49 protein-coding genes and 5 tRNA genes (2 of these 54 cut by a window edge) are annotated in these 56,075 nt (G+C 73.3%); 25 read left to right on the top strand and 29 right to left on the bottom strand.

Annotated elements, in window-relative coordinates:
• The 3 genes from ADL05_RS02225 to ADL05_RS30980 all read left to right on the top strand — a co-directional run.
• Window positions 1-877, top strand: the 3' portion of a protein-coding gene (locus ADL05_RS02225; protein WP_053615141.1) for an acyl-CoA dehydrogenase family protein. It extends 281 nt beyond the left edge of the window; only the last 877 of its 1,158 coding nucleotides appear in the window; its start codon lies off the left edge, out of view; its stop codon occupies window positions 875-877.
• A 595-nt stretch (window positions 878-1,472) separates the two neighbouring features.
• Window positions 1,473-2,153: a hypothetical protein gene (locus ADL05_RS02220; protein WP_053615140.1), complete on the top strand. Its 681-nt coding sequence runs from the start codon at window positions 1,473-1,475 to the stop codon at window positions 2,151-2,153.
• Window positions 2,154-2,279: 126 nt separating this feature from the next.
• Window positions 2,280-2,447, top strand: coding sequence for a hypothetical protein (locus ADL05_RS30980; RefSeq protein ID WP_197285655.1), 168 nt, complete (start codon window positions 2,280-2,282; stop codon window positions 2,445-2,447).
• A gap of 195 nt (window positions 2,448-2,642) precedes the next feature.
• Here the strand turns inward: ADL05_RS30980 and thrS are convergent, their stop codons facing one another.
• The gene (thrS, locus tag ADL05_RS02215; RefSeq protein ID WP_053615139.1) at window positions 2,643-4,619 is read right to left on the bottom strand and encodes a threonine--tRNA ligase; all 1,977 of its coding nucleotides are present in this window, start codon (window positions 4,617-4,619) and stop codon (window positions 2,643-2,645) included.
• A gap of 528 nt (window positions 4,620-5,147) precedes the next feature.
• Here thrS and ADL05_RS02210 point away from each other — a divergent pair.
• The gene (locus ADL05_RS02210; protein ID WP_197285654.1) at window positions 5,148-5,447 is read left to right on the top strand and encodes a PGPGW domain-containing protein; all 300 of its coding nucleotides are present in this window, start codon (window positions 5,148-5,150) and stop codon (window positions 5,445-5,447) included.
• A gap of 216 nt (window positions 5,448-5,663) precedes the next feature.
• On the opposite strand, the gene ADL05_RS02205 is transcribed toward ADL05_RS02210, so the two are convergent.
• Window positions 5,664-5,737: transfer RNA gene (locus ADL05_RS02205), tRNA-Val, on the bottom strand.
• Window positions 5,738-6,211: 474 nt separating this feature from the next.
• On the opposite strand from ADL05_RS02205, the gene ADL05_RS02200 reads away from it, so the two are divergent.
• On the top strand, window positions 6,212-6,634 hold the full coding sequence (locus tag ADL05_RS02200; protein ID WP_053615138.1) for an SsgA family sporulation/cell division regulator: 423 nt from the start codon (window positions 6,212-6,214) through the stop codon (window positions 6,632-6,634).
• 143 nt (window positions 6,635-6,777) lie between these two features.
• On the opposite strand, the gene ADL05_RS02195 is transcribed toward ADL05_RS02200, so the two are convergent.
• Window positions 6,778-7,620 carry an aminotransferase class IV gene (locus tag ADL05_RS02195; protein ID WP_053615137.1) on the bottom strand — a complete coding sequence of 281 codons (843 nt, stop codon included), beginning with the start codon at window positions 7,618-7,620 and terminating at the stop codon, window positions 6,778-6,780.
• Window positions 7,621-8,013: 393 nt separating this feature from the next.
• Here ADL05_RS02195 and ADL05_RS02190 point away from each other — a divergent pair, with 393 nt between their 5' ends.
• From ADL05_RS02190 to ADL05_RS02170, 5 genes are all read left to right on the top strand, one after another.
• On the top strand, window positions 8,014-8,445 hold the full coding sequence (locus tag ADL05_RS02190; RefSeq protein WP_053615136.1) for a roadblock/LC7 domain-containing protein: 432 nt from the start codon (window positions 8,014-8,016) through the stop codon (window positions 8,443-8,445).
• A gap of 132 nt (window positions 8,446-8,577) precedes the next feature.
• Window positions 8,578-8,650 (top strand) — tRNA-Gly (locus ADL05_RS02185).
• 67 nt (window positions 8,651-8,717) lie between these two features.
• Window positions 8,718-8,790: transfer RNA gene (locus ADL05_RS02180), tRNA-Gly, on the top strand.
• Between the two features lie 44 nt (window positions 8,791-8,834).
• A tRNA-Cys gene (locus tag ADL05_RS02175) sits at window positions 8,835-8,906 on the top strand.
• 29 nt (window positions 8,907-8,935) lie between these two features.
• Window positions 8,936-9,012, top strand: a tRNA-Val gene (locus ADL05_RS02170).
• A gap of 196 nt (window positions 9,013-9,208) precedes the next feature.
• On the opposite strand, the gene ADL05_RS02165 is transcribed toward ADL05_RS02170, so the two are convergent.
• Window positions 9,209-10,630, bottom strand: coding sequence for a TrkH family potassium uptake protein (locus ADL05_RS02165; protein WP_082376039.1), 1,422 nt, complete (start codon window positions 10,628-10,630; stop codon window positions 9,209-9,211).
• Entirely contained in the window at window positions 10,627-11,334 is a 708-nt protein-coding gene (locus ADL05_RS02160) for a response regulator (RefSeq protein ID WP_053615135.1), read from the bottom strand. The genes ADL05_RS02165 and ADL05_RS02160 overlap by 4 nt, the downstream gene beginning before the upstream one ends.
• Before the next feature lie 290 nt (window positions 11,335-11,624).
• On the opposite strand from ADL05_RS02160, the gene ADL05_RS02155 reads away from it, so the two are divergent.
• Window positions 11,625-14,147, top strand: coding sequence for an ATP-binding protein (locus tag ADL05_RS02155; RefSeq protein WP_053615134.1), 2,523 nt, complete (start codon window positions 11,625-11,627; stop codon window positions 14,145-14,147).
• Window positions 14,148-14,481: 334 nt separating this feature from the next.
• Here ADL05_RS02155 and ADL05_RS02150 read toward each other — a convergent pair whose 3' ends face one another.
• The gene (locus ADL05_RS02150; RefSeq protein ID WP_053615133.1) at window positions 14,482-15,072 is read right to left on the bottom strand and encodes a hypothetical protein; all 591 of its coding nucleotides are present in this window, start codon (window positions 15,070-15,072) and stop codon (window positions 14,482-14,484) included.
• 218 nt (window positions 15,073-15,290) lie between these two features.
• Between ADL05_RS02150 and ADL05_RS02145 the strand changes: the two genes are divergently transcribed.
• Together ADL05_RS02145 and ADL05_RS02140 are read left to right on the top strand one after the other, a co-directional pair.
• Window positions 15,291-16,532, top strand: a complete 1,242-nt coding sequence (locus ADL05_RS02145; RefSeq protein ID WP_053615132.1) for a sensor histidine kinase — start codon at window positions 15,291-15,293, stop codon at window positions 16,530-16,532.
• Window positions 16,529-17,242 carry a response regulator transcription factor gene (locus tag ADL05_RS02140; protein ID WP_053615131.1) on the top strand — a complete coding sequence of 238 codons (714 nt, stop codon included), beginning with the start codon at window positions 16,529-16,531 and terminating at the stop codon, window positions 17,240-17,242. Before ADL05_RS02145 ends, ADL05_RS02140 begins: the two co-directional genes overlap by 4 nt.
• 32 nt (window positions 17,243-17,274) lie before the next feature.
• Here the strand turns inward: ADL05_RS02140 and ADL05_RS02135 are convergent, their stop codons facing one another.
• The 7 genes from ADL05_RS02135 to ADL05_RS02105 form a co-directional block, all read right to left on the bottom strand.
• Window positions 17,275-18,711, bottom strand: coding sequence for a DUF5685 family protein (locus ADL05_RS02135; protein WP_053615130.1), 1,437 nt, complete (start codon window positions 18,709-18,711; stop codon window positions 17,275-17,277).
• Window positions 18,712-18,908: 197 nt separating this feature from the next.
• The gene (locus ADL05_RS02130; RefSeq protein ID WP_053615129.1) at window positions 18,909-20,105 is read right to left on the bottom strand and encodes a glycosyltransferase family 4 protein; all 1,197 of its coding nucleotides are present in this window, start codon (window positions 20,103-20,105) and stop codon (window positions 18,909-18,911) included.
• Window positions 20,102-20,929: a hypothetical protein gene (locus tag ADL05_RS02125; RefSeq protein ID WP_053615128.1), complete on the bottom strand. Its 828-nt coding sequence runs from the start codon at window positions 20,927-20,929 to the stop codon at window positions 20,102-20,104. The genes ADL05_RS02130 and ADL05_RS02125 overlap by 4 nt, the downstream gene beginning before the upstream one ends.
• Window positions 20,930-21,134: 205 nt before the next feature.
• Window positions 21,135-21,971: a siderophore-interacting protein gene (locus ADL05_RS02120; protein WP_053615127.1), complete on the bottom strand. Its 837-nt coding sequence runs from the start codon at window positions 21,969-21,971 to the stop codon at window positions 21,135-21,137.
• 298 nt (window positions 21,972-22,269) lie between these two features.
• Window positions 22,270-23,595, bottom strand: a complete 1,326-nt coding sequence (locus tag ADL05_RS02115; protein ID WP_053615126.1) for a glycoside hydrolase family 6 protein — start codon at window positions 23,593-23,595, stop codon at window positions 22,270-22,272.
• Window positions 23,596-23,819: 224 nt separating this feature from the next.
• Entirely contained in the window at window positions 23,820-24,836 is a 1,017-nt protein-coding gene (locus tag ADL05_RS02110) for a sulfite exporter TauE/SafE family protein (RefSeq protein ID WP_231640575.1), read from the bottom strand.
• Between the two features lie 342 nt (window positions 24,837-25,178).
• Complete coding sequence (locus tag ADL05_RS02105; protein WP_231640574.1) at window positions 25,179-26,570, bottom strand: PP2C family protein-serine/threonine phosphatase; 1,392 nt, start codon at window positions 26,568-26,570, stop codon at window positions 25,179-25,181.
• A 264-nt stretch (window positions 26,571-26,834) separates the two neighbouring features.
• Here ADL05_RS02105 and ADL05_RS02100 point away from each other — a divergent pair, with 264 nt between their 5' ends.
• Genes ADL05_RS02100 through ADL05_RS02085 form a run of 4 tightly spaced genes read left to right on the top strand, consistent with a single transcriptional unit; the run spans window position 26,835 to window position 30,403 of the window.
• A complete protein-coding gene (locus ADL05_RS02100) occupies window positions 26,835-27,743 on the top strand; it encodes an ABC transporter ATP-binding protein (protein ID WP_053615124.1) in 909 nt (302 codons plus the stop codon).
• A gap of 35 nt (window positions 27,744-27,778) precedes the next feature.
• Window positions 27,779-28,537, top strand: a complete 759-nt coding sequence (locus tag ADL05_RS02095; RefSeq protein WP_231640573.1) for an ABC transporter permease — start codon at window positions 27,779-27,781, stop codon at window positions 28,535-28,537.
• A 7-nt stretch (window positions 28,538-28,544) separates the two neighbouring features.
• On the top strand, window positions 28,545-29,786 hold the full coding sequence (locus ADL05_RS02090; protein ID WP_053615122.1) for a sensor histidine kinase: 1,242 nt from the start codon (window positions 28,545-28,547) through the stop codon (window positions 29,784-29,786).
• On the top strand, window positions 29,783-30,403 hold the full coding sequence (locus ADL05_RS02085) for a response regulator transcription factor (protein ID WP_053615121.1): 621 nt from the start codon (window positions 29,783-29,785) through the stop codon (window positions 30,401-30,403). Before ADL05_RS02090 ends, ADL05_RS02085 begins: the two co-directional genes overlap by 4 nt.
• Before the next feature lie 12 nt (window positions 30,404-30,415).
• On the opposite strand, the gene idi is transcribed toward ADL05_RS02085, so the two are convergent.
• The 4 genes from idi to ADL05_RS02065 all read right to left on the bottom strand — a co-directional run bounded on the left by idi (window position 30,416) and on the right by ADL05_RS02065 (window position 34,971).
• Window positions 30,416-31,012: an isopentenyl-diphosphate Delta-isomerase gene (gene idi / locus ADL05_RS02080; protein ID WP_053615120.1), complete on the bottom strand. Its 597-nt coding sequence runs from the start codon at window positions 31,010-31,012 to the stop codon at window positions 30,416-30,418.
• Window positions 31,013-31,157: 145 nt separating this feature from the next.
• Complete coding sequence (locus tag ADL05_RS02075) at window positions 31,158-32,021, bottom strand: geranyl diphosphate 2-C-methyltransferase (protein ID WP_053615119.1); 864 nt, start codon at window positions 32,019-32,021, stop codon at window positions 31,158-31,160.
• 128 nt (window positions 32,022-32,149) lie between these two features.
• Window positions 32,150-33,532, bottom strand: a complete 1,383-nt coding sequence (locus tag ADL05_RS02070) for a family 2 encapsulin nanocompartment cargo protein terpene cyclase (RefSeq protein WP_053615118.1) — start codon at window positions 33,530-33,532, stop codon at window positions 32,150-32,152.
• A gap of 38 nt (window positions 33,533-33,570) precedes the next feature.
• Window positions 33,571-34,971: a family 2B encapsulin nanocompartment shell protein gene (locus ADL05_RS02065; RefSeq protein WP_053615117.1), complete on the bottom strand. Its 1,401-nt coding sequence runs from the start codon at window positions 34,969-34,971 to the stop codon at window positions 33,571-33,573.
• Between the two features lie 493 nt (window positions 34,972-35,464).
• Here ADL05_RS02065 and ADL05_RS02060 point away from each other — a divergent pair, with 493 nt between their 5' ends.
• Together ADL05_RS02060 and ADL05_RS02055 are read left to right on the top strand one after the other, a co-directional pair.
• Entirely contained in the window at window positions 35,465-36,715 is a 1,251-nt protein-coding gene (locus tag ADL05_RS02060; RefSeq protein WP_053615116.1) for a GTP-binding protein, read from the top strand.
• A gap of 49 nt (window positions 36,716-36,764) precedes the next feature.
• Window positions 36,765-37,574: a DUF817 domain-containing protein gene (locus ADL05_RS02055; protein ID WP_053615115.1), complete on the top strand. Its 810-nt coding sequence runs from the start codon at window positions 36,765-36,767 to the stop codon at window positions 37,572-37,574.
• On the opposite strand, the gene ADL05_RS02050 is transcribed toward ADL05_RS02055, so the two are convergent.
• Window positions 37,571-38,209, bottom strand: a complete 639-nt coding sequence (locus ADL05_RS02050) for a pyridoxamine 5'-phosphate oxidase family protein (RefSeq protein WP_053615114.1) — start codon at window positions 38,207-38,209, stop codon at window positions 37,571-37,573. The two genes, ADL05_RS02055 and ADL05_RS02050, sit on opposite strands and share 4 nt — an antisense overlap.
• A gap of 104 nt (window positions 38,210-38,313) precedes the next feature.
• On the opposite strand from ADL05_RS02050, the gene ADL05_RS02045 reads away from it, so the two are divergent.
• Window positions 38,314-39,909 (top strand): PLP-dependent aminotransferase family protein, encoded by a 1,596-nt coding sequence (locus ADL05_RS02045; protein ID WP_369800875.1) that lies wholly within the window; start codon window positions 38,314-38,316, stop codon window positions 39,907-39,909.
• 25 nt (window positions 39,910-39,934) lie between these two features.
• On the opposite strand, the gene ADL05_RS02040 is transcribed toward ADL05_RS02045, so the two are convergent.
• Window positions 39,935-41,131: an MFS transporter gene (locus ADL05_RS02040; protein ID WP_053615112.1), complete on the bottom strand. Its 1,197-nt coding sequence runs from the start codon at window positions 41,129-41,131 to the stop codon at window positions 39,935-39,937.
• Window positions 41,132-41,488: 357 nt separating this feature from the next.
• On the bottom strand, window positions 41,489-42,481 hold the full coding sequence (locus ADL05_RS02035; protein ID WP_053615173.1) for a LacI family DNA-binding transcriptional regulator: 993 nt from the start codon (window positions 42,479-42,481) through the stop codon (window positions 41,489-41,491).
• A gap of 170 nt (window positions 42,482-42,651) precedes the next feature.
• On the opposite strand from ADL05_RS02035, the gene ADL05_RS02030 reads away from it, so the two are divergent.
• Entirely contained in the window at window positions 42,652-43,611 is a 960-nt protein-coding gene (locus ADL05_RS02030; RefSeq protein WP_053615111.1) for an SDR family NAD(P)-dependent oxidoreductase, read from the top strand.
• Window positions 43,612-43,750: 139 nt separating this feature from the next.
• Here the strand turns inward: ADL05_RS02030 and ADL05_RS02025 are convergent, their stop codons facing one another.
• From ADL05_RS02025 to ADL05_RS02015, 3 genes are read right to left on the bottom strand one after another with little or no spacing between them, the layout of a single operon-like run.
• Window positions 43,751-44,134, bottom strand: coding sequence for a hypothetical protein (locus ADL05_RS02025; RefSeq protein ID WP_053615110.1), 384 nt, complete (start codon window positions 44,132-44,134; stop codon window positions 43,751-43,753).
• The gene (locus ADL05_RS02020; RefSeq protein ID WP_053615109.1) at window positions 44,134-45,204 is read right to left on the bottom strand and encodes a serine hydrolase; all 1,071 of its coding nucleotides are present in this window, start codon (window positions 45,202-45,204) and stop codon (window positions 44,134-44,136) included. Before ADL05_RS02020 ends, ADL05_RS02025 begins: the two co-directional genes overlap by 1 nt.
• 17 nt (window positions 45,205-45,221) lie before the next feature.
• Window positions 45,222-45,782, bottom strand: a complete 561-nt coding sequence (locus ADL05_RS02015; protein ID WP_053615108.1) for a helix-turn-helix transcriptional regulator — start codon at window positions 45,780-45,782, stop codon at window positions 45,222-45,224.
• A 231-nt stretch (window positions 45,783-46,013) separates the two neighbouring features.
• On the opposite strand from ADL05_RS02015, the gene ADL05_RS02010 reads away from it, so the two are divergent.
• Window positions 46,014-46,556 carry a hypothetical protein gene (locus ADL05_RS02010; RefSeq protein WP_053615107.1) on the top strand — a complete coding sequence of 181 codons (543 nt, stop codon included), beginning with the start codon at window positions 46,014-46,016 and terminating at the stop codon, window positions 46,554-46,556.
• A 126-nt stretch (window positions 46,557-46,682) separates the two neighbouring features.
• Here ADL05_RS02010 and ADL05_RS02005 read toward each other — a convergent pair whose 3' ends face one another.
• Together ADL05_RS02005 and ADL05_RS02000 are read right to left on the bottom strand one after the other, a co-directional pair.
• Window positions 46,683-48,482, bottom strand: coding sequence for a long-chain fatty acid--CoA ligase (locus tag ADL05_RS02005; protein ID WP_053615106.1), 1,800 nt, complete (start codon window positions 48,480-48,482; stop codon window positions 46,683-46,685).
• Window positions 48,483-48,893: 411 nt separating this feature from the next.
• A complete protein-coding gene (locus tag ADL05_RS02000) occupies window positions 48,894-49,340 on the bottom strand; it encodes a carboxymuconolactone decarboxylase family protein (RefSeq protein ID WP_053615105.1) in 447 nt (148 codons plus the stop codon).
• 192 nt (window positions 49,341-49,532) lie between these two features.
• Here ADL05_RS02000 and ADL05_RS01995 point away from each other — a divergent pair, with 192 nt between their 5' ends.
• Window positions 49,533-50,903: an MATE family efflux transporter gene (locus ADL05_RS01995; RefSeq protein WP_053615104.1), complete on the top strand. Its 1,371-nt coding sequence runs from the start codon at window positions 49,533-49,535 to the stop codon at window positions 50,901-50,903.
• A gap of 50 nt (window positions 50,904-50,953) precedes the next feature.
• Here the strand turns inward: ADL05_RS01995 and ADL05_RS01990 are convergent, their stop codons facing one another.
• Complete coding sequence (locus tag ADL05_RS01990) at window positions 50,954-51,589, bottom strand: TetR/AcrR family transcriptional regulator (protein ID WP_053615103.1); 636 nt, start codon at window positions 51,587-51,589, stop codon at window positions 50,954-50,956.
• Window positions 51,590-51,786: 197 nt separating this feature from the next.
• Between ADL05_RS01990 and ADL05_RS01985 the strand changes: the two genes are divergently transcribed.
• Complete coding sequence (locus tag ADL05_RS01985) at window positions 51,787-52,962, top strand: acyl-CoA dehydrogenase family protein (RefSeq protein ID WP_053615102.1); 1,176 nt, start codon at window positions 51,787-51,789, stop codon at window positions 52,960-52,962.
• A 202-nt stretch (window positions 52,963-53,164) separates the two neighbouring features.
• On the opposite strand, the gene ADL05_RS01980 is transcribed toward ADL05_RS01985, so the two are convergent.
• The 3 genes from ADL05_RS01980 to ADL05_RS01970 all read right to left on the bottom strand — a co-directional run bounded on the left by ADL05_RS01980 (window position 53,165) and on the right by ADL05_RS01970 (window position 55,807).
• Window positions 53,165-53,539, bottom strand: a complete 375-nt coding sequence (locus ADL05_RS01980) for an FKBP-type peptidyl-prolyl cis-trans isomerase (protein ID WP_053615101.1) — start codon at window positions 53,537-53,539, stop codon at window positions 53,165-53,167.
• 88 nt (window positions 53,540-53,627) lie between these two features.
• Entirely contained in the window at window positions 53,628-54,812 is a 1,185-nt protein-coding gene (gene manA, locus ADL05_RS01975; RefSeq protein WP_053615100.1) for a mannose-6-phosphate isomerase, class I, read from the bottom strand.
• Between the two features lie 443 nt (window positions 54,813-55,255).
• Window positions 55,256-55,807, bottom strand: coding sequence for a TetR/AcrR family transcriptional regulator (locus tag ADL05_RS01970; RefSeq protein ID WP_053615099.1), 552 nt, complete (start codon window positions 55,805-55,807; stop codon window positions 55,256-55,258).
• A gap of 172 nt (window positions 55,808-55,979) precedes the next feature.
• Here ADL05_RS01970 and ADL05_RS01965 point away from each other — a divergent pair, with 172 nt between their 5' ends.
• Window positions 55,980-56,075: the 5' end (the start) of an MFS transporter gene (locus tag ADL05_RS01965; RefSeq protein ID WP_082376037.1), read on the top strand. It continues 1,713 nt past the right edge of the window; 96 of the gene's 1,809 nt are visible here — the first part of the coding sequence; it begins with the start codon at window positions 55,980-55,982; the stop codon falls past the right edge of the window.

Genomic DNA, 56,075 nt, shown 5'->3' with positions numbered 1-56,075 from the left:
GGGCGCGATGCCGCTGTACCGGTTCGGGTCCGACGACCAGAGGAAGACGTACCTGCCCCGGCTGTGCTCCGGCGAGGCGCTGGGCGCGTTCGGTCTGACCGAGCCCGGCGGCGGCTCGGACGCGGGCGCCACCCGGACCACGGCGCGCCTGGAGGGCGGGGAGTGGGTGATCAACGGGACGAAGTCGTTCATCACCAACTCGGGGACCGACATCACCGCCTTGGTGACCGTCACGGCCGTGACCGGCCGGCGCGAGGACGGGCGCCCGGAGATCTCCGCGATCCTGGTCCCCGCGGGCACGCCGGGGTTCTCGATCGGGCAGCACTACTCGAAGGTGGGGTGGAACGCCTCGGACACCAACGAGCTGGTGTTCGAGGACTGCCGGGTGCCCGAGGCCAACCTGGTCGGCGAGCGCGGACGCGGGTACGCACAGTTCCTGCGGATCCTGGACGAGGGCCGGATCGCGATCGCCGCGCTCTCGGTGGGCCTGGCGCAGGGGTGCGTGGACGAGAGCGTGCGCTACGCCCACGAGCGCAGCGCGTTCGGGCACACCATCGGCGAGTACCAGGCGATCCAGTTCAAGATCGCCGAGATGGAGGCCCGGGCGCACACCGCCCGCCTGGCCTACTACGACGCCGCCTCGCGGATGCTGGCGGGCGAGCCGTTCAAGAAGGAGGCGGCGATCGCCAAGCTCGTCGCCTCCAACGCAGCGATGGACAACGCCCGCGACGCGACCCAGGTGTTCGGCGGCTACGGGTTCATGAACGAGTTCCCGGTGGGCCGGTTCTACCGCGACGCCAAGATCCTGGAGATCGGCGAGGGCACCAGCGAGGTCCAGAAGATGCTCATCGCCCGCGAGCTGGGACTTCCCACGTAGCCGATCGGGCTCCGGACGGTCTTCGGCGACCGCCCGGAGCCCGTTCGTGCCGCACGGGTCGCGGGCGGGACGGGTCGGCGGGCTGCGAGGACGAGCGCCCAGGGAAGCGCGGCACGCCGCCTCCCTCACACCGGTGCACGTCCGCCCGACGCTCTGTGTCCGCGGCGCCTCGCGCTCCTCGGCCTCACGCCGTCCGGCCGGCCTCCTTCGGCGGTGGCCGGTTCCGGTCAGGACCGAACCCGAGCGCCGACAGGGCCCCTCCCGCGCGGCGAACGCGCCGCCCCGGCTCTCGCGGCCGCTCGGCGCCGACCGCCCGAGCTGCGCGTTCGTGCTGGTCGCGCGCCCACGTGTGGCGCCGGTGCCACTGTGCGGCGCCCGCGGCACGAAGGGCGGCAGGGGCCCGCGACGGCCACTGGTACCCGAGGGTCGCCGGAGGACGACAGGAAGGGGTGACAAGCACCCGCAACCGACACAGAATGGACCCGAAAGGCCAGTGCGGATCCCATGAGCACGGGATCCGACGACCCGTCCCGCCCACGGCGGGCCCCGCCGCGAGTCCATGGTCGAGCATCTACCCGGCCGGAGGAGTCACCCGATGGAAGGCGTACTCGCCGTCATCGCACTGGTCGCCGTCGTGGTCTCCGCGGGGGCGATCACCGTCGCCGCCCACTTTCGTACCGAACGCTCCTCCGAGATGCGGGCCTGGGCCCGCGAGCACGGCTGGCACTACACCGAACACCACCCGCGACCGCTGGAGGACGCCGTCCTCCCCCGGCCCGTCCACGGCGAGCACGCCCGCGCCCAGCACGTCCTCACCGGGCGGCGCGGCCAGTACCTGGTCACCGCGTTCGAGCACACCCACACCGCCTCGGCCCCGGACCGGCGCGGCACCGGCCGCGCCCGGCAGACCTACCGCGTGGTGGCCGTGCGCACCCCCGGACCCGTCGCCGAACTGGAGATCCGCCGCCGCGATCTCGCTACGACCGTGCCCGACCACGGCCCCGGCGACGTGGATCCCGCGTTCGGCACCGCCTTCCACACCGTGGGCAGCGACGACGAGTTCACCCGGTCCGTGCTGGACCACGACACAGCGGCGTGGCTGCTGGCCGACTCCCGGTCGCGGTCGCTGCCGGTGCGCTTCACCGGCGACTACGTCCTGACCTGGGCTCCGATGGGCCTGGATCCGGACCGGGCGCTGACCGCCGCCGACTACCTCATCGAACTCCTCAACCGGATCCCGGCACAGGCGTGGCAGCGGCGCGCCCCCGGCGCCTGACACCGCTCCCGCGAGGCCGTCGGTACCCCGGTGCGCCGGAACGGCCCGTGCACGGGCACCGACGTGCGGTGTTCGTCATGTGGGCGGGATAAACTCCGGCTTGCCCCAACGCACAAGGAGAACCCCATGAGCGACCCCAACGCGACCCACCGCATCTCGCGTGCGGACCTGTTCCGCGACGATGAGGAGGAGGAGACCGCGGCCGCCCCGGACCCCAACGCGACGGCGCGCATCTCCCGTGAGGACCTCTTCCGGGACGACCAGGAGCCGCGGACGCCGCGCGAACGCTCCTGACCCTGCCCGGCGCCCGCCCCGGCGCTCCGGGGCGCGCACCGTCCGCTGAGCGCCCTCTCCCCGGTCCGTCCCGTCCCCCGGCGGTCGGCGGCCCCCGGCCCCGGCTCGCGGACGGCCCGGCTCCGGCCCGCACCGCCCCCGAACGCGACGGAGCGCCCGCCCGGATCCCCGGACGGGCGCTCCCCTGTCGGTCCGCTAGCGGCGCTCGCGGACGGCGGCCACGATCTCGGCCACCGCCTCCTCGATCGGCACACCGTTGTTCTGGGAACCGTCGCGGTAGCGGAAGGACACGGCGTTCTTGCTGATGTCCTCGTCACCCGCCAGCAGCATGAACGGGACCTTCTGCTTCTGGGCGTTGCGGATCTTCTTCTGCATGCGGTCGTCGCTGGCGTCGACGTCGACCCGCACGCCCTCCGCCCGCAGCCTGGCGGCCACCTCCTGGAGGTAGGGCACGTGCTCGTCGGCGATGGGGATGCCCACCGCCTGCACCGGGGAGAGCCAGGCCGGGAAGGCACCGGCGTAGTGCTCCAACAGGACCGCGAAGAACCGCTCGATGGAGCCGAACAGGGCGCGGTGGATCATCACCGGGCGCTGCCGGGTGCCGTCCGCGGCCGTGTACTCCAGGTCGAAGCGCTCGGGCAGGTTGAAGTCCAGCTGGATGGTGGACATCTGCCAGGTGCGGCCGATGGCGTCCTTGGCCTGCACCGAGATCTTGGGACCGTAGAAGGCGGCGCCGCCCGGGTCCATGACCAGTTCCAGGCCCTGCTTCTCCGCGGCGCGGCGCAGGGTGTCGGTGGCCTCGGCCCAGACCGTGTCGTTCCCGATGTACTTCTCCGGGTCCTTGGTGGACAGCTCCAGGTAGAAGTCGTCCAGACCGTAGTCGCGCAGCAGGTCGAGCACGAAGGTCAGCAGCGAGTCGAGCTCGTCCGCCATCTGCTCCTTGGTGCAGTAGATGTGCGCGTCGTCCTGGGTGAAGCCGCGGGCACGGGTGAGGCCGTGCACCACCCCGGACTTCTCGTACCGGTACACGGTCCCGAACTCGAACAGGCGCATCGGCAGCTCGCGGTAGGAGCGCCCGCGGGCGTCGAAGATGAGGTTGTGCATCGGGCAGTTCATCGGCTTCAGGTAGTAGTCCTGACCGCCGTCGAGCTGCATGGGGGGGTACATGCCGTCCGCGTACCAGTCGAGGTGCCCCGACTTCTCGAACAGCGTGCTCTTGGTGGCGTGCGGGGAGTAGACGAACTCGTAGCCGCTCTCCTCGTGCCGCTTGCGCGAGTAGTCCTCCATGACGCGGCGGATGACGCCGCCCCGGGGGTGGAAGACCGCCAGGCCCGAGCCGATCTCGTCCGGGATGGAGAACAGGTCCAGCTCGGAGCCGAGCTTGCGGTGGTCGCGCTTCTCCGCCTCCTCCAGGAAGGTGAGGTAGGCCTTGAGGGCGTCCTTGTCCTCCCAGGCCGTGCCGTAGACGCGCTGCAGCTGCGGGTTGGTCTCCTTGCCGCGCCAGTAGGCGGCGGCGGTGCGCATCAGTTTGAACGCCGGGATGGCCTTGGTGGTGGGCACGTGCGGACCGCGGCACAGGTCCTTCCAGCACTGCTCGCCCGTGCGCGGGTGGATGTTGTCGTAGATGGTCAGCTCGCCAGCGCCCACCTCGACGCCGGCGCCCTCGGCTGCCTCGGCCGCGTCGCTGCCCTTGATCCCGATGAGCTCCAGCTTGTAGGGCTCGGTGGCGAGTTCGGCGCGCGCCTCGTCGTCGGTGACGACGCGGCGGTCGAAGCGCTGGCCCTGCTTGACGATCTGCTGCATCTTCTTCTCGATGCTCTTGAGATCGGCGGGGGTGAAGGGCTCGGCGACGTCGAAGTCGTAGTAGAAGCCGTTCTCCACCGGCGGTCCGATGCCGAGCTTGGCCTCGGGGAACAGCTCCTGGACGGCCTGGGCGAGGACGTGCGCGGTGGAGTGGCGCAGGATCGCCCGACCCTCCTCGGACTCGATGGCGACCGGCTCCACGACGTCGCCGTCGGCCAGCTCGCAGGCGAGGTCGCGCGGCTCGCCGTTGACCAGGGCCGCGATGACGGTCCTGCCGTCGGCGTCCAGCGCCTGTCCCGCCGTGGTCGTGGCCGCCACCGCACGCGGGGTTCCGGCGAGGGTGATGTGCAGCTCAGGCGCGGCGGACACGGTGACTCCTAGAGGTGACGTGGATCGTGTGGGACGCCAGGGCGCGGCGCGCACGCGATCACGTGCCACCACCGCGGGCGGCCTGGCGTTTCGCCTTCGATGCTATCGGCTCCCGACCGGGGCCGCTGCGGCCGTCCACAGGCCGCGGCGCGGGCTCCCGGAGGGCGACGCGGACGATTCGGTCGATGGGATTCGGCCACCCCGCGGGAGCCGCCCATTGCCGACCAGCGCGGACGCAACGGGGCACGCATGGACGATCTGTCACGAATCATCACGTTCCCCGGCACCCGCCCACAGCGTGTCGGAAGACCATTGATCACGGATGCGAGATCAGTGACAATCAGCAGACATCTGACCACCTCTCACGCCGACCGAATGCACCCACTCCATCCGACCGAATACTGTGAGCGCATGTCACCGAGCCCACCGAGCGGCGGCCCACCAGCCCCGGAGACATCCCCCACTCACCCTGCCCACGTCCGCCGATGGCGGCGCCTGCGCGCGCGGCTGCGCCTCTTCCGCAGGCGCATGCACACCCATCCGGCGCTCCACCTGCCCTGGCTCATCCTGGTCGGCACGATCGGCACCGTCGTCATCCTGGCGGGACTGGTCATGATGGTCTTCCCCGGGCCGGGCATCGCCTCGGTCCTGCTGGGGCTGGTCATCCTCAGCACCGAGTTCCGGTGGGCCAACAGCCTGGTGCGGCCGGTGCGCGTGTGGAGCAGGCGCGCGGAGCGCTTCGGCCAGCGCAAGAAGGACGAGTACCTGGGCCGCTGGCGGGCGCGCCGCGCGGCCAGGGCGCGCCGGACGTCGCCGCGCCCGGAATAGGCGGGCCTCGAACTGGCGGCCCCCTGAAGAACAGGCGGGCCCGGGATGGGCGGGTCCTGAACAAGCGCGCCCGGAATGGGCGGGCCCGATTCCCCACCGGCAGCAAGCCGGAACCCCGCCCCGAGCGCGACCTTCCACGTTGCCCGGTTCCGACCGGACCGAAACCACGAAAGAGGGGCCGACTCCGTTCGATGCGGAGTCGGCCCCTCCGGGCTGTGGGCGATACTGGACTCGAACCAGTGACCTCGTCGGTGTGAACGACGCGCTCTAGCCAACTGAGCTAATCGCCCTGAGCTGCTGCCCCGTCCGCCCTATCGGCCGGACAACAAGAACTCTAGCGCATGTTCGAGGGTGGTCCGCGCACACCGTCCCACCGGGCGCCGGACAGCTATGTGACAGAGGTCACACCATGGAATCGGCGCGTTCACCCTGACGTCGCCGCACCGTCATGCACCCCGCTCAGGGAAGGAGTTCCCGCCCCCGCTCGCCCACCGCGGGGCGCCGAGTCATTACCATTACGTGACGCGGGCCACGCGACATGGGGAAATCTTTGGTTTCCCCTGGTCATTACAGTGACGAAGGATCGTGGAGCCGCCATGCGGCGCGCTGGACCCGCAGGGCGGGCAGCGAGACCTCCGGTCCCACCCGACCAAGAAAGTCTCCGTACTCACGTCATAGTCCGCGAACGAGCGCGTTGGAGCGAGTGAGACGGCAACCGACCCGCGCCGGAACAGCTGGGCCGGACGAGAAAAGGTTTGGCGAACATGAACAGTAGCGACACCACTGCCACCGCCGAGCTGGGCCTGCGGCTCGTGGTCCCGGAGCGCACCGCGGTTCCGCTGGTCGCGCGACTCGACTACGGCGCGAGCGACCCGTACGCGATCCGCGTGGCCTTCCACACGGGCGAGGACACCCCGGTGGAGTGGATCTTCGCCCGCGAGCTCCTGACCGTGGGCATCGTCCGCCCGGTCGGCGAGGGCGACGTGCGCGTGTGGCCCTCCAAGGACGACAGCGGCGAGCGCACCGTGAGCATCTCCCTCTCCTCGCCCTTCGGGCAGGCCGAGTTCGACACGCAGGTGTCCCCCCTCGCGGAGTTCCTGCACCGCACCTACGAGATCGTGCCCGCCGGCCAGGAGGCGCAGTTCGTGGACCTCGACGAGGAGATCCAGCAGCACCTGTACTCCTAGGGAGCCTTCGGGCGGGGACCCCACCGGACCCGCACCGGTCCCCGCCGCGTCCGAGGGCGCCCGCGAGGGACGGATACGAGGGCCCTGGACGACGACCGAGGGGCGGCGCCGCGAGCGCCGCCCCTCGGTCGTGCCCGACGCGCTCAGGGGTCCAGGCGCTCGGCGGCGTGCTCGGCGAACACCGCCGCCGCCTTGGCCGACACCGGCCCCGCTCCGGCGGAGACCCGCCGGCCGTCGATGTGCAGGATCGGCTGGACGTCGCGCCCGGTGGAGGTGAGGAAGGCTTCGGAGACCTCCGGAAGGCGCTCCATGGGCACGTCCTCCTCCTCGCCGCCGAACCACTCCAGGACCAGCTCGCGGGTGATGCCCGCCAGCGGACCGGCCGACAGCGGGGGCGTCACGAGCCGGCCGTCCAGCACCACGAAGACGTTGCTGCCGGTGCCCTCGCACAGGTTCCCGGCGATGTTGCGGAAGAGCGCCTCGGTGCCGCCGCGCTCCTTGGCGTAGGCCAGGGCGCGCACGTTGTCGGCGTAGGAGGTCGTCTTGAGCCCGGCCAGCGCGCCGAACTCGTTGCGCGGCCAGGGGGCCACCACGACGTCGGTGTGCGGCGGGATGTCCGGAAAGGGCCCCACCGCCACGATGGCCGTCTGCTCCCCCGGGGCGCGGTCCGACCCCAGCGGCCCGGCCCCGTCGGTCACGGTGACGCGCACCCGCGCGTCGGTGAGCTCCGGGTTGGCCGCCAGCGCCCGGGCGACACCGTCGGCGATCAGGTCGAGGTCGGGTTCGGCCATGCCGAGTCCCCGGGCCGACCGCGCCAGGCGGTGCAGATGGCGGGTCAGCGCGAACGGCCGCCCCTGCTTGGCACGCACGGTCTCGAACACGCCGTCGCCGACGGTGATGCCGTGGTCGGACACCGGAATACGGGCTTCGGCCCCCTCGACGACCGTGCCCCGGCCGTAGCCGGCCCCAGCGATCCACACCCTCATGGCAACCCCCCAGTTCTCGGCTGTCCGCGTGCGCGCGGCGACACCACGATCCTCCCACTCGGGAGTGTTCGGGGGCACCTGACGGGGAAGGCTGGTCTACCCGGGAGTACGCCGTGTTGGCAAGGCTCTGTCCGGCACCGGCCGCGGCGACGGATTCCGACAGACTATGACGAGGGCGTCGCCGCAGGTCAGAAAAGCACGGAACACGCGGAACCCACCCCGGTGACGCCATCGCCCACAGACAGATAAGTTACGAATGACTATCATCTGGGCAACGCTTATGCGGGGCCAGTGACGGCTGGCCCGTGCCCTTCCCCCCACAGAGGTCCGGCCAACGGTCCAGAGCGCGCGTGTCCCCCTCACGCCCGACCACCAGACAGAGCAAAGAGAGACATGACCCCACCGAGCACCGCCCGCGGAGAACTCAGCTGGCTGCTGGACGATCTCCTCACCCGGGCCTCCGGCACACAGCACGCCATCGTTCTGTCCACCGACGGGCTTCTCATGGCCACCTCCAGCGGACTGGACCGTCCCGCGGCCGAACACCTGTCGGCGATCGCCTCGGGCCTGCACAGCCTCGCCGGCGGCGCGAGCAAGCAGTTCTCCGCGGGAGGCATCCGGCAGAGCATCATCGAGATGGACCGCGCCTTCCTGTTCGTGGCCGCCGCCGGAGAGGGAGCCTGCATGGCCCTGATGTCGGACGCCGACAGCGACGTGGGCCTGATCGCCTACGAGATGAACAAGGTGATCGAACGGGTCGGGCAGTACCTGTCCGCGCCGCCGCGCCCCGACATGCCCTCGACGCCCGCGCACCTGGAGCAGTAGCCGGACCGCCCGGCGGGGTGTGATCGCACCCTCAGGAATCCGATTTCGCGCTTGGCCGGGTATCCGCTAGAGTTCTTAACGCAGCGAGGGGGACCACCGGTCGAACCGGTGAACGCCCCGGGAACTCGCCGCGCGGACGTGGCTCAGCTGGTAGAGCATCACCTTGCCAAGGTGAGGGTCGCGGGTTCGAATCCCGTCGTCCGCTCGGAAACGGTGCGTTCCGCCACCCCAGGGTGGCGGAGCCATCGGGCCGGAGTCCGCTCCGGCCACACGCGGACGTGGCTCAGCTGGTAGAGCATCACCTTGCCAAGGTGAGGGTCGCGGGTTCGAATCCCGTCGTCCGCTCGGAGAGGCCCATGCGGGTGTCACTCACGCCCCCGGTGCTTTCTGGCGGAGTGTCCGAGTGGCTTAGGTAAGGGACTGCAAATCCCTGCACACGGGTTCGATTCCCGTCTCCGCCTCGTATCACCTCGTCCCCCGACGAGGCCGAGGGCGATTAGCTCAGTTGGTTAGAGCGCTACCTCGACACGGTAGAGGTCACAGGTTCGAGTCCTGTATCGCCCACCAGCACCACCGCAGGCCAGAGCTTCGGCTCTGGCCTTTCGCGTACCCGGGGCTCCCCGGATGGGAGATGTCCGGGAGATCGGAGCTCTTCGGAGTTCGCGGCGCCGCCGTCGTCATCGGCATCACACCGGCCGGGCACGGTGGCTCCCCGGGCCCGCCTCCCGCTGGTCCTTCCGCTTTCCGCGCGCCGGGTGACCGGCTAGCCGACGATCGGGCGCTCTTCGGGGAGTTCGTAGCGGCGCGGGCGGCGGCGCAGCGCCAGGGCCGAGGCCAGGGTGATGGGGCCGATCCGTCCGACGAACATCAGGAAGACGATGACGGCCTCGCCCGCGACCGGCAGGTCCGCGGTGATGCCGGTGGACAGTCCGACCGTGCCGAACGCCGAGGTCGTCTCGAACAGGATCTCGTCGAGTGAGAACGGCGTGATGGTCATCAGCGCCAGGGTCGCCGCCGTCACCAGGCCGATGGCCAGCAGCGCCACCGTGGTGGTCTGCGAGACCACGCCGTCGCTCAGGCGGCGGCCGGACACGTGGACGGTCGGCTCGCCCCGCACGTTGGCGAGGATGACGAAGGCCAGCAGGGCGAAGGTCGTCACCTTGATGCCGCCGGCGGTGCCGGCACTGCCGCCGCCGATGAACATCAGGATGTCGGTCACCAGCAGTGTCTGGGTGTTCATCTCGCCGAAGGGCAGGCTGTTGAACCCGGCCGTCCGCGGCATCACGGCCTGGAAGAACGCGGCGAGGACCTTGCCCCGCAGGTCCAGGCCGCCCATCGTCGCGGGGTTGCGCCACTCCAGCAGGAGGAAGGCCGCGAACCCCACCACCAGCAGCACGCCCGTGGTCACGAGCGTGATTCTGGCGTGCAGCGACCAGTGGTACGGCTCGCCCCTGCGGCGGCTGAAGCGCCACAGCTCCAGCCACACCGGAAAGCCCAGCCCGCCGGCGATGACGGCCACGGCCACCGGAATCGAGATCCACGGGTCCCCGACGAACCCCTCCAGGCTGTCGGAGTACAGCGCGAAACCGGCGTTGTTGAACGCCGACACGGAGTGGAAGATCCCGAAGTAGACCGCCTGCCCGGGCGGGTCGCCGTAGTACAGCCACCAGCGCAGGGCGAGGACGACCGCGAGCAGCGCCTCGGCGATGACGGTGACGGTGACGATGCCCTTGACCAGTTCGCGGACGTCGCCCAGGGTCAGGCTCTTGGCCTCGGAGCTGGTGCGCACGGCCATGCGCAGGCCCAGCCTTCGGCCCACCGCCATGGTGAGCACGGTGGCCAGGGCCATGATCCCCAGACCGCCGATCTGGATCAGGGCGAGGATGACGACCTCGCCGAACGTCGACCAGTATCCCGGCGTGTCCACGACGATCAGCCCGGTCACGCACACCGCCGAGGTCGCCGTGAACAGCGCCGTGTCGAACCCGGCGCTCTCCCCCGACTCGGTCGCGGCGGGCAGCGCCAGCAGGCCGGTGCCGAGCAGGACCAGCGTCGCGAACGCCCCCGCCGTGAGCTGGGGAGGCTTGGCCCAGGTGGACAGGCCCTGGAGGAACCGGTCGGCCCGGTACCGCAGGCTCCGCCCGAGGCCCAGTGCCCGCTCCCGGACCCGTCGGCCGGCCGTCATCCGCTCTTCCCCTCGGTGCCCTCGGGGAGGAACCGCAGCCCGATGCCGGGTTCGGTGATGAAGTAGCGCGGATGCGGCGGGTCCGGTTCCAGGCGCTGCCGGATCTGGGTCATGAACACCCTCAGGTAGTGGGTCTCGGTGCCGTACGAGGGGCCCCAGACCTCCCTCAGGAGGCGTTCGTAGGTGACCAGCCGTCCCGGATGGCGCGCGAGCACCTGCACGATGTACCACTGCCGGGGGGTGAGCCGGACCGGCACGCCGTCGCGCAGGACCTGCTTGGCGGGAAGGTCGACGGTGAAGTGGGCCGTCTCCACGACGGCCTCCTCCTCGGCCGGGGCCGAGCGGCGCACGGCCGCACGCAGGCGCGCGAACAGCTCGTCCATGCCGAAGGGCTTGGTGACGTAGTCGTCGGCGCCCAGGTCCAGGGCCTGGACCTTGGTCGTCTCGGTGTCGCGTCCCGACAGCACGACGATCGGCACGGCGGACCAGCCGCGCAGTCCGCGTACGACGTCCAGCCCGTCCATCCCGGGCAGCCCCAGGTCGAGCAGGACCAGGTCCGGATGGTGCCGGGCCGCGAGCTGGAGCGCCTGCTCGCCCGTGGCGGCCATGTCGGAGGCGTAGCCGCGGGCCCGGAGGTTCACTTCCAGTGTCGCGCGGATGGCGGGGTCGTCGTCGACGACCAGGATCCGCTGTCGCTCGTCCATAGGGGTGGTTCGTCCTCCGTACCGAGTGCTGGACGCGTCGTCCAGCGCTGAATGGATGCTAGTGACCGGCACCGTCCGTACTGGTCAGGCGCGGTCGACCGCGAGTCGCCGGACGTCGGCGCGCCCTGCGGAGGGCGCCGGTTCGACTCTGGGGCACCGGGTGGACCGGCGCCACGTCGGACAACACTCCCTTAGCGCCCGAAAGGTCCGAATTAGCGCTACGTTAGCGGTCCGGCGTCCGAACCCCCGTCGAGCGGCGAGAAGAATGGGGGACGGAAGGGGGCGCGCCGATGACACGTGGTGAGCTGCGCATCTACCTGGGGGCGGCACCCGGGGTGGGCAAGACCCACCGGATGCTGGAGGAGGCGCACCGGCGGCGCGCGCGGGGCGAGGACGTCGTCGTGGGCCTGGTCGAACCCCGTGGCCGGGCCGACGTCGCCGCCCTGGCCGCCGGCCTGGAGACCGTCCCCCGCCGGACCGTGCGCCACCTGGGCTCCGCGTACGAGGAGATGGACCTGGCCGCCGTCCTGGCGCGGTCCCCGCGGGTCGTGCTCGTGGACGATCTCGCCCACACCAACGCGCCCGGGTCCGGGCACCAGGCGCGCCGACAGGACATCGACACCCTCCTGGACGCCGGTATCGACGTGGTGTCCACGGTCGACATCCGGCACATGGAGTCGCTCAGCGACGTCGTCCGGCACATCACCGGCGCCGCCCCGGGCGCGGTGGTCCCGGACTCCTGGGTCCGCCAGGCCGACCAGATCGAACTCGTCGACGCCGCCCCGGAGGCGCTGCGCCACCGGTCGGCGCAGGGCCGGGGCGACGGCCACGCGGAAACCGGTCCGGTCCCGGGCGGCGGCGTCCGGCCCGGCGACCTCATCGCCCTGCGCGAGCTGGCCCTGCTGTGGCTGGCCGACCAGGTGGACGGCCAGCTCGACCGCTACCGGGACGAGAACGGCGCCGCCGCGGGCTGGCGGGCCAGGGAACGCGTGGTGGTGGCGCTGGCCGGCGGGCCCGAGGGGGACGTGCTGGTCCGCCGGGCCGCGCGGGTGGCGGCGCGGAGCAAGGGCGCCGACCTGATGGCGGTCCACGTCGCCGACGGGCGCGGTCTCGCGGAGGCCGACCCCGCCGTGCTCGCCCGGCAGCGCGTACTCGTCGAGGACCTGGGCGGCACGTTCCACCACGTCCTCGGCAACGACGTCCCCACGGCGCTGATCGAGTTCGCGCGCGGGGTGAACGCCACCCAGCTGGTCCTCGGGGCCAGCCGCAGGAGCCGTCTGGCCCACGTGTTCTCTCCGGGCGTGGGAGTGACCACGCTGGCGCTGTCGGGGTCGATCGACGTCCACCTGATCGCGCACGAGGGCGTCAGGGCGAGCGCGGGACCGCGGCCGCGGGGGGCACTCTCCCTCCGGCGCAGGATCACCGGGTTCGCGCTGGCCCTGGCGGCGCTGCCGCTGCTGGCCCTCGGTGTCGGCCTGCCGCACGACGAGAACGTGTTCCCCAGCGGCCTGCTCCTCGTGCTCGCGCTGGTCACCACGACCTCGCTGGTCGGCGGCATGTGGCCCGCGCTCCTGGCGGCCGTCGCCGGTTTCCTGACGATGAACTTCCTCTACACCGAGCCCTACCGCACCCTGGGCATCGACGACCCGTTCAACATGCTCGCGCTCGCGGTGTTCCTGGTGGTGGCGGTCTCGGTCAGCGTCGTGGTGGACAAGGCGGCCCGCCGGACCCGGGAGGCGGCGCTGGCCAGTGCCGAGGCGGGGACCCTGGCGGCGGTCGCGGGCCACGTGCTGAGCGGGTCGAGACCGCTGGAGGCCCTGCTGGAACAGCTGCGGGAGACCTTCGCGCTGGACTCGGTCGCGCTGCTGGAGCGGCGGCCCGGCACGCCCGCGGGGCCCGACCACCGCCAGGACCCGAACCTGTGGACCGTGGCGGCGTCCGTGGGCGAGCGGCCGGGTCTGGCCCCGGGTGACGGGGACGTGGACGTGCCCATCGACGACTCCCTCGCGCTCGTACTGAGCGGGCGGCGGCCGGAGGCGGCCGACCGGCGCATCATCGAGGCGTTCGCCGCCCAGTCGGCGCTGGCCCTGCGCCAGGGGCGGCTGGCGGACGAGGCGGCGGCCGCCAAACCCCTGGCCGAGGCCGACCGGATGCGCACCGCCCTGCTGGCGGCAGTCAGCCACGACCTGCGCGCGCCGCTGGCCTCGGCGAAGGCCTCGGTGACGAGCCTGCGCAGCCGGGAGGTGAGCTTCGGCCCGGAGGACCAGGAGGCGCTGCTGGCCACCGCCGACGAGTCCCTGGACCGGCTGACCGCCCTGGTCTCGGACCTGCTCGACATGAGCCGCCTCCAGGCGGGGGTCATGGGGGTCAGGGCCGTCGACCTGCCGCTGCGGGAGAGCGTGCTGCGGGTGCTGGACCAGCTCGGTCCGCGCGGCCGCCCGGTCCGGGTGGACCTGCCGGAGGACCTGGCGCCGGTCCGGGCGGACCCGGGCCTCCTCGAACGGGTACTCGCCAACGTGGTCGACAACGCGCTGCGCTTCAGCCCGCCGGACCGGCCGCCGACGGTCACGGCCGCCGCCACCGGCACCGGCCTGGAGATCCGGATCATCGACCACGGGCCCGGGGTGCCCGAGTCCGGGCACGGACGCATGTTCGTGCCGTTCCAGCGCCTGGGCGACACCGACCACGACACCGGGCTCGGCCTGGGGCTGGCGCTGTCCCGGGGCCTGGTCCAGGCGATGGACGGGACGATGGAGCCGGACACCACCCCGGGAGGCGGACTGACCATGCGCGTCACCCTGCCGCGGGCGTGACGGACCGGGCCCCCTGCCGAGAGGCTGACGCCGCGCGTGACACCGCCGAAGGCCTGGGCCCGGGTCTCCTACCGAGGGCCTGGAAACCCGCATCACCCTGCCGAGGGCCTGAGGGACCGTACCCCCTGCCGCGGGCGTGAGAGACCGGGCCACCGTGCCAGGGCCGACCACGCGCGTCGCACCGCCGAGGGCCTGGAAACCCGCATCATCCTGCCGAGGGCCTGAGGGACCCTGCCCCCTGCCGAGGGCCTGCGGGCCGGGCCTCCGACCGAACGCCTGGAGCCCGCGTCACCGTACCGTGCCTCCGGTGTCGTCCACGGTCGTGCTCGGGTGGTCAGGCGACCGCCACCGCGACGGGCTCGGGCTCCCCCGCCCTGGCCCAGAGGACGGCCGCCAGCCAGACCACGGACGCACCGGCCAGCACGTGCACCGCGATGGACAGGGGCGAGTCGGGCAGCGGGGCGACGACGGCGAGCGCGGGAAGGGCGACCGTGTACCCCCACGCCGGAACGCGCGGGTGGACGCGGGCGCGGACCATCGAGGCGCCGAACAGGACCGAGCCGAGGGCGAAGACCAGAGCGGAGGCGAGCACGACGAGTCCGGTGGGACCGCCCATGAGCTCGCCCAGGACCGCGTCGTCGAGGTGGAACAGCGCGATGTTCAGGCTGAACGCCGCACCGCCGAACAGCCCGAGGCCCAGCAGGTTCACCACGTGGGCCGCCGTGCCGAAACCGCCGACGGCGGCGGTCTGGCGTGCGTGGAGGGCGACGGCCAGAGGAACGGCCAGGGCCGGGGACAGGCCCAGCAGAAGGCTGGTCAGGGCCGTCTCACCCGTCACCAGCTCGACCGCGGCGGGACCGGCCATGAAGGTGCCGGAGAGGAGGCCCAGAGCGGCGCTGGAACGGAGCAGGACCGACGTGTACACGTGAGTTCTCCTTGGGAGGGGGCGGCGACCGCGGACGCGGCGTCGGACACTGCGACCCTAGGAAGGGACACCGCGGCGGCGTCAGTACCGTTCGGCCACACCCGCGGCCGACCGGCACGTGCCGGTCGGCCGAAGATGCGCCGATGAGGGCTCCGGCGCCCTCCCCGCCGGGGCGGCTCGCCTACGCTCGTCCCCAACGGCGACAGGAGGTCGGGCGGATGAGTCGACGGCACGGCGATCCGACGGGTCCGGCGCGGGCCCTCCCGTGGGTCTCGTCCATGGTGTACGCGGTCGTCGGTGTCGCGGGCCTGTACTTCGAGGTCGCGGACCTGGACGGCGACGGCGCCCGCGCCCCGGTCCGGACGGCCGGCTTCGCCGGCTGCCTCGCGCTGCTGTTCGCCCTGGAGTTCGCCGAGCGGCGGAGCTTTCCGGTGCGCACCCCCGGCGGCCCGGCGGCCGCCCTCCTGGTCGCGCGCGCGGTGCTGTTCGTCGCGGTGAGCGCCCTGGACCCCTCCGGCCTCTCGCGGGTGCTCTTCGTCCTCGTGCCGTTCGCCGCCTACCTCGCGTTCGGGCGCGCGGTCAGCCTGGCGCTGGCGGGCGTGTGCCTGGTGCTGATGCTCGGCGGCTACACGCTGTGGGTGCCAGGCTGGTACACCGAGGCGACCTACGTCTCCGACCTGCTGATGTTCGCCGTGGGACTGGCCCTGGCCATCGCGATGGCGGGGGTCGCGGTCCGCGAGCAGCGGGGGCGGCTGCGCCTGGAGGAGTCCAACGCGCGGTTGTCCGCCTACGCCGACCGGGTCGCCGAGCTGTCGGCGGCGGCGGAGCGCAACCGGCTGGCCAGGGACATCCACGACAGCCTCGGCCACCACCTCACCGCCGTCGCGGTCCAGTTGGAGAAGGCCGCGGAGTTCGGCGACCTGGACCGGGCGGTCGCCGAACAGGCACTGGCGGACGCCCGGTCCTCGGCCCGGCGGGCACTGGAGGACGTGCGGCACTCGGTGCGCGCCCTGCGCGCGGAGGGCACCAGGTGGCGCCTCTTCCCCGCGCTGGCCGACCTGGTGCGGCAGACGGGCGGCGGGCGCCCGGAGGTCGTCCTCTCCGTCGAGGGCGAGGAGGAGGGCTGGGACGAGGCGACGCTGATGGTGCTCTACCGGGCCTGCCAGGAGGCGCTGACCAACGCCCGCCGGCACGCCCGGGCCCGCCGGGTCTCGGTGGCGGTGGCCGTCGGTGCCGACCGGGCGCGGCTCGACGTCGAGGACGACGGTGTCGGGCTGTCCGCCGCGGCGCGCGAACCTGCCGGTGTCGGCCTGCTCGGCATGCGGGAGCGGGCCGCGCTCGTCGGCGGCGGCGTGCGTCTGGACGACCGGCCGGGCGGGGGCACCCGCGTCTCGGTCGTCGTCCCCCGTCCCGACCGGGACGCCGGTCCGGCGCGGGTGGCGGAGGAGAGCCGGGGATGAGTGCACGGGAGCGGGGAGCGGCCCCAGGGGACGGGCCGACCGGACACGACGGGGCGTCCGCGCGCGTCCTCGTCGCCGACGACCAGCGCCTGGTCCGCGAGGGGATCGCGTCGCTGCTGGGCATCCAGCCCGGTATCACCGTGGTGGGGACCGCCGTGGACGGGGCGGACGCCGTGGACCGGGCCCTGGAACTGGAACCCGACGTCGTGCTGATGGACGTGCGCATGCCCGTCATGGACGGCGTCGAGGCCGTCGCCGTCCTCCGGGACCGGGCACCGGGGTGCCGGATCGTGATGCTCACGACCTTCGACGACGAGGAGTACGTGCTGCGGGCCCTGCGGGCCGGCGCGGTCGGCTACCTGCTCAAGGACCTGCCGGCACGGGACCTGGCGGAGGCGGTGCGCCTGGCCCGCGCCGGCGTGGCCCAGTTCGACGCCTCGGCCGTGGCCCGCCTGGCGGCGGCACTGCCCGACCCGTCCGGCCGCGTCGGCGCGCCGCGGGCGGGCGCCTCGCGCGGCGGTCCGCTGACCGAGCGGGAGACCCAGGTGCTGCGGCTCATCGCGGTCGGTGCGACCAACCGCGAGATCGCCGGTGAACTCTTCCTCAGCGAGGGCACCGTCAAGAACCACATCTCCCGGATCCTGGTCCGGCTCGGCCTGCGGGACCGCACCCACGCGGCGGTCTACGCCCGCGACCACGGCCTGATCTGAGCGCGGGGCCGAACGCCCGCCGTCCCGACCGGTCAGTCGCAGCAGCAGGTGCAGTCGTCACAGCAGCTACAGCATTCGCAGCAGTCGCACCAGGAGCTGCGCGGCTTGCCCGTCCACGGTCCCGGGTGGGGGTCGCGGCAGCAGAACTGGCAGGTGCAGCACATGAACAGCGCGACGGCGCACCCGGAGAACACACCGCGCCGCCTGGCCGGGAACTCCTGTCGGGGCGTCTGGCACGAGCAGGAACCGCAGCACCGGTCCCCGTCCCTGCCGCCGCCCGAGCCCTCGCCCCCGCCCCCGGGCCCTTCGTATCCCTCGTAGTGGCTCCCGGAGTCGATGCCGTCGTCGCGCCGGCGGCGGTTCCGCTGGTGCGGAGGCTCGCCGTGGTGTCCGTATCCCTGGTGCCCCTGGCCGGGGTAGACGTGGCCGGGTTGCCCCTGCCCCGGGTACCCGTGACCGGGGTGCCCCTGCCCCGGGTGTCCGTGGCCCGGGTGTCCGTGGCCCGGCTGCCCCTGCCCCGGGTGTCCGTGACCGGGATGTCCCTGGCCCGGGTACCCATGGCCGGGATGTCCCTGGCCGAGCTGACCCTGCCCCGGGTGCCCGTGGCCGGGGTGTCCGCCGTGCGCGAAGGCGCGCTCGACGGCGCGGCGCAGCTCCCGTTCCAGGAGCGCGCGCACCAGGCGGTCGTCGTCGAACTCCACCTCCCGCAGCGCCAAGCCGACGCCGAGGATGGCGTCGTCGCACAGTGCGCGGACCCGGCGGAGTTCGGTGCCCGTGGCGGTGATCGGGTTCCACGCTCCCCTGGCCGCGTCCTCCTCACGGTCCTCGACCGCGTCCAGCAGGTGCGCGACCCGCCCGAACAGGCGTCCCGCCTCCCGCAGCGGCGCGGTGTTGGCCGGGCGCGCGGCCAGGACGGCGGTGTGCGCGAACGCCTCGCCCGTGGCCTCCTCGGTCGGCCGCGTCACCGCCAGGAGGTCCGTGCCGGGCCCCGCCGCCAGCTCGGCCTCGCGCTGGCGGTCGACCACCGCGACCAGCGCCGCTCCGTCGAACCCGAGCCCGGCGCCCGACTCCTGCGCACCGCGCCGCCAGCGCTCGGCCACCCTCCCGGCGAGGGCGCGCACGCCGCGGCGGCCGTAGAGGCCGTCCCCGTCCTCGATGTGGTCGGTGATCTTCGCCGAGGCCAGCAGGAGGGACACCGACGCGGCCAGGTGCGCCCCGGATCCGTCTGCGACCTCGGCCCCCCGCATGCCGCGCAGCGGGCAGCGGCCGGCCGTGCGGGTGCCCGCGCACGCCTCGGACTGGGCGGCCGTCAGGACCGACACCACCAGTCCGTCGTAGTTCGTGGCCACGCGCGAGGCCTGTCCGTGGTCGTCGCGCAGTGCCAGGCACAGCCCGCACATGTGGGACATCCACTCCTCGGCCAGTCCGTCGGCCAGGGTGTGGCGGCACGGTCGCAGGATTCCGAACACGGGCGGGTACCTCTTCTCCTGGGGGCACGGCCACGGGACTCCGGTGGCTCCAGCGTGATACGACGCCGGGACCGGGTCTCCGGTTCCGTGCTCAAGAGCAGGTCACGGCAGCGCACGACCGCACCGGGGCTCCCGGGCTCCCCCTCCCGGAGGTTCCGGCACGGGCGCCCCGCGCCGCGGGGTCTTCCTGGCGCGCGCTACCACCATGCCGGGCGGCGCCGCGGGCGGCGACCGGCCGAGCGCTCCTCGATGAGGCGCTCCCACCGCTCCACGATGGGGCCGATGGCGTAGCGGCCCGCCGACCGCACCGCCTCCCGCCCCATGCGCACCCGCTCGTCGCGGTCCTCGACCAGGCGCAGCATCGCGGCGGCGAGCGCGTCCACGTCCTGGTCGGGGACGAGCAGCCCGTCGCGGCCGTCCTCGATGATCTCGCGGGGGCCGTGCGGGCAGTCGAAGCTCACCGCGGGCACGCCCACCGAGAAGCCCTCGATGATGGTCATGCCGAAGCCCTCCACGCGGGAGCTGACGGCCAGGATCGAGGCCTTGGCCAGTTCCCCGGTGAGGTCCTCGACGCGCCCCATGAGGGTGACCTGGTTGCTCAGCCCCAGGTCGACGATCCTCCGGCGCAGCGCCGAGTCCTTGGTGCCTCCCCCGTAGATGCGCAGCCGCCACTCCGGGTGCTTGCCCGCGACGACGGAGAACGCCTGCACGAGCTTGGGGTACTGCTTGACGGGCGCCATCCGGCCCGCACCGACGATGATCGGGTTGTCCTGCGTGGACCTGGGGTAGTCGCGGTCGGGCAGCGGGTTGGGCATCGCGGTCAGCCAGTCGGGGTCGGCGTCCAGGAGGACCCGGTAGGCGTCGCGGTCCGCCTCGGTCAGGACGGTCATGCCGTCGAGCCTCGGGTAGCCGCGCGCGATGAGCCCTCGCAGCTCGTCGGAGTGGTCCGCCAGGTTGACGTGCTCCTGGCCGATGGCCAGCACCCGCCGGGGCGCCCACCGGGCCAGGAGGAGGTTGATGCCGGGACGGGTGCCGACAACGACGTCGGCGTCCGTCCCCTTGAGGTAGCGGCGCAGCGCGGCCATCGCCGCGGGGGTGTAGAAGTTCTCCCGCCGCGCCTCGCGCCCGCCCAGGAGCGCGGCCGTGCGGCGCCGGGACACCCGGTCGGAGACGCGCCCCAGGCGGGTCGGCGGATTCCCCCGGCCGGCGCCGGTCCGCGTCAGGCCGCGCAGCCCCACGCCGTCCGGGACGGCGAAGAACGGCTCCTCCCGGTGGCGCACCAGGCTGACGATCTCCACCTCGTGGCGTTCCGACAGTCCCTCGGCCAGGTTGTAGACGGTACGGACGGTCCCGCCCATCCCGTAGCCGTTGGCGATGAGGAAGGCGATCTTCAACGGCCACCGCCGGTGTGCTCGACGGCGAGGAGGGAGAGCTCGTCCTTGACCGTGTAGTAGGGGCGGACCCGCACCCCGGCGGCGTCCCCGGCTCCCCGGGCGTCCACCACCGCTCCGGGGTAGACGATCTTGTGCTTCTTGCCGACGATGTCGTCGGCGTGCATGGCCAGCCGCAGCTCCCGGCGGCCGTCGGGCGTCCGGAGCCAGAGGTCCCACTCGTTGTGCCGGCGTTCGCGCACGTGCGCGTCGGCGACCGGCGCCAGCGGGATCACGCAGTGGAACCGTGCCCCGTCGAGTTCGGCCGGGGCGGTCAGCCGGCCGTCCAGGTGCCTCTGCCGGGCGACGACCTCGGCGGTGGCGGCGCCGCGCCGCTCGGGGGCGTAGGCCAGGACGCCCGAGACCGTGACGGTTCCCTCCGCGGCGTCGACCTCGACCCAGACCACCTCGGCGTAGGGGGTGGCGGCGGCCGCGCGCACGCGCAGTCGCCCGTCCCGGTCCCGGAGCGTGCGCAGTTCGCGCTCGCGCCGGCCCCGGAGGTAGGTGATCCGGTCGGCGAGGCTGAGGCCGGTGTCGCGTGTGGACAGCGGGACCGAGCGTCCCCGCCCGTCGACCCACAGCACGTCCCAGACGCCGTCCGCGAGGGGCAGCCCGGCCAGTCGCGCGCGCACGCGCGCCCCCTCTCTTTCCAGGTCGGTGACGCGGATCGCCGCTTCCTCGTCCCCGTGCCTGCGCAGGGCCAGACCGGCCCCCGTGTCCCCGTGGTCGGAGTCGAGCCGAAGCTCCAGGACGTCCTCGGCGTCGATCCGACTGAGCTCTGCACGCATGTAACCTCCACTTCCTCGCCGCGCACCGGTACCGGCCGGGTGCAGGCCAGTACGACTCGGGGCGCGGCTCGCACTCCCGATGAGCGGGGGGATGGAGTGGTATTCGGCCATGATGGCGAAGAGGGCGTTTCGTCCGGTTAAAGGCCCTGGTCCACGAGCGGGCGGAGGCCGGGTCGTCCGGGTTCGGGCCCGGACGGCCGCGGGATCACGTCTCCTGTTCCTCCTCGACCTGACGGTTCCAGTCGCGCTTGGCGGACTGCCAGCCGTCCTCGTTCAGGCCCAACCGCCAGTAGCCCGAGACCGACAGCCGCTCCCGGGGCACCCCGAGGTCCCCGCGCAGCCACCGGCGCAGTTCCTTGACGAATCCGGCCTCGCCGTGCACGAACGCCTGCACGTCGCCGGGAGGGAGTTCCAGGTCCCGGACCGCGGCGAGCAGGCGCTCGCCGACCCGGCTGGCGCCCCGGTGCAGCCATGTCACAGTCGCGTCCGCGTCCGTGTCCAGCTTCTGCTCCTCCTCAGGACCGGCGACCTCGATCAGGACCCGGGCCCGCGCGCCGACGGGCAGCCGCTCCAGGGCGGCGGCGATGGCCGGCAGCGCGCTCTCGTCGCCGACGAGCAGGTGCCAGTCGGCCTCGGGGGCGGGCGCGTAGCCGCCGCCGGGACCCGCGAAGTGGACCTCGTCACCGGGCCGGGCGCGGGCCGCCCAGGGGCCGGCGACGCCCTCGTCACCGTGGATCACGACGTCCACGGCCAGTTCGCGCCGGTCGGCGTCCCACCAGCGCACGGTGTAGGTGCGCATGAGGGGCCACTGCTCGCGCGGCAGCTCCTCGCGGATACGACCGAGGTCGAACGGGCTGGGGTAGGTGACGCCCTCCGGGGGGAAGAGCAGCTTGATGTAGTGGTCGGTGAACTCTCCGGCGGAGAAGTCGGCGAGCCCGGGGCCGCCCAGCACGAGGCGGAGCATGTGCGGGGTGAGCCGCTCGACCCGCTCCACGCGCGCGTGCGTGGCCCGCGGGTTCCTGCGCCCAGGACGTTCGGCCATGGGATGTTTCCTTCCTCGCGTGGACGCTCGGCGTCCGCCCGCACGGGGTGCGGGCGGACGCTGTCACAGTACGGGAACGCGCGCTCCGGACCGCTCCGCGGCGGCGGTGGCCCGTGCCGGGCCCGGCCGCTCACCGGCACGCCCTGCCCGGCCCGCGCAGACGCGGTCGCCGCTGCGCGCTCTCCCCGGTGGCGGCGTCGGCATAGCCGCGTCCCCGCCGCCTGCCCGTGACGGGCTCCCCGCGAGGGGTGCGGGTGGGACGGGCTCCGGGCCCGCCCCACCGTCACCGCGGACCCGCTCAGTCCGCGGCGCACTCCAGGTCCGGGGCCCCGCTCCCGGAGCCGGTGCCCGTGAAGCCGAACTCCGCGCTGTCACCGGCGCCCAGCGCGCCGTTCCAGCCCAGGTCGCTAGCGGTGACCTGAGCCCCGTCGGAGACGATGTCGGCGTTCCAGCCCTGGTCCAGGCGCCGACCGTCGGTGTAGGTCCACGTCACGGTCCAGCCGTCGACCGGTGCGTCGGCGGTGACCGTCACCGCCGCCTGGAAGCCGCCCTCCCAGTCGGAGACCACCGTGTACTGCGCGGAGCAGTCGCCGTCACCGGGCGGGTCGCTCGGGTCCTCCCCGGGGTCGGAGGGCTCCTCACCCGGATCCGTGGGGTCCACCGGGGGCAGGGGCGCGTTCACGGCCATGTCGTAGGCGGCCTGGGGGACGAACTGGCCGGCGGGGGCGATGCAGCCGTCGGCCTCGCCCGGCAGTTTGGTCCAGATGAAGGCGTCGATCAGCGCGTTGCCGGTGCCCGTCGTGCTGGGCAGGCCGATCATGCGCCCGGGCGGGTCGCACCACTCCCCGTCGGACGCGGGCCCGTTGCCGTTGCGGCTGGTGTCGATCACGGCGCCCAGCCCGGACACGCCGGTGGCGGCGATGACGGACTCGGCGAAGGCGACCTCGTCGTCGGTCCAGTTGTAGTTGGAGGTGTTGGTGGCGATCCCGTGCGCGCTGTGCGCGATGTCCGCGCCGTTGAGCAGGTCGGCGGCCTCCTGGGGCTCCAGCCAGGCCGAGTGGCCGATGTCGAAGTAGACCCGGGCGTCGGAGGAGCCCTGCATCAGGGCCTGGCCCGCGTGGGCCATCGATGCCAGGAGCTGGGAGGGGTCGCTGCACGCGCTCACCAGGGGCAGTGCGTCGGGCTCCAGGACGATGGTCGCGGGGCGGCCCTCCAGGCCGGCGGCGACCTCGTCCACCCAGTCCCGGTAGGCGTCGTGGCTGGGCGCGCCGCCGCCGCTGTGGTTGCCGCAGTCGCGTCCGGGGATGTTGTAGACGACCAGGATCGGGGTCTGCCCCTGGGCGTCGGCGGCGCTGACCACCGCGTCGACGTCGGCGCGGACCTCGTCGGGGTTGTGCTCGGTGAACCAGGTCGCCTGGGCGACCGAGGCGATGCGGTCGGCGATCACCTCGGCGCGGGGGTCGTCCGGGTTCTCACGGACCCAGACGGCCGCCGAGGTGTCGGGATTGACGTAGAACTCCGGTTCGGCGGCTGCCGCGGACGGTGTGCCGAGCAGCGCCGCCGCGGCCGCCAGGGCCGTCGCTGAGCCGAGCACGGCTCCGATGGCTGTGCGTGTGCGGGACATGGGCCTTCCTTCGGTCGGTGTACGTGCGGTCCCCCCGCCACCCCCGTGCTCATTGCTTCTGGGAGCGCTCCCAGTCCCGCAGGCTACCCGCTGGAACCGCCCGGCCCCAGGGGGGTAACCGCGGTTTTTCGCGGAATCCGCCCCGGGGCGCGTACGGCGTCCGTCACCGGATCGGAGACGAGCCGCGACATCGGTCCTGTCGCCGGGTCGGCGCCGTGCGGCGCCTACACGGGACCCGGGGTGCGGACCGGCTCGCGCGGACCGGCCCCGCTCGTCCGCGACGCGCTCACGGCGGCCCCGTACCGGGTGCTCCGGACCAGCAGGAGGCACACGACGGTGAAGGCGGCGAGCGAGATCAGGCTGGCCGCCGCCGTGGCGGCGGTGAATTCGACGAACAGGAGTGTGCTCACCAGTTCGCTCCCGATCAGGACGAAGAGGATGGCCCTGATGGTCAGAGGAGTGAGCCTGGTGCAGATCCAGGCACCGAGCGGGGCGCCGACCACCACCACGGGCGAGGCCGCGATCCAGTAGTCGACCACGGCTCCGGTGAAGTCGCCGACGATGAACACGTGCGTGAGGAAGGCGGCGATCGAGACGACGGTCATCATGATGACCGTCGTCGGCGTACTCACTTTCTCCGATACCCGGAACAGCAGGACCAGGAGAAGGAACATCACGCAGTTCTCACCGACACCGGCGACGCCGCTCAGAAGGCCCCCCGCGAGGCCCGTACCGATGACCAGAGCGCGTTCACGGTGACTCCACATGGGAATGGCGCGGTTCCTCCGGTATTCGCGCTGGAACAACTGTAGGAGGAGTGCGATCGCGAGCGAGACCAGGAGCATGGTGAACAGGACACGGACCAAGGGGAGCGGTACGAGGGGAGCGAGGAACACCGCGCTGATGACGACGCCCACGACACCGGCCGCCGAGCCGTGGACGACCACGCGCTTCTCGATGGGAACGCGGCAGGCCAGGATGGAGATCGACGCGGCCGTCATGCCGACCGACTGGATCGCGAAGGTGAACACGCGCGCCTCGTCGGCGGGCACGTCCAGCACCTTGGTCATGACGGGGAAGGAGACGGCGCCGCCGCCCTCACTGGTGCCTCCTCCGATGAGGGAGCCGAACACCATGGTGAGCGCGACAGGCCAGTTGGCGTCCAGGGCGTCGATGAAGCGGGGCCCCCACACGAGTGCCCACAGCAGCCACACCGCCGCCGCCAGAACGGTGTTGACCAACACGAATCTCGGTGGCGCCGTTCTTCGCCGGCGCGCTTTGACGTGCATGCGGGTTTCCTCGTTTCTCCTGGGGATTTCGGCGTCGGCTCTCCGGAGTATCCGCGCATGACTGACGCGCGCTCCTCGATTTCCTTTCGGGCGCGCTGTCGATCAGGCTGCTTTTCCTCGGCGGGGGAAGGAGGAATGTGAGACTCTACCGGCGCGTTTCCGCGCCTGTATTCTCCTTCCGTGCCCTCCTCACGGGCGGCTGCGCGCCGTCCACGCGCGGACGGGCGGGCCCGGGTGCGCGCAAGCGGTCTCCGCGTCCCCTGCGGCGGAGTACTCCTGCGTCCCGGCCCCGGGTCACCCGCGGGGTACGCGCACGGCGAGCACCGCCAGGTCGTCGTGTCCGTCACCGGGCGCTCCCTCGGTCACGGCACGGCACAGATCCTGCACAGAGCGGTCGGCGTAGGCGGCGGCGATCTCCGCCACGCGGTCCAGACCCCGGTCCAGCGGGTGGTCCGGGTGCTCGACCAGGCCGTCGGTGAACATCAGGACCGTGGACGAGGGCCGCATCGGGTACACGTGGTCCGGCCGCTCGACGTCGGGGTCGACACCGAGCGGAAGGCCGGGCTCGGCCTCCAGGTAGCGCGCTCCGCCGCCCGGGGACAGCACCAGCGGGGGCAGGTGGCCCGCCGTGCTCCAACGCAGGTCCCACCCCTGCCCGGTCGGCTCGATCCGCGCCAGGCTGATCGTGGTCACCGCGTCCTCCTCGGTCGCCATCAGGATGCGGTCGAGGCTGGAGAGCGCCGCGCCGGGCGAGGTGTGCCGGTCGTAGACCAGGGCCCGCAGCTTGCTCCGGATCCGCGCCATCGAGGCCGCGGCGACGAGGTCGTGGCCGATCACGTCGCCGATGACCGCGACACAGGCGCCGTCGCGCAGCCGGAGGGCGTCGTACCAGTCCCCGCCCAGTCCGGCGGCGGCCGGACGGTAGACCGAGGCGACCTCGAAGGGCGACAGATCGGGCACCCGCGGCAGGAGCAGGCGCTGGAACCGCTCCGCGCTGGTGCGCACCTCCTCGAACAGGCGCGCGTTCTCGATGGCGATCCCCGCCGCACCGGCCAGCGCGGTGAGGACCTCCCCGTCCCGGTGGTCGAAGGGCTGCCCGTCCCGGCGGGTGGACACGTAGATGTTGCCGTACGCGCGCCCGCGGACCCTGACGGCCGCCCCGAGCAGGGTGCGCATGGGCGGGTGGCCCGGCGGGAAGCCCACCGACTCGGGGTGCGCGCCGATGTCGGCGACCCGCAGCGGCTCGCTCTGGTGGATCATCAGGCCGAGCAGCCCCTCGCCGCTCGGGTGGTCCGTTCCGCCGAGGGCCCGCAGCTCCTCCTCGTCCAGGCCGAGCGGGATGAACTCCGCGAGCCCGTCACCGCGGTCGTCCAGGATGCCGAGCGCTCCGTACCGTGCGTCCAGGAGTTCCATCGCCGCGGCCACCACCCGGCGCAGGACCGCCCTCAGCTCCAGGTCCTGACCCAGGGCCAGCACCGCCCCCAGCAGCGATCGCATGCGGACCTGGGTGCGGACCAGCTCCTGTACCTGCTCGGCCACGCCCGTCAGGTGCGCGTCGTCGCCCAGCCCCGGGACCGCACCGGTCGCTCCCGTCACCAGCGGCTCCCCGGCGGCCGCGTCGCGGTGGAGCGGGCCCGGCTCGGCGGACCCCTCCGGCGCCGACCGCTCGCTGTCGTCGGGCACCATGGCCACCCCTTCCCCCGTCATCGCGCGGACCGTTTCCGGCCTGCCGGTCACGCGGATGCCGTGCCGTCACTCGCACCCCTCCAGTCAAGCCCTTCCCCCGCGCGGTCGCCTGGAAGCCTCGCCCGGCGCGTCGCGCCTGTTCAGCGGACTCGGGCCCGCCCGGCGGCGGAGCGTCCCTCCACCGATCGGTGGATGCCCGTATCCACCGATCCCGTGGCCGGGCGGGCGATCCGCGGGGCCGCCCCCGCGCGCGAAGCTCGTCCCATGCCGATCATCGACGTCAGGAACCTGCACAAGCGCTACGGAGACAAGGTCGTCCTCGACGACGTGTCCTTCTCCGTCGACGAGGGCGAGATCTTCGGGATCCTCGGACCCAACGGCGCGGGCAAGACGACCACGGTCGAGTGCGTCGAGGGCCTGCGCGTGCCGGACGGCGGCACGATCAGCGTGCTCGGCCTCGACCCGCGCCGGGACCGCGCCGAACTGCGCGAGAACCTGGGCGCCCAGCTCCAGGAGTCGGCCCTGCCCGGACGGCTCCGGGCCGGGGAGGCACTGCGCCTGTACGCCTCCTTCTACCGGGAGTCGGCCGACCCCGACGAACTCCTGGACATGCTGGGCATCGCCGACCAGCGCGACACCCAGTTCCGGCGGCTGTCCGGCGGGCAGAAGCAGCGGCTGTCCATCGCCCTGGCGCTCGTCGGCCTGCCCAGGGTCGCCGTCCTGGACGAGCTCACCACCGGGCTGGACCCGCAGGCGCGGCGCACCACCTGGGACCTCATCGAGCGCGTGCGCGACTCCGGCGTCACGATCGTCCTGGTCACGCACTTCATGGACGAGGCCGAGCGGCTCTGCGACCGGCTCGCGCTCGTGGACGGGGGCCGGATCGCCGCCCTGGACACCCCCGGCGGCCTGGTCGCCGGTGCCGGGCTGGAGCAGAGGATGAGTTTCCGCGCGCCCGCCGACCTCGACGAACGGGCGCTGAGCGCACTGCCGGAGGTGGCCTCGCTCCACCGGACCGGGTCCCAGGTCCGAATCACCGGGCAGGGCAACCTGGTGTACGCGGTGACCGCCGCCCTGGCCCGCGACCGCGTGGTCGCCGAGGACCTGCGCGTCGAGCGCTCCAGCCTCGACGACGCGTTCGTCGCCCTCACCGGAAACGGCCTCCCGTCATGAGTCCGCCGCCCACACCCCGCCGGAAGGGGCCCACCGTGTCCACCGTGTCCGCCCTGCGCCACCTCATCGCGACCGAGGTCAAGCTCGTCCTCCGCGAACCCATGACCCTCGGCTTCGGCATGCTCCTGCCGACCGTGATCCTCCTCGGGCTCGGGAGCGTGCCGGTCCTGCGGGAGCCCGCCGCCGACTTCGGCGGCGTCCGGTTCATCGACACCTTCGCCCCCACCGCCCTGATCCTGGGCATGGGCGTCCTCGGCATCCAGCACCTGCCGTCGGTCCTGGCCACCTACCGGGAGAACGGTGTGCTGCGCCGGATGTCCACCACGCCCGTGCACCCCGGCCTGGTCCTGGCCGCCCAGCTCATCGCGGTGGTCGCGGCCGTGTTCGCCTCCTCCGCCCTGCTGGTGCTGACGGCCTGGCTCGTCCTGGACGTGCCCCTGCCCCGGCAGCCGCTGCTGTTCACCGCCGCCTTCCTCGTCGGGACGGCGTCCCTGGTGGCCCTCGGCGTCCTGGCCGCCGCCCTGGCCCCCAGCACCAGGGTCGCGAACGGCCTGTCGATGGCCCTGTACCTGGTGGTGATGCTCGTGGGCGGGCTGTTCCTGCCCCGGATCTTCATGCCCGACGTCCTCGTGCGCCTCGGCGAGGTCACCCCGCCGGGCGTCCAGCTGCTGCTGGACAGCTGGTCGGGCGGCGCGGACGCCTCGGGCACCGGCCCGCTCGCGCAGCTGGCCATAATGGCGGTGATCGCCGCGGTGGCCGCCGCGGCCGCGGCGAAGCTGTTCCGATGGGAGTGAGCGGGGGATGAGCGCGATCGGCGCGGTGGACGACGCCCAGCAGGACTGGGACCGCTGGTGGGACCGGTTCGTGTACTGGGTGCCCTGGCTCCTGCTTCCGCTGTCCACGGTCCTGGTCCTGGCCCAGACCGGCCAGGACCAGGGCCACCGCGCCGTCGCGCTCGGCCTCGCCGCACTGGCCGCCGTCTGGGTACTGTTCGGGCACTCCTTCGCCCCGCCCGCGCGGCTGGAGCGGCTGTGGCCCGCCCTGCTCTACGTGTTCGGCCTCGTCGCCCTGGGCGCGGTGATGATGGCGCACGACATCCTCTTCCTGCTGTTCGCCATCACGCCGTTCTTCCACGCCATGGTGCTGCCGACGCCGTGGGCCTTCGCCGGGGTCGCCGCCGCCTCGATCTCCCTGCACACCAGCACCATGGGCCTGCCCGGCACGAGCACCGACACGCCGTTCCTCCAGCACCTGGGGCTCTACGCGGGCGTGATCGTGGTCCAGACCCTCGCCATCGGCGGCGGCCTGGTGGTGGCCCAGCGCAGCGCCGAGGCGCACCGCGAGCGCGCCGTCATGGTCACCCGGCTGGAGGCCGCCCTGGAGGAGAACGCCGGGCTGCACGCGCAACTGCTCGACCAGGCCCGGGAGGCCGGGATGCTGGACGAGCGCCAGCGGATGGCGCGCGAGATCCATGACACCCTGGCCCAGGGGCTCACCGGTATCGTCACGCAGATCCAGGCCGCCCAGCGGACGGGCGGGATCGGCGGGACGGCGCTGCCCCACGTGGGGCGCGCGCTCGACCTGGCCAGGGACGGGCTCACCGAGGCGCGGCGCTCCGTGCGGGCCCTGCGGCCCTCGCAGCTCCGGGACAGCCAGCTGCCCGAGGCCCTCGGCGAGCTGACCCGCCGCTGGGGCGAGGAGTCCGGGGTCCGGCCCACGCTGGAGGTCACCGGTGAGCGCGCGTCACTGAGCCCGGCGATCGAGGTGTCCCTGTTCCGCGTCGCCCAGGAGGCGCTGACCAACGTCGCCAAGCACGCGGACGCCACCAGGGTGGGGGTGACCCTGTCCTACCTTGACGACATGGTGCTGCTCGACGTCCGCGACGACGGCAACGGGATGGCCTCGGACACCGCGAACGGGTTCGGGCTCACGAGCATGCGCCAGCGGATCAGAGGCATCGGAGGCACGGTGGAGATCGAGTCGAGCCGCGGGGACGGTACCGCCGTCAGCGCCGCCGTACCCGTGATCGCGGGCCCGCCGTGATCCGGGTCCTGATCGCCGACGACCATCCCGTGGTCCGCGACGGGCTGCGCGGCACCTTCACCGCCGAGACCGACATCGAGGTGGTCGGCGAGGCCGCCAACGGCCAGGAGGTCCTGGACCGGGTGGAGCGGCTCGGCGTCGACGTGGTCCTGATGGACCTGCGCATGCCCGGGATGTCCGGGGTCGCGGCGACCGCCGCGCTGGCCCGCCGGGCCCCCGGGGTGCGCGTGCTGGTCCTGACCACCTTCGACAGCGAGAGCGACGTCCTGCCCGCGATCGAGGCCGGTGCCACCGGCTACCTGCTCAAGGACGCCCTGCCCGACGAACTCCTGCGCGGGGTGCGCGCGGTGCACCGCGGGGAGTCGGTGCTGGCTCCGGCCGCCGCCAGGCTCCTCATGGGCCAGGTCCGCGCACCCGCCCGCCGGGCGCTGAGCGACCGGGAACTGGAGGTGCTGCGGCTGGTCGCCGAGGGCGCGTCCAACCGCACCGCCGCCGCGCGGCTGTTCATCAGCGAGGCCAGCATCAAGACCCACCTGCAGCACGTGTACGACAAGCTCGGCGTCCGCGACCGGGCCGCGGCGGTCGGCGAGGCCTACCGCCGCGGCCTCATCGGGTGAGCCGCGCGGGTGCTACCAGCCCGCGTCGGGGGCCAGGTCGCGGACGGCGGGCAGTGCCGCCTCCAGGACCGTCGGGAACCAGGCCGAGAAGGGGCCGTCCCCCGGCAGCACCGCCATCTCCCAGGGGTCGGCGAACGCGATCTCGGCGACCTCCTCGGGGTCGGGGCGCGGCTCGCCGCCCACCAGCCCCACGAAGAGGTGGTTGTACTCCTGCTCGACCAGTCCCGAGTGCGGGTCGGGGTGGGTGTAGCGCACCGTCCCGGCCTCGCGCATGAGCACGGGCGCCACGCCCAGCTCCTCGGTGGTGCGCCGGGCCGCGGCGAGGAAGGGCGGTTCACCGGGGTAGGGGTGGCCGCAGCAGGTGTTGGACCACACGCCGGGCGAGTGGTACTTGCCCAGGGCGCGCCGCTGGAGCAGCAGGCGGCCCCGGTCGTCGAGCAGGAACACGGAGAAGGCCCGGTGCAGCCGTCCCGGCGACACGTGCGCCGACAGCTTCTCCGCGGTTCCGATGGTCCTTCCGGACTCGTCGACCAGTTCGAGCATGATCGGCTCGCCGGGGGCTCCTTCTTCGGCGGCCGTGGACGGACCGGTGGTGTGGCTGATGGGCATGGCGTCCTTCCGTCGGGTGGCCACGGGCGGCGGCCCCGCCCGCCCGGCCTGGCGCGGCCGGGCGGGCGGGCGCTGGTGCGGGCGCTCCACGGGCCCGGGGGCGGGTCCGCTCCCCCGGGTCCGGCCCCGGAGCGCCCGGGGGTCCTCAGACCCGGTCGGCCGCGATGAGCAGGTAGTGGAAGCTGCCCTCCTTGTACGCGGTCAGGAAGGGCTCCTCGATACCGGTGGCCACCGACGACCGCGCGCGCAGCTCCCAGTACGGGATGGTCGGTCCGGTGAGGTCGACGACGGAGATCGGGACGAGGTTGTTCGCCGTCATCGCCTTGAAGTACTGGCTCCTGGCGTGGATGTTGCAGGTGTAGTGCTCGTCGATCCGGCTCACCGCCTTGGAGCGGCCTCCGGTCACGTCGTTGTAGCAGCCGGTGATGGTGACGTAGCGGCCGCCGTACTCCAGCAGGCGGGCGTGCTCGGCGAACAGCTCGAACAGGTCCACGTACATGGTCGACTCGTTGTTCCAGCTCGCCCGCAGGGAGCCCGACGGGAAGCCGGTGTCGAGCATGTTGCGGAAGTGGAAGCGGACCTTGTCGGACACGCCCCGTTCCTCGGCCTGCTCGTTGGCGAAGTCCACCTGCTTGTGGGAGATGGTCACGCCGTCGACGTGGCAGCCGAAGCGCTGGTTGGCCATGAAGCTGGTGCCGCCCCGGCCGGACCCGGTGTCCATGACCCGGTCCTGGGGGCCGACCGCGCCCAGGTGGTCCAGGAGGACGTCGGCCTGGGCTGTCTCCAGGCGGTGCATCTCCTCGATGATCCGCTGGTCGCGTGTCTCCTCCGGCCCCTCCAGGACCGAGGGGTCGTAGTCGCCGATGCCGTAGTGGTGGTGGAAGAGGCCGTCGACCTCGCCGAGCTTGATGTTGACGGGGTCCTTCTCCGCGTTCCAGTACTCCGCGACGGACTCCTGGTACTGGGTGCGCAGGACGTTGCCGGTGGAGTGGGAGGAGGTCATGGTCATACGAAGGGCTCCTTGCTGGTGGTCGTCGGGCAGGACAGCCGACCGGGCCGCGCGTGCGGTCCGGGTGGGTGACGGCGGGGGTGCGGTGGGCCGCGGTGGGGGCGCGGGTGCTGTGGGGCCGGGCCGGGTCAGCCGGACCGGTCACCGTGGTAGCGGCCGCTGGTGGCGTGCCACTCGCGGCTGCCGCCGCACCAGGCCCACAGCCCGGCCAGGAAGCGGCCCAGCTGCGGCGATCCGGTGAGGGCGAGGGCGGCCGCCTCGGACTCGACGGTGTGCATCATCTCGTCGTGGATGCGCACGGTGCGCTCGACCGCCTCGCGCATCGTGCATCCGTCCTCCTCGGCGATCAGCCTGGGCAGGCTGGTGTCGTCGGGCCCCTCCTTGCCCATGGAGTAGAGGTCGTTGACGATGACGGTGGCCGATCCGGCCATGGTGAACACGCGCCGGACCCGCGGGTCGGCGAACTCCTCCATGGGCAGCTCGTATCCGGCGACCGCGTCGATCAGCACCATGCAGGGCACGAAGCTGTTCTCGTGGCGGTGCATCAGGAACTCCCACACCGGTGGCCTCTGACCGGTGTTCCCCCAGACGCCCTCCTGGTTGTAGGCGACGAACATGATGCCCAGCTCGTGGCGCAGCCGGCGCACCTGCGTCCACGTCGCGTGGTCGGCGAGCTTGCCCAGGGCCGAGCGCAGGGCGCGCATGACCGGGTCCGCCTGCACGACCCTCTCCAGCTCGGGCGCGTACTCGCGCGAGATGTGCGCCTGGTCGATGACCGAGTGTGCGATCGCCAGCCGCTGGCCGAGGAGTTCCGGGCGGGACTCCTCCACCTCGCCGTCGACGTAGTGGTCGTCGACGGACCACTCGGCCAGGGCGCACCTGGCCGCGGCCAGCAGGCGTTCGGGGTCGTCGGTCTCGGGATGGGCGAGCATGATCAGCCGGCCGAACTCCGCCTTGCGGATCATGTCGAGTTTGCCGGGGTAGATCCCCACCTCCTCGGCCCAGCCGACCAGCCGCTCGTCGACCTCCTCCCCCAGGGCGCGGTCGTCGCGTACGGCGGGCGGACAGTACAGCGCCGGGACCGCGTCGTCGGCGGCCGTGTCCGCGTCCCGCTCGGGCGGGGCGCGGTGGCCCAGGACGCGCACGGCCGCCGTTCCGGGCCCCGAGGGGGGCTGGGGCAGCCATCGGCCGACCGCCCCCGCCGGGACCGGCGCGTGCACCGGCGCGGGCGGCGCGACCGGGCGGTCGGGCAGCAGGGCGCGAGCCGCGGCGGTCCCCGGACCGGTGGGGCCGGTGGGAAGCCGCGGCGGGGCCGTGGCCGCGCCCGCCGTGGGCGCGCCCGCCGGCGCGGGTGCGCCCGCTCGCGGCGGTTCGGGCACCCGGGCCGAGGGCGGGCCGGGCACGAGCAGGTCCGGCGGTCCCGGGCGCAGCGGGTTCGACATCAGGGCGTCCACCAGGGCCGCCACGTCGTGCGTGGCGGCGGAGGCGGACATCCGCGACAGCAGTGACACCGTCTCAGCCCTCCTTCACTGGCAGTGTCGGGCGGGGCTCAGGCACGCGGGCGGACCTCGACGTTCTCCAGGATGCCGATGGCGTCGGGGACGAGGACGGCCGCCGAGTAGTAGGTGCTGACCAGGTAGGAGATGATCGCCTGGTCGTCGATGCCCATGAAGCGCGCGTTGAGCCCGGGCTCGACCTCGTCGGGCAGGCCGGTCTGGTGCAGGCCGATGACGCCCTCGTTGTCCTCGCCGGTACGGATGGCGATGATCGACGACGTGTGGTGCTCGGTGACCGGGATCTTGCCGCAGGGCAGGAGGGGGACCCCGCGCCAGGCGGGCAGGTGGTGGCCGCCGACCTCGACGGTGCCCATGGTGATGCCCCGCTTGTTGCACTCCTTGCCGAAGGCGGCGATGGCGCTGGGGTGGGCGAACATGTACTGGGTGTTGCGGCGCATGCTCAGCAGGTCGTCCAGGCAGTCGGGGCTGGGCGCGCCGCTGTCGGTCTGGATGCGCTGGCTGTAGTCGCAGTTGTGGAGGAGCCCGAACTCGCGGTTGTTGACGAGTTCGTTCTCCTGGCGCTCGCGCAGGGCCTCGATGGTCAGCCGCAGCTGCTGCTCGGTCTGGTTCATCGGCTTGTTGTAGAGGTCGGCGACCCTGGTGTGCACCCGCAGGACCGTCTGGGCCACGCTCAGCTCGTACTCACGGGGCCGGAGCTCGTAGTCGACGAAGGTCCCGGGCAGGGAGGGCTCGCCCACGTGGCCGGAGAGCATGGCGATGTCGGCCTCGCCGGCCTTGTTCTGCCCGTTGAGCGGCCGGGCCAGGAAGCGCTCGATGTGGGCGCGCAGGCTGGGAGAGGCGTCCATGACGGCGGAGAACTCCTGGCGGGGCAGCTCCAGGAGGGTGCCTGCGGTGACGGCCTTGACGGTGCAGTCCCAGGTCGCGTCCGGGTTGAGCAGGCCCTCCTCGCCGAACTGCTCGCCGTCGGCCAGGACGCCGATCCGCGTGGCGTCGCCGTAGGGGCCCTCGGTGGTCTTGTGGACCCGGCCGTGGGCCAGGAGGTAGAGGTGGTCGGCGGGCCTGCCCTCGTGCGCGAGCACGTCACCGGGCTCGAACTCGCGCTGGGTGAAGCGGCCGGCCAGCTCGCCCAGCACGCCCACGTCGTCGAAACCGGACAGCAGCGCCAGCTCGCCGAGCTCCTGTGGGATGACCTCGACGTCGGCGCCGGTCTGGTTGAACTCGATACGGCCGTCACCGATGGTGTAGCTGAGGCGGCGGTTGACGCGGTAGGCGCCGCCCTCGGTCTGCACCCAGGGCAGCATCCTCTGCAGCCAGCGGGAACTCTTCCCCTGCATCTGCGGTGCGGACTTGGTGGTGGTCGCCAGGTTCCGGGCGGCCGCGGTCGCCAGGCTCCGCTGGCCGTTCCGGGTCTCGGGACCTACGTCGATCGACATCCGCTGTGTCTCCTCGTGGTAGTCGCGTACCCACGCCGCGTAGCCGGTCTGTGTCGGGACCGGCCACGGGGCAAGGGAGGAAGAGGGTTGCGCGTACACGTCCACGTGCGCCATTCACCCCCGCTGGCCTGCGCGGACGAACGCTCCGTGAACCGAGGATCACACTAGGGACGCCCCAGGGGCGGCACAACCGGTTCCGGAAGATCTCCGCGATCCGCGTGCGCTCCGCCGCCCGCGTGGACCTTCACTCAGAGTCGGGGCGAACAACCGGCACACACCGTGAGCACTCCACCCCAGCGCGCGCAAGACCGACGTGAACTGCGGAAACGCCACAAAGCCCAAGGTGGGGCCACCGCGGGCGAGCGCCCGGGCGACGCTCCCCCGCGGCGCGTGAACGCGGGCGGCGCCCCGACCGGGCCCGGGAATACCGGCCCCACCGGAGCCCGCAATGCGGCCAACCGATCCGGGCCCGAGAGCGGCCAGCATAGGGAAAATGAAAACCATTTCCACAACAGCGGAAGGCCGTGCCGCGCTGCCCGTCACCGTGCTCTCCGGCTTCCTCGGAGCGGGCAAGACCACCCTGCTCAACCACGTTCTGGGCAACCGCGACGGTCTGCGGGTGGCGGTGATCGTCAACGACATGAGCGAGGTCAACATCGACGCCGGCCTCGTCCGCGACGGCGGCGCGCTCTCGCGGACCGACGAGCGCCTGGTCGAGATGACCAACGGCTGCATCTGCTGCACCCTGCGCGACGACCTGCTGGAGGAGGTCGGCCGACTCGCGGACGAGGGCCGGTTCGACTACCTGCTCATCGAGTCCAGCGGCATCTCCGAGCCCATGCCCGTGGCGGCCACCTTCACCTTCCCCGGCCTGGACGGGACCCGGCTGATGGACCGGGCCCGCCTCGACACCATGGTGTCCGTCGTGGACGCCGCCGGCTTCCTGCGCGAGCTGCGCCAGGGCGACGACCTGCTCTCGCGCGGGCTCGACGCCTACGAGGACGACGAGCGCACGGTCAGCGACCTGCTCATCGACCAGGTCGAGTTCGCCGACGTCCTGCTGCTCAACAAGACCGACCTGGTCAGCGACCGGGACGCCGACGAGGTCGAGGCCGCCCTGCGCCGGCTCAACCCCCTGGCGCGGGTGCTGCGCTCCGAGCACGGCCGCGTGGCCGTCGGCGAGATCGTGGGCACCGGGCTGTTCGACCTGGAGCGCGCCTCGCGCGCGCCGGGCTGGGCCGCCGAGCTCAACGGCGACCACGTGCCCGAGACCGAGGAGTACGGCATCTCCAGCACGGTCTTCCGCGCCGACCGGCCCTTCCACCCCGAACGCCTGTGGTCGCTGGTCTCCGAGCGCCTGGACTCCGGCGAGTTCGGCACTCTGCTGCGTTCGAAGGGCTTCTTCTGGTTGGCCACGCGCCACCGCGTCACCGGGATGTGGTCGCAGGCGGGCCCCGTGGCGCGGTTCGAGCCCTCCGGCGCGTGGGACCCGGCGGACGCGCCCCTGCTCGGGCTGCCCGACGACGAGGACGCCGAGGCCGTCGCCCCCCGCCAGGAACTGGTCTTCATCGGTACGGGACTGCGCGGGGAGGCGCTGGCCGGGAGCCTGCGCGCCTGCCTGCTCACCGACGCCGAGCTGGCCGGGGACTGGGCGGGTCTGGCCGACCCCTTCCCCGAGTGGGACGTGGCAGGAGTGCACGCGCACGGGCACGGCGCCGGTGTGCCCGCCGGGTCGCACGCCTGAGGACGGACCCGGGGCGAACCCGGGGCGGCGGTCGGACGTCCCACCTCCCATGACCTCCACCCGGACCGCCCCCCGACCGCTCGTACGCCACGGTGCGGCCCAGCTCCTCCGGTTCGGCTGGGCGCAGGCGCGTGCCTGCGCCTTCGCCGTCGGCATCTTCGCCGGACTCGCGCTGAGCGCCGCCGTGCCCCTGCCGATCCCCCGCTATGACGCCCTGCTGCTCTACGGCGTCGCCCTGACCGCGGCGTTCTGGATCCTGCGGCTGGAGACGGGCCGCGAGGTGCTGGCCATCCTCGGCTTCCACGTCGTGGGGCTGGCACTGGAGGTGTTCAAGGTGCACGTGGGCTCGTGGTCCTATCCCGGCGACGCCTGGACCAAGGTCGCGGGGGTACCGCTCTACAGCGGGTTCATGTACGCGGCGGTCGGGTCCTACATCGTGCGCGCCTGGCGGCTGCTCGACCTCGAACTGACCGACTACCGGCCCGTGGCCACGACCGCGGTGGCCGTGCTGGTCTACGCCAACTTCTTCACCCACCACTGGCTGCCGGACGTGCGGGTGTGGCTGGCGGCCGCGCTGGTCGCCGCCACCTGGCGGACCTGGGTCCACTACACGGTCGGGCCGACGCGGTACCGGATGCCGCTGTCGCTGTCCTTCCTGCTCATCGGCCTGTTCCTGTGGATCGCGGAGAACGTGTCCACCCTGCTCGGCGCCTGGAGCTACCCCCATCAGGAGCGGGCCTGGGAGATGGTGCACGTGTCCAAGCTCGGTGCCTGGTCGCTGCTGGTGGTGGTCTCGTTCGTGCTCGTGGCCACCTGGCGGCACGGGCGCGGCCGAGCCGCGTCGGCCGAGCCGCGCTAGCGGGACAAGCGGCCCGCGATGTGGGCGGGCACCCCGATGCCCTCGGGCAGGACGGGGTCGGGTTCGGGTCCTCCGAACACCTGGCGGACCGGGAGGACCCCCGCCCAGGTCGGCAGGGCGTAGTCCTCCTCGTCGTCGGCGGGCGGACCGGTCCGGACCTTGACCGAGGCCTCCTCCAGGGACAGCGCGAGCACGCGCGTGGCGGCGAGCTCCTTGGCGGTGGGCGGGCGGACCGCGTCCCACTGGCCGGGCGCGAGCTGCTCGGTCACGGCCCGCAGTGCCGCCAGGTGCTCCGCCTCGTCGGTGACCTCGCGCGGCGTGCCGTAGACCATCGCCGAGCGGTGGTTGACGGAGTGGTGGAAGGCGGAGCGGGCCAGGACGATCCCGTCCAGGTGGGTCACGGTGACGCAGACCTCTCCCGGGGCGCGCAGGGACCGCGCGCCGGTGGAGCCGTGCACGTAGAGGGTGTCACCGATCCGCCCGTAACAGGTGGGGACCACCATGGGGGCGCCGCGGGCGATGACGCCGAGGTGGCAGACCATCCCGGTGTCGAGGAGGTCGTAGAGCTCCTGGCGGTCGGTCCGGGCCTTGTGCTTGGCGCGCCCGAGCCGGGTGCGTTCTGTCGTGGAGAGCATGTGTGCAAGCCTAGGAAGAAGTGGCTATCACACCCATGGCCACTTCTCCATGAAAACGGAAGACCACTTTGGCCCGCCACACCCCCGCCGAACCGCCCGTGCGCCTGGATCGCGGCGCCGGGGTACCGCTCGCCGTCCAGCTCTCCGACCAGCTGCGCGCGGCCATGGCCGAGGGGGTCCTGACGCCCGGTGCGCGCCTGCCGTCGTCGCGCGCCCTCGCGACCGAGCTGGGCGTGAGCCGGACCGTGGTCACGGAGGCCTACCAGCAGCTGTACGCGGAGGGGTGGCTCGACGGGCGCCACGGGTCGGGCACGTTCGTCGCCGAGCACGACTCCCTGCCCGTCGCCCACCATCGCCCCGGGAGCCGCTTCGCGGAAGGGGCGGGGCTACCACCCTCAACGGACGGCCCCCGGCCGCAGACCCCCCTGCCCGTCGCCCACCGTCGCCCCGGGAGCCGCTTCGCGGGAGAGACGGGGCTACCACCCTCAACGGACGGCCCCCGGCCGCAGACCCCCCTACCCGCCACCCACCACCGCCCCGGGAGCCGCCTCACGGAAGGGCCCTTGACGGACCCGCCCCCGGGGTCGGCGGAGGCCGTCCGGTGGTCCCGGCACGAGGCGCGCCGACGCGGCCTGGTCGACCTGCGCCCGGGCGCGCCGTGGGTGCGCGACCACGACCGCGCCGCCTGGCGCCGGGCCTGGCGGCACGCCGCCGAGCAGCCGCCGGACGACGACCCCGACCCCCACGGCCTGCCACGGCTGCGCGAACTGCTGGCCGAGCACCTGCGCCGCGCCCGCGGCATCCGGGTGGGGCCGGAGAACGTCCTGGTCACCCGGAGCACCGGCAACGGGCTGGACCTGGTCGGGGCGACCCTGCTCGGCCCGGGCGCGCGGGCGGGGGTGGAGGACCCCGGATACCAGCGGGCCGCGGCCGTGCTCGGGGCGCGCGGGGCACGTATCGTGCCCTGCCCGGTCGACCACGACGGCATCGTGGTCGCGGACCTGCCGAGGGACCTGTCGGTCGTCTACACCACGCCCGCGCACCAGTACCCGCTCGGAGGACGGCTGCCCATCCCCCGCCGCGAACTCCTGCTGGCCTGGGCGCGGGAGACGGGCGCCGTGGTGATCGAGGACGACTACGACTCCGAGTTCCGCTACGACGTCGCCCCGCTGCCCGCCCTGTACGGGCTCGACCCCGGTCGCGTGGTGCTCCTGGGCACCCTGTCCAAGACCCTGTCCCCCGATCTGGGCGTGGGCTGGCTCGTGGCCGAGCCCGCGCTGCTGCGCCGGGTGGCTGAGGTGCGGCGGAGCCTGTCGGACCGCACCAGCGGCCCGGCCCAGGCGGCCACGGCACTGCTGCTGGAGCGCGGCGACCTGGACCGGCACCTGCGCCGGATGCGGCGGGAGTACGCCCGCCGCCGCGGCGTCGTCAAGGAGTTCCTGGGGCCCTACCTGACCGGGGACACCGCGGGTCTGCACGTGACCCTGCCGCTGCCGGCGGAGGCCGTGGCGCCCGTGGTGGCCGAGGCCGCCGCGCACGGTCTGCTGGTCGACGACCTGGCCCGGACCGCCCACGGCACGCCGTCCGTGCACGGGCTCGTCCTCGGATACGGGACGGCCCACCCCACCGACCTGCGCCGGGGCTGCCGGACCCTGGCCGAGATCCTCGCTCGCCGGGTCGGGGACGGAAGCCGGACCTGAGCCCGGACCCGTCCCCGGCGGGGACTCACTCGGCGGCGCCGGCCTCCACCAGCGGCGGGTCGGTGCCGACCGCTCCCGCGGCGGGGCGGTCGAGCAGGGCCGCCGTGACGGCGATCCCCAGACCGGCCACGGCCAGGACCGCGCCGATCAGCGCGGGCGAGGTCAGGCCCAGGCCCAGGCCGATCCCGACGCCGCCCAGCCACGCTCCCCCGGCGTTGGCGAGGTTGAAGGCGGAGTGGTTGGAGGCCGAGGCCATCGTCGGCGCCCGGTCGGCCTTGTTCATCACCAGGACCTGCAGCGGAGTGGCCACCCCGAACCCGACCGCCCCCAGCACCACGACCGTGGCCGCGGCGGTCCAGGGGTTGTGCACGGTGAAGGAGAACACCACCAGCACCACGGCCAGCGAGGCCAGTGCCCCGAAGATGGTCGGCCGCAGCGCCCGGTCGGCCAGCGGGCCCACGACGAGCGAGCCCAGGGTCATGCCGGTGCCGAAGAGCGCCAGGACCAGCGGGACCCCCGCCGGGGACATCCCGGCCAGCTCCGTCATCATCGGCGAGATGTAGCTGTAGACGGCGAACACTCCGGCGAAGCCGAACACCGCGGTCAGCAGCCCGAGCAGGACCTGGCGGTCGCCGAGCGCGGCCATCTCGCCGCGGAGCCCCCCGCCGGGAGGCGCGGGCAGCCGGGGCACGAAGACCGCGATGGCCGCGATCGCCAGCGCGCTGATGGCCACCACGGCCAGGAACGCCGCGCGCCAGCCCATGAACTGGCCGAGGAGGGTTCCGGCGGGCACGCCGACGATGTTGGCGATGGTCAGGCCCAGGAACATCCGGGCGACGGCGGTGGCCCTGCGGTCCGGCCCCGCCATGTAGGCGGCCACCAGCGCGCCCACCCCGAGGAAGGCGCCGTGCGGAAGCCCGGCCAGCACCCGCGCCGCGAAGACGGCGCCGTAGGAGTCGGCGACGACGGTGGCGAGGTTGCCGACCAGGAAGACGCCCATGAAGAGCAGCAGGACGGTCTTGCGCGGCAGCCGTGTGCTGAGCGCGGTGAGCAGGGGCGCGCCGACCACGACTCCCCCGGCGTAGGCGGAGATCAGGTACCCGGCCGTCGAGATGGGGACGTCCAGGTCCCGGGCCACCTCGGGCAGCAGGCCCATGATCACGAACTCGGTGGTACCGATGGCGAACGCCCCGAGAGCCAGGGCGAACAGGGCCAGAGGCATGGCGGTGCCTTTCTCGCGTGGAGCGCGAAGACGAAGAGGAGGCGGGGAGGCCGGGAGCGGAGAAGCGGTGGGCGGGGGCACCGCGCGGATCGGTCCCCTGGGCACAGAGGTTGTTGGCACGTGCTAACTCCAGGGTGGCACCCGGACCCCGTCGACCCCAAGTCCTGCGGCTGTGATCTCCCTCGCGGCCGCCGTCCCACGGGCCCGCACCCGGTCGGACCAGGCGAGGGGCGTGGAGCACCGGTCAGGCGGATTCTGGCTCTGGAGGCCGGTCGGACCAGGGCGAGGCATGGAGTGCCGGTCGGGTCGGACCGAGGCGTGAAGGGGCCGGTCGGCGGGTACTGGCCCCGAGGGCGGTCAGGACAGGCCGGGGCGCGGCGGGGCCGTGCTGCTGCGCACCGCGAGCTCGGGCTCCAGCACCAGGTGCGCGCTGCGCGTGCGCCCGTCGTCGAGCCGTTCGGCCGCCGCACGCACCGCCAGCCCGGCCATCAGGGCCGCGTCCTGGCGCACGGACGTCAGGTCCAGGAAGGACAGCCGCGCGGTGCGGCTGTCGTCGTAGCCGACCACCGACACGTCCTGGGGCACCCGCACGTTCGCGCGCACGAGGGTCTCCACCAGTCCGAGGGCCGACTGGTCGTTGCCCGTGATCACGGCGGAGGGCAGGACCTCGCGCGCGAGCAGCGCCCGCGCGGCCCGCGCCCCGGACTCCTCGGAGTAGTCGCCCGGGATCACGTCGGCCAGCGCCGCCAGGCCGTGGGCGCGCATCCCGTCGAGGTAGCCGCCGACCCGCTCGGGGGCGCCCGGCAGGATCCCGCCGTCCACGTGCGCGATCCGGCGGTGCCCCAGGGCGGCCAGGTGGTCGACGGCCTTGCGCACGCCGTCGGCGTCGGCGGTGCGGACGCTGTCGGTGCCCTCGGCCCCGGTCCGCTGGCCGATTTCCACGACGGGGACGCGCTCGGCGACGGTGGCCAGGTCCGAGGGGGCTGCGGCGGACAGGCCGATGAGGATCAGGGCCTCGCAGCGCAGGCCCAGGAGGTCGTCGATCGCCTCGCGCTCCCCGCGCGTGGCCATCAGCGCGCTCAGCACGACGCCGTAGTCGAGGGCGGCCGCCGCCGGGTAGACCGCCTCGACCAGGTGGACGTCGAGCGGGTGCTCCATGGTGAACAGCACACCCACCTGGCGGCTTCGCGCCCTCCGCAGCATCCGGGCGGCCCTGTCGGTCCGGTAGCCGAGTTCCTCGGCGGCCCGCAGGATCCGCTGGCGGGTCGGTGCGCTCGGCCCGGGGCTGTCGTTCATCACCAGGGACACCAGCTGGCGGGAGACCCCGACGCGCGCGGCGACGTCGGCCATCGTGGGCCGCCGTCCGGTCGGCGCCGTGCCGCCGCCGGCGCCCTCGTCGTCGCTGCCGCTGCCGGTCTCGCCCATGCCGTCCCCTCGGTGGCCGCCCCGGTCCCGGGCCGGGTCGAGCCGATGCTACTTCCCTTGACCTGGAGCGCGATCCAGGTCCTACGGTGACGCACATGACGACACCACAGAAGCCGATCGGTTCCGGATTCGGCGCGCGCAGCACCGCCCGCGAGGTCCTGGAGGGCATCGACCTGACCGGGCGGCTCGCGATCGTGACCGGCGGGTACTCGGGCATCGGCCTGGAGACGACCCGGGCGCTGGCGGGGGCCGGCGCCCGGGTCGTCGTTCCGGCCCGGCGCCCCGAGAGCGCGCGCGGGGGCCTGGACGGCCTCGAAGGGGTGGAGGTCGACACACTCGACCTCTCCGACCTGGACAGCGTGGCCGCCTTCGCCGACCGGTTCCTGGCGAGCGGCCGGTCCATCGACGTCCTCATCAACAACGCCGGTGTGATGGGCTGCCCCCACCAGAAGGTGGGCCCGGGCTGGGAGTACCAGTTCGCCACCAACCACCTGGGCCACTTCGCGTTGGTCAACCGCCTCTGGCCCGCCCTCAGCGACGGCACGGGCGCCCGCGTGGTGTCCGTGTCGTCGGGCGGGCACCACGGGTCGGCGATCCGCTGGGACGACCCCTGGTTCGCGCGGGGGTACGACCGGTGGGCCGCCTACGAACAGTCCAAGATGGCCAACGCGCTGTTCGCCATCGAGGCCGACCGGCGCGGCGCCGACACCGGTGTGCGGGCCTTCTCCCTGCACCCGGGCGCGATCCTCACCCCGCTCCAGCGCCACATGACGACGGACGAGATGGTCGCCAAGGGCTGGATCGACGCGGACGGCAACGTGGCCGACCCGACGTTCAAGACGCCGGAACAGGGCGCCGCCACCCAGGTGTGGGCGGCCACCTCACCGGATCTGGCCGGGATGGGCGGCGTGTACTGCGAGGACGTGGACGTGGCCGTCCTGGCCGGCACCGACCCCGACCGCCCCGGGGTGAGCGACCACGCCGTCGACCCCGAGCAGGCCGCCCGCCTGTGGCGGTTCTCCGCGGAGCTGACGGGTGTGGACGCGTTCGCCTGACCGGACCCGCCGTGCCGGCCCGCACAGGGGCGGCCGGCACGGAGGGGCCCGCACCCGGACAGGGCCGCGCTCCGCTCCGAGCGCGAGCCATGCTCGGAGCGGCGCGGAAGCCATGCTCAAGCCACGGCGGGACCCGCGCTCACAGGAGGGTGACGACGAGCACCGCGACCGCCACCGCCGCGAACGCCAGTGTCCCCAGGGCCGAGACCCGGTGGGTGGCCGCCCGCTCGGTGTCGGCCCGCCACGCCAGGTCGGGCCAGCGCAGCACCGTACCGGCGGCCGCGGCGGCGAGCAGGGCGACCACCGGGTACCACAGGCCCTCCGGGAACACGGTCCAGGAGACCGACAGCAGGGCGACGACGGTCATCAGCAGGGCGTTCCCGAACCGGTTGAGCGCGTCCCAGCGGTCCTGGAGGCGCCGGGAGCCCCGGTGCCGCCAGGTCCGGAGCAGGAGCCCGGCGGACATGGCCACCGCGACCAGGACCAGCAGGCCGCCGACGGCGTAGAGCACGGTCGTGGTCATCACGCCTCCCCCAGCAGCAGGTCCCGCGCCTGGGACTCGACTCCGGTGGCGGTGTCGGCCAGGACCACCACGGCGCGCCCGCCCTCGCGGTCCAGGGCGAGCATGGTCGAGAACCCGCCAGTTCCGCCGTTGTGCCAGGTGACGTCGGTGCCGTCGTGGTCGTCGACGAACCAGCCCAGCCCCACCCGGCCGTCCTCGCCGTCGTCCCATCGCGGCTCCATGGCCCCCGCCCCCGGCGGGTCGCCGAACAGGAGGGCCCGCGCCAGCACCGCCATGTCCTCGGGGGTGGAGCGCACCCCGCCCGCGGGAGCGTAGGCGCGGGCCAGCCAGGGGTCGGCCGTGCGGCCCTTGTCGTTGGTGCCCACGATCGCACCGGCGGGCAGCTCGGCCGCGGTGGCGGGCAGCACGGTGCCGTCCAGCCCCAGCGGATCGAGCACCCGTGCGCGCAGCAGGTCGGCGTAGTCGGTTCCGGCGCGCGCCGCGAGGGCCTGGCCGAGGACGGCCGCGCCCATGTTCGAGTAGGCGAACTCACCGCGTCCGGAGGTGTCGGCCGCCGCCACCTGCTCCACCAGCGTGTCCACGTCGAACCGGTAGGGGTCCCGTCCCGTCAGCGCGGCCGCCCAGGCCCCGAGCATGTCCAGCGGGCGCGGGGAGAGCCGGGGCAGCCCCGAGCGGTGTCCGGCCAGCTCGGCGAGGGTGACCGATGCCGCCGGGGCGCCGTCCAGGTCCAGGAGTGTGCCGAGTTCGGTGTCCTCGGACACCTCGCCGCGCTCGATCATGTCGGCGAGCAGGAGCCCGTTCAGGGCCTTGGAGACCGAGCCGATCTCGTAGGACGTGGAGTCGTCGGCGCCGAAGTGGGCGACGCGGGTGTCCTCGCCGTCGATCTCGACGACGCTGACCCGGTGGTGGACGCCCTCGGCGAACAGGGGCCGGGCGCGGTCGAGCAGCGCGGCGTCCCCGGACTCGTCGGTGGACAGGGCGGGCGTGTGCGGCCGCACGACCAGCCCGAGGACGACGACCAGGGCGGCGGCCGCGCAGGCGGCGGCGACGGTCAGGGGACGGGTTCGCACCGGGGGTCCCTCCTTCCTCACGGGGTGGACCGGTTCGCACCGCCCGCCGCCAGCAGGACGGCGAGCAGGGGGATGACGCGTTCGGGCGGGATGGCGTAGTGGCCGCGTTTGAGGGTGGTGAGCCAGCCCGCGGCGCTGAGCTGGTGCACGTGGTGGTAGATCTGGCCGGTCGTCCCGAAGCCGGACAGCTCGGCCAGCCCGGCCACGGTGCGGGTGCCCGACCAGACGGCGTGCAGCAGCGAGAGGCGGACGGGGTGGCCCAGGGCGTCCAGGGGCGCGGCGCACTGCGACCAGTCGAGTTCGGCGAGCCGTTCCACGGACAGTCCCTGCTGCCACTCCAGTGCGGACTCCGCGTGCTCTCCCTCCTCGTCCCTGACGAGTCCGGCGAAGACCACGCCGCCGCGACCGGTGACGTGGTCCCGCAGGGCGTTGAGCGCGAAGAAGGCGTCGCCGGTGGCCGGCGCGGGTGCCGTCGCGGGCGCCGGACCTGGGTCGGGGGGCCGCTCCGCCGCGCGGCGTTCGAGTTCGGCGACCCGTGCCTCCAGGTCGGCCAGCCGGGTGTCGTGTTCGTCGTTCACGCCACCACCGTAGCCGATATTACGTAATTCTGTATATACGTAGTTCCCCGTGTACGCCCGGACTTCCGGGACCGCGCGCATCCTTGACCCGATATGGGGCAACCACTGGAACCCCGTTGGGGCCGGCCGTTCGATGATGTGGTGGGGAGCGCGGAACCGCGCTCGAAGAGCATCCGACAGGACGTCCCCCGGCTCGCGAGGGCCGCCGGGACACCTGGTGAGGAGCACGCAATGCGAACCGGATCACCCAACGGCTGGCAGTTCTTCGCCGCGACGCTGCTGATGATGATCGGCGCCGTGAACATCATCCAGGGGCTCGTCGCCCTCCTGACTCCCACCTACTACGCCGTGGCCGACGGTGAGCTGCTCCTCCTCGAGTACGGGGCGTGGGGCTTCCTCCTCGGCGGATGGGGCATCGTCCTGGTGGTCGCCGGTGCCGCGATCCTGTCCGGCAGCATGTGGGCACGGGTCTTCGGCATCGTGCTGGCCGCGGTGAACGCCCTCGCCCAGCTGGCCTTCCTGGTGGCACTGCCCCTGTGGTCGGTCGTGGCGATCGCCATCGAACTCCTGGTGATCTACGCGCTGACCGCCGGCTGGCCGGACCGGGAGATGGCGGCGGACCGGGACGAGGCGACCGCCGACCGGATGACCGACGACCAGCGCGCCGCCTACCGCAGCGGCCGGCGGGCCGCCCACGCCAAGCCCGAGACGACGGCGCCCGCCGAGGAGGCCGGGCAGGCGACGCAGCCGGGCGACCGCAGGCACACCGTCTGATCCGACCGTTCCACCCGCCCCCGCCTCCGGCCCCGGACGCGGGGGCTTCGCGCGCGAACCGCGGTCGGCGGCGCCGGCCCCGGAACCTGGTGGAGCGCCCCGGGGGGCTCGGCGTGCGCGCCGAAGTCAGGGCTCGTACAGGGCGGCCAGCTCGTCGCGGTACAGGTCCCGGACCACGCGGCGCCGCAGCTTGAGCGAGGGGGTCAGCTCCCCCGTACCCGGACCCCATTCCCGGTCCAGGAGCCGGTGGCGCTTGACCTGTTCGGGGCGGCTGAGCCGCGCGTTGGCCGCCGCGACGGCACGTCCGGCCTCCGCGAGGACGGCCGGGTGCTCGGCCAGGGGCCGGCCGTCGCCGGTGCCCGCGCCGGTGCGGATGCCGTGCGCGGCGGCCCACGCCGGAGCGGTCTCCGGGTCCAGGACGAGCAGGGCGACGAGGTGGGGGCGGCCGTCGCCGTGCACGTAGGCCTGCCCGATGAGCGGGTGCTCCTTCAGGGCGTTCTCGACCGGCGAGGGAGCCACGTTCTTGCCGTGGGAGGTGACGATCAGCTCCTTCTTGCGGTCGGTGATCCACACGAACCCGTCCTCGTCGCGGCGGCCGACGTCGCCCGTGGCGAACCAGCCCCCGGCGCCCGTGCCGGGCCCGACCGACCCGTCCGGGTTCAGGTAGCCCTCGAACACCGTCGCCCCGCGCACCAGGATCTCGCCGTCCCCCGCCACCCGCAGCTCCACCCCGTCGATGGGGCGGCCGACCGAGCCCAGGCGGAATCCGCTGACGGGGCTGTTGACGGTGGCCACGCCGGTGGTCTCGGTCAGTCCCCAGGCGTCCATGACGGCGAGGCCCATCCCCGCCCAGAACCGGACGACCTCCGGGGGCATGGGCGCGGACGCGCTGGCCGCCCAGACGACCCGGTCCAGGCCCGCCGCGGCCAGGAGGGGCGCGAGGACCTGGGCCCGCGCCCGCTCGGCCCGTTCGGCCAGGTCGTCGGGGACCAGCTCCCCGCGCTCGCGGCGGGAGATGTGCTCGGCGGCCAGGGCGCGGGCCCGGTCGACGGCGGCGCGCCGGTCCGGGGGCAGCCGGTCCAGGCCCGCGCGCAGGGCGGAGGCGAGTTTCTCCCACACGCGCGGAACACCGAAGAACTGCGGCGGCCGCACGTGCCGCAGCACCTCGGGCAGCTCCTGGGGATCGGCGCACAGCCACACGTGCGAGGCCCGGAACAGCGGCAGGTACAGGCCCAGCATGCGCTCGGCGATGTGCGCGAGGGGCAGGTAGCAGATGTGCTCGGCGTGGTCGGGCAGTTCCACGACCCGGTCCAGCGCGGTCGCGTTGCCGAACACGTGCCGGTGGGTCAGGACGACGCCCTTGGGTTCGCCCGTGGTACCGGAGGTGTAGACGACGGTGAGCCGGTCGTCGGGGTCGGACCGGTCCTCGGCGGCGGAGGAAGCGGGGGCGGCGACGGCGGCCAGGTCCGTGTACGGCACGTGCCCGCGCTCGGGGTCGGCGCCGTCCACGACGACCAGCCGTTCCAGGGGCGTGTCGGGATCGGCGACCAGCCGCTCCCAGGCACGGGCGGACCCGGCGTCGCCGACGACCGCGAGCCGGGCACGGCAGTGCCGGGCGATGTAGCGGACCTGGTCGGGCGCGGAGGTGGAGTAGACGGTGGTGGTGACCGCCCCGGCCCGGACCAGCGCGAGGTCGCTGAGCCAGTGCTCGGGCCGGTTGCCCATCATGAGCAGCACGTGGTCGCCGGGGGCCACGCCCAGGGCCGCGTAGCCCTCGGCGAGCCCGGCCACGCGGTCGCGCACGCCGGACCAGGTCAGTGTGCGCCAGTCGGCCGAACCGGGCTCCCTCCAGGAGAGCGCGGGCCGGTCGGGCCAGGTGTCGGCGTTGCGGTGGAGGAGGTGGGCGACGGTGGGGGTCGGGCTCATCCGCACTCCTGGGACGTCCTCGCGAGTGTGACCTGGAACACGGTCGACGCTAGCAGTCGGTCCCCCGCGCGTACGGGCTTTCGGGGTGTCCGGTACCCGAGGCCATGGGCCGTAGTACGGTCCCCGCGCGTACGGGGCTTTCGGAGGCTTTCCCGAGGCCGCGCGGCCCGGCGGGGCGCGCGCCGGAGCCCGGCGCACGCCCGTGGCCGCGGACGCGCCCGCCGCGCGAGGGGCGGCGTCCGCGGCACCTGTCCGCGAGGTCGTGTTCCTTGCGGCGTTCCGGGCTCACGGCCGCCAGGCCGCCTCTCGCCGCGCCTCCGCGCTCGGGCGGCACGACCAGGCTTCGCCCATCGTCGCGCGAGAGGGACCGACGACCGCTCGCTCACCCGGAAGCCGTCGGAAGAACACTCCCTAGCGTCGGCGCGGGTGCAGGTGCGAGGTGACCGCGAGCCGGTTGTACAGGTTGATCATCGCGATGGCGGTCATCAGCGCGGCGAGCCGCTCCTCGTCGAAGTGCTCGGCGGCGGCCCCGTAGACCTCGTCGGAGACCCCGTGCTCGCCCATCCTCGTCATCTCGTCGGTGAGGGCGAGCGCGGCCCGCTCGGACTCGGAGAAGATGCCGCCCGCCTCGACCCACGTCGGAACGAGGAAGAGGCGCTGCTGGGTCTCGCCCTCCTGCAGCGCCCGGCGCGTGTGCAGGTCCACACAGAACGCGCAGCCGTTGAGGACGGAGGCGCGCAGCTTCACCAGTTCGAGCAGGGTCGTGTCCAACTGGCCCGCGATGATCTTGTCGATCTCGTCGAGCTTGCCGTAGACCTCCGGAACCTTCTTGGACCAGACCACCCGTGTCTCAGCCATGGACGGCGCCTCCTCCAGCCTCGTCGACCCGGCCGCACGCGCGTGCGCGCGACCCTCTGGCGCCGACGCTACCAACCGCCCCCCCGGGACGCCGTGGAGCGGTGCGTTAGCATGCCCGGCGGAATCAGCCCCCGATACCGAGGAGTCCTGCTTGTCCTGGTCGAAGGCCCGTACGGCGGCCGTGGTGGACCGTTGACCGACGTCCGCTCCGCACCCGCCACGGAGCCGGAGGAGCGTCGGCGCGCCACGGAGGCCCGGCTCTCCCTCGCCCGGCAGACCGGCCGGATCGCGGGCAGGGCGCTGCCGCTGTACCTGTCCATGCTCGCCACCACGCTGGGGAGCATGGTCACCGCGGCGGTACTCGGCCGGACGGACACCGGTGACCTGGCGGCGCACGCGCTGATCATCTCCCTCGTCAACCCGCTGCTGATGGTCGCGCAGGGCTGCCTGCGCGGGGCCATGCCCTTCGTCGCCGAGAACGACCGCGACCCCGCCGCCCTCGCCCGCGTGGTCCGCGACGGCACCTGGCTCGCACTGTGCACGGGGCTGCTCGGCGGCTGCCTGGTCGCCTCGATCCCCCTGTGGGCGCCGCCTCTGGGCGTGGCCGCGCCCACCCTCGCGGCGCTGGGCCCGTCCCCCCTGCTCATGGGGACGTTCGTGGCCGTGGCCTCAATGCGCTCGTCCACGGACATCCTGCTCATCGGGCTCGGCCGCACCCGGACGGTCCTGGCGCTGAGCCTGGTCTCCACCGCGCTGACCGTCACGCTCACGCCCGCCCTGGTCCTGGGCGCAGGGCCGTTCCCGGCGCTGGGCCTGTCCGGCGCGGGCGCCACGATGCTGTTCCAGGGCACCGTCGGGCTCGTTCTGGGCCTGTACGCGTCCCGCCGCCGCACGCTCCTGCGGGGCCGCCGCGTCGGCTGGGGTCCGCCCGCGTGGCCGGGCGTGTGGCGGATCGCCCGGGTGGGCCTGCCCAGCGGCGCGACGCTGGTGATCAAGTTCGGGGCGATGAGCGTGCTGGCCGTGGCGGTCGCCCGCGTGAGCGCGCAGGAGGCGGCCGCGCACCAGCTGCTGGTGGTCGTGGCCACGTTCGCCTTCCTGCCGGCGGCGGCGGTCGGGCAGTCGCTCGTCCCCTCCGCCGCCAGGGCCGCCGCGCGGCGCGACCGGACGGGTGTGCGCCGGGCCGTGCTGGCGGGGTACGCGGTGGCGGTTCCGGTCGTGGCGGGGAGCGCGGCGGTGCTCTGGACGACCGCGGGCCCGCTCGTGGGCCTGCTGACCTCCGACCCGCGGGTGGGCGCCACCGCCGCGGCCCTGCTGCCCGTGCTGTGCGTCGTGGTCGTGGCGGACGCGCTACAGGTGCCGCCGGGGATGGGGCTCCTGGGGATCAAGCACCCCCGGCCGTCGATGTACGCGTTCGCCGTCTGTTACGGGGCCCTCGCCCTCGCCGCGCTTCCGCTGGCGCGGATCGGCGGGCTGCCGCTGCTGTGGGGCGCCTACGCGACGACGACCTGCGGTCTGGTGGTCGCGCAGGCCACCGCGTTCCGGCTGCGGTCCGCGCGTGTCTGAGGCGCACGGGTCCGTGGCCCCGCCTGGGCGCGGAACCGCGGAGCCGCGGCTCAGGTGTGGGCGCGGACGTCGTCGTAGACGCGGGTGAGCCCGTCCAGGAAGGCCGAGAGCGCGAGCTCGAAGCTGGCGTCGTCGATCTCCGTGGCGTGCTCCGCCAGGCGGTGCGCCTGGGAGAGGTTCGGGTAGCGGTCGCGGTAGACGCGGACGTCGTCGTCGAAGCCGCGCGCGAAGGAGTTCGTGGCCGCTCCGACCACCAGGTACTTGGTCGAGGCGCCGATCATGGTGGCGTACTTGGGCGGCCATCCGGCGTTGACCAGGCCCCCGTGCACGATGTCGGCCCGGCGCAGGGCCTCCTCCCGCCGCCCGGGGCCGGAGGCGATCACCGGCACCAGGTTGGGGTGCTCCGCCAGGGCGTCGCGGTAGGAGCGCGCCCACCGGGCCAGGCCCTCCCGCCAGTCGCCGAGGTCGAAACCGGACACGTCGATGCGGGTGGTGACCTCGTCGGCGATCTCGGTGAGCAGCTCCTCCTTGGTCCGGTAGTGGCTGTAGAGGGAGGCCGCCTGCACGTCGAGTTCCTGGGCGAGTTTGCGCATGGAGACGCCTTCGAGGCCGTCCCTGTCGATGAGGGTCAGAGCCGCCTGACGGATGGCGGGCTTGCTCAGGATCGGCGTCTTGGGTCGGGCCACGGAAGGATCCCCTTCTCCGCTGTGGTGGACGTTCCGGCCTGTCCGGCGTCCGCGCTGATCATCGCATGCCGGTCCGGCCCCGTGGCACGTCGGCGGCGTTCCCGCCGGTACCGGGACCCGGCCCCCTCTTGCACCAGCGGCGGTGGACATCGTACGCTCGGGTAACCGAACAGTGTTAGGTTATTGGGGAGCAGGCCGTGATCGATTTCTCATTGAGCGAAGAGCAGCGCGCCGTCCGGGACTGGGTCCGGACCTTCGTGGAGCGGGAACTGATGCCGCTGGAGAACGAGGTGCTGCGCCGCGAGCGCGAGGGGCACCCCCCGGGGCTCAACGCCGACGAGCGCAAGAACCTGCAGGCCCTGGCGCGCAAGTCCGACTTCTGGGGCGTGGAGACGCCCGTGGAGTACGGCGGCATGGGACTGGACCCCATCACCGCGGCCATCATCGAGACCGAGCTCGGCCGTACCTTCCTGACCTTCAAGTTCGGCGGCGAGGCCGACAACATCCTCTACTACGCCAACGAGGAGCAGAAGGAGCGCTACCTGCTGCCCACCATCGCCGGTGAGCGCAGATCCAGCTTCGCCATCACCGAACCCGGTGCCGGGTCCGACGCCAAGGCGATCCGCACCCGCGCGGTCCGCGACGGCGACGAGTGGGTCATCAACGGGGAGAAGACCTTCATCACCAGCGGTGACGAGTCCGACTTCACGATGGTCTTCGCCGTGACCGACCCGGACAAGGGCGCCAACGGCGGGGTGACCTGCTTCCTCGTCGACCGGGACATGGGCTGGACCTCCGAGCCGATCGACACCATGGGCGAGCGGCGACCGGCGTCGCTGGTCTTCCAGGACGTGCGCGTGCCGCACGCCAACATCCTGGGCGAGGAGGGCCAGGGCTTCGCCCTGGCGATGAAGTGGATCGGCAAGGGCCGCTACCTGCTGCCCGCCCGCGCGCTGGGCGGCTGCGAACGGCTGCTGGGCATGGCCATCGAGCACGCCAAGTCGCGGCACACCTTCGGCGCGCCGATCGCCGACCGCCAGGCCATCCAGTGGATGATCGCCGACTCCCAGATGGAGATCGAGGCGCTGCGCCTGCTGGTGCTGCACGCCGCCTGGCAGGTCGAGCAGGGCCGCGACTCCCGGCACGCGCAGTCCATCGCCAAGCTGTTCGGCGGTGTGAAGGCCAACGAGATCGTCGACCGGGTGATGCAGATCCACGGCGGCATGGGGTACACCCGCGAGCTGCCGATCGAACGCTGGTACCGGGACCTGCGGCTGCTGCGGATCTTCGAGGGCACCGACGAGATCCAGCGCCGCACGATCGCCCGCGACCTGCTCAAGGGCCACGTGACGGTGGGCGCAACCCTCGGGTAGGACGCGGGAGCAAGGAGGGGGCCCGTGCCGTGTGTGGGAGCACGGCACGGGCCCTCCCGTCGCCCGCCAACGCCCGGAAGCGCGCTGCGCGCGAGAACGGGCTACCACCCTCAACGGACACCGCAGGCGCAGCCCCACCCTCCCGTCACCCGCCAACGCCCGGAAGCGCGCTGCGCGGCCCGGACCGGCGGGCGGTTCGGTGCTAGCTGACGCCGACCAGGTCGACGACGAACACCAGGGTCTCGCCCGGCTTGATGACGCCGCCGGCGCCGCGGTCGCCGTAGGCCAGGTGCGGCGGGATGACCAGCTTGCGGCGACCGCCCACGCGCATCCCCATGACGCCCTGGTCCCAGCCCTGGATGACCTGGCCGGAGCCCAGGCGGAAGCGCAGCGGCTCGCCGCGGTTCCAGCTGGCGTCGAACTCCTCGCCGGAGGAGTGGGCGACGCCCACGTAGTGCACCTCGACGGTGCTGCCGTGTCCGGCCTGCTCGCCCTCACCGATCTGCTCGTCGGTGGCGACCAGCTCGGCGGGCGGCGGACCGTCGATGAAGTCGATCTCGGGACGTTCGAGCGCCATGGTGCAACCCCTTGTCAGTACTACGGGAACAGAAGGGCCCAGGCTATCCGCGTGAGAACGCGCTCCGGTGCGGACCGGCCGGAGGACCCTACGCCTCGCCGACGGTGGCCGCGACCACGTGCCCGTGTCCCTCGACCTTGATCGGCCCGCTCCCCGCCTGCACGAACACCGACTCCCCGCGCTGGAGGACGAGCCCCTCCCCCACCTCGGCGACCAGCTCGACCTGGCCGTGCAGGGCCAGCACCACGGACGGCCCCTCACCGGGCAGGTGCGCGGTGATGCGCCCCGGACCGATCTCGTGCAGCGCGAACTCCGGGGCGGCGGGCCGGAACTCCCGGCGGCCGTCCAGGAACGCGGGGCGGGCGTAGGGGATCGGCAGGACCGCGAAGTCCACCACGTCCAACAGCTCGGGGGCGTCCACGTGCTTGCAGGTCAGGCCCGCCCGCAGCACGTTGTCGGAGCTGGCCATCACCTCCACCGCGGTCCCCTGGAGGTAGGCGTGCAGGTTGCCCGCGGGCAGGTACAGCGCCTGGCCCGGCCAGAGGGTGATCCGGTTCAGCAGCAGGGACGCGACCGCTCCGGGGTCGCCGGGGTAGCGCTCGGCGAGGTCGACGACGATGTCGGTGTGCGCGCCCCGCGGCCCGGATCCGGCCCACTCGGCGACGAAGTCCCCGATCAGGCGGGCGCGGTCGTCCTCGGGCAGGGTGAGCAGCAGGGTCAGGGCCGCGCGCAGGGCGTCGTGGGTGTCGGGCAGCGCCAGACCGGCACGCAGCCGCGTCGCGAGTTCGCAGGTCAGACCGCGCAGATCGGCCTGGGCCGCGGCCGGCTCCCGGAATCCGCACAGGGCCTCGAACGGCTCCAGCGCGAGCAGGAGCTCGGGCTTGTGGTGGGGATCGCGGTAGTTGCGGTGCGCCGCGTCCACGGGGATCCCCCGGCGCTCCTCGGCGTCGAACCCGGCGCGGGCGCGCGCGGCGTCCGGGTGCACCTGCAGGGAGAGCGGGGCCTCCGCGGCCAGGTACTTGAGCAGGAAGGGCAGCCGCGACCCGTAGCGCTCGGCGGCGCTGGGCCCCAGGACCCGGCGGGGGTCGTCGGCGATCAGCCGGGGCAGGGGCAGCGGCCCGTCCTCGCAGTGCGCGGTGCTCGGCGCGCCGTGGTGGGCTCCCAGCCAGAGCTCGGCCTGGGGGGTGCCGTCCGGTTCGGTGCCCAGCAACCGCGGGATGGCCGTGCGGGCACCCCAGGCGTACGGCCGTACCTGGTTGGTGAGCCTGTGCATCCGCCCCCCGCTTTCCCGTCTGCGCGTTCTCACCCCGCCGACGTCCCCGAGCGAGGTGGGAACAGTCTCGCGAACAGCTTCAGTCCTGGTCGACACGGCACGCCCTACTCCTCGAGGTAGTGCACACTTCACCCCTTCGGTCGGGCGAGCACCCGACGACCGCGGGCCCTCGCGTCGACCAAGAAGTTACTGGGAAGTAAATCATGATCCCCAACACGTGAAAAGCACCACATGGTCACCTTCCCGGGACCGCCCGCATACGGCGGATCCCCTGACCACGGGGCTTTCGGGGCCCTTCCGGGGCCGCGGAAAACCGGTGGCCGACCCCCGGTCGCGGGCGTACCGTTTCCTGGTCGTGATCTTTCCCCGGGCGGACGGACGGACACCTCCACCCGCGCCGCACGGGGCCGACCGGGACCCGGACCGGTGGTGCCGGCACGGCGTCATCGCGGGCGCCGCACCTTGTCGGAGGCCTCCACGAGACGGTCGAACACGTCCTGGGTGAGCTGGGGGTCGGGCTGGGGGAGCCCGGCGATGGCCGCCATGTACAGGCCGTCCCCGGCCCGCAGGATGATCTCGGCCAGCACGGGGTCGGTGAGCTCCTCGTGCAGCAGTTCGCCCCACCGGGTGAACAGGTACCGCACGAGCTCGGCGGCCTCCTCGGGCATGTCCTCCTTGCTGCGCAGGGCGGCGATGACCGACCAGTACAGCTCGCGCTCCTCCGCGCTGCGGGGCAGCGAGGTGCGCAGGAAGACGCGGACGACGCCCTCGCCGCTCTCCACCGCCTCGCGGAACTCCTCCTCGGCCAGGGCGGAGAGGCGCTCGATGAGGCCGGTGATCAGGGCCGCCTTGGACGGGAAGTGGTAGAGCAGCCCGCCCTTGGAGACGGAGGCCGCGCGGGCCACCGCCTCCAGGGTCACCCCGGAGTGGCCCTCGTCGATGAGGATGTCCTGGAGCGCGTCGAGGATGCGGTCGCGTGTGGTGGAAGCGTTCACGATTGACACTGTACCGGCTGGACGGTACTGTACCGTCTGGACGGTTCATACTGGCCGGAGGTCTCCCTCCCGCCAACCGTCCCCGCCGAGCCCGGAGCCCGCAGCCTCCCGCCCGGCGAACGGCGGGCCCGGAACCGGGCGCCGCCCCACCAGCGACACGTAACGAGGAAAGATGAGCACCGCCAAGGCCGGGCACGGCACCACCGACGCGCGCGGCGCCCAGGGCGCCGGACCGGCCCTCGCCGGACCGCGCGAGTGGGCCGCGCTC

Source organism: Nocardiopsis sp. NRRL B-16309 (assembly GCF_001279585.1).
Classification (GTDB): Bacteria; Actinomycetota; Actinomycetes; order Streptosporangiales; family Streptosporangiaceae; genus Nocardiopsis.
This window is presented reverse-complemented; position numbering and strand designations above follow the sequence as displayed.

What these genes read in the sequence shown, in the direction of transcription:
- ADL05_RS02125 (WP_053615128.1), bottom strand. Translation starts at nt 20,929, where the DNA reads ATGCGTGCAGAGCTCAGTCGGATCGACGCCGAGGACGTCCTGGAGCTT.
- ADL05_RS01980 (WP_053615101.1), bottom strand. Translation starts at nt 53,539, where the DNA reads ATGGCGCTCGAACGTCCCGAGATCGACTTCATCGACGGTCCGCCGCCC.
- ADL05_RS02145 (WP_053615132.1), top strand. Translation starts at nt 15,291, where the DNA reads ATGAGTCGACGGCACGGCGATCCGACGGGTCCGGCGCGGGCCCTCCCG.
- ADL05_RS02065 (WP_053615117.1), bottom strand. Translation starts at nt 34,971, where the DNA reads ATGTCGATCGACGTAGGTCCCGAGACCCGGAACGGCCAGCGGAGCCTG.
- ADL05_RS02075 (WP_053615119.1), bottom strand. Translation starts at nt 32,021, where the DNA reads ATGACCATGACCTCCTCCCACTCCACCGGCAACGTCCTGCGCACCCAG.
- ADL05_RS02165 (WP_082376039.1), bottom strand. Translation starts at nt 10,630, where the DNA reads ATGACGGCCGGCCGACGGGTCCGGGAGCGGGCACTGGGCCTCGGGCGG.
- ADL05_RS02155 (WP_053615134.1), top strand. Translation starts at nt 11,625, where the DNA reads ATGACACGTGGTGAGCTGCGCATCTACCTGGGGGCGGCACCCGGGGTG.
- ADL05_RS02060 (WP_053615116.1), top strand. Translation starts at nt 35,465, where the DNA reads ATGAAAACCATTTCCACAACAGCGGAAGGCCGTGCCGCGCTGCCCGTC.
- ADL05_RS02035 (WP_053615173.1), bottom strand. Translation starts at nt 42,481, where the DNA reads ATGGCCGACGTCGCCGCGCGCGTCGGGGTCTCCCGCCAGCTGGTGTCC.
- ADL05_RS02000 (WP_053615105.1), bottom strand. Translation starts at nt 49,340, where the DNA reads ATGGCTGAGACACGGGTGGTCTGGTCCAAGAAGGTTCCGGAGGTCTAC.
- manA (WP_053615100.1), bottom strand. Translation starts at nt 54,812, where the DNA reads ATGCACAGGCTCACCAACCAGGTACGGCCGTACGCCTGGGGTGCCCGC.
- ADL05_RS02115 (WP_053615126.1), bottom strand. Translation starts at nt 23,595, where the DNA reads ATGTCCCGCACACGCACAGCCATCGGAGCCGTGCTCGGCTCAGCGACG.
- ADL05_RS02030 (WP_053615111.1), top strand. Translation starts at nt 42,652, where the DNA reads ATGACGACACCACAGAAGCCGATCGGTTCCGGATTCGGCGCGCGCAGC.
- ADL05_RS02090 (WP_053615122.1), top strand. Translation starts at nt 28,545, where the DNA reads ATGAGCGCGATCGGCGCGGTGGACGACGCCCAGCAGGACTGGGACCGC.
- ADL05_RS02055 (WP_053615115.1), top strand. Translation starts at nt 36,765, where the DNA reads ATGACCTCCACCCGGACCGCCCCCCGACCGCTCGTACGCCACGGTGCG.
- ADL05_RS02190 (WP_053615136.1), top strand. Translation starts at nt 8,014, where the DNA reads ATGACCCCACCGAGCACCGCCCGCGGAGAACTCAGCTGGCTGCTGGAC.
- ADL05_RS02200 (WP_053615138.1), top strand. Translation starts at nt 6,212, where the DNA reads ATGAACAGTAGCGACACCACTGCCACCGCCGAGCTGGGCCTGCGGCTC.
- ADL05_RS02120 (WP_053615127.1), bottom strand. Translation starts at nt 21,971, where the DNA reads ATGGCCGAACGTCCTGGGCGCAGGAACCCGCGGGCCACGCACGCGCGC.
- ADL05_RS02160 (WP_053615135.1), bottom strand. Translation starts at nt 11,334, where the DNA reads ATGGACGAGCGACAGCGGATCCTGGTCGTCGACGACGACCCCGCCATC.
- ADL05_RS02195 (WP_053615137.1), bottom strand. Translation starts at nt 7,620, where the DNA reads ATGAGGGTGTGGATCGCTGGGGCCGGCTACGGCCGGGGCACGGTCGTC.
- ADL05_RS02050 (WP_053615114.1), bottom strand. Translation starts at nt 38,209, where the DNA reads ATGCTCTCCACGACAGAACGCACCCGGCTCGGGCGCGCCAAGCACAAG.
- ADL05_RS30980 (WP_197285655.1), top strand. Translation starts at nt 2,280, where the DNA reads ATGAGCGACCCCAACGCGACCCACCGCATCTCGCGTGCGGACCTGTTC.
- ADL05_RS02220 (WP_053615140.1), top strand. Translation starts at nt 1,473, where the DNA reads ATGGAAGGCGTACTCGCCGTCATCGCACTGGTCGCCGTCGTGGTCTCC.
- ADL05_RS02010 (WP_053615107.1), top strand. Translation starts at nt 46,014, where the DNA reads ATGCGAACCGGATCACCCAACGGCTGGCAGTTCTTCGCCGCGACGCTG.
- ADL05_RS02005 (WP_053615106.1), bottom strand. Translation starts at nt 48,482, where the DNA reads ATGAGCCCGACCCCCACCGTCGCCCACCTCCTCCACCGCAACGCCGAC.
- ADL05_RS02025 (WP_053615110.1), bottom strand. Translation starts at nt 44,134, where the DNA reads ATGACCACGACCGTGCTCTACGCCGTCGGCGGCCTGCTGGTCCTGGTC.
- ADL05_RS02140 (WP_053615131.1), top strand. Translation starts at nt 16,529, where the DNA reads ATGAGTGCACGGGAGCGGGGAGCGGCCCCAGGGGACGGGCCGACCGGA.
- ADL05_RS02100 (WP_053615124.1), top strand. Translation starts at nt 26,835, where the DNA reads ATGCCGATCATCGACGTCAGGAACCTGCACAAGCGCTACGGAGACAAG.
- ADL05_RS02040 (WP_053615112.1), bottom strand. Translation starts at nt 41,131, where the DNA reads ATGCCTCTGGCCCTGTTCGCCCTGGCTCTCGGGGCGTTCGCCATCGGT.
- ADL05_RS02210 (WP_197285654.1), top strand. Translation starts at nt 5,148, where the DNA reads ATGCACACCCATCCGGCGCTCCACCTGCCCTGGCTCATCCTGGTCGGC.
- idi (WP_053615120.1), bottom strand. Translation starts at nt 31,012, where the DNA reads ATGCCCATCAGCCACACCACCGGTCCGTCCACGGCCGCCGAAGAAGGA.
- ADL05_RS02105 (WP_231640574.1), bottom strand. Translation starts at nt 26,570, where the DNA reads ATGGTGCCCGACGACAGCGAGCGGTCGGCGCCGGAGGGGTCCGCCGAG.